At 65.1% G+C, this 56,264-nt stretch carries 47 protein-coding genes (2 of these 47 only partly in view); 26 read left to right on the plus strand and 21 right to left on the minus strand.

Going from position 1 to position 56,264, the window contains the following annotated elements; translation table 11 throughout:
- The 4 genes in view from ACN9MY_RS04950 to ACN9MY_RS04965 are tightly spaced (at most 12 nt apart) and all read right to left on the minus strand, a layout consistent with a single transcriptional unit that may run on beyond the window.
- On the minus strand, positions 1-1,999 hold the 5' portion of the coding sequence (locus ACN9MY_RS04950; RefSeq protein WP_426336900.1) for a TonB-dependent receptor plug domain-containing protein. Its footprint begins 95 nt before the window's first position; only the first 1,999 of its 2,094 coding nucleotides appear in the window; the start codon lies at positions 1,997-1,999; its stop codon lies off the left edge, out of view.
- 10 nt (positions 2,000-2,009) lie between these two features.
- A complete protein-coding gene (locus ACN9MY_RS04955) occupies positions 2,010-2,723 on the minus strand; it encodes an SIMPL domain-containing protein (protein ID WP_426336901.1) in 714 nt (237 codons plus the stop codon).
- A gap of 12 nt (positions 2,724-2,735) precedes the next feature.
- Entirely contained in the window at positions 2,736-3,983 is a 1,248-nt protein-coding gene (locus ACN9MY_RS04960) for a M56 family metallopeptidase (protein ID WP_426336902.1), read from the minus strand.
- Complete coding sequence (locus ACN9MY_RS04965) at positions 3,976-4,359, minus strand: BlaI/MecI/CopY family transcriptional regulator (protein ID WP_426168023.1); 384 nt, start codon at positions 4,357-4,359, stop codon at positions 3,976-3,978. The genes ACN9MY_RS04960 and ACN9MY_RS04965 overlap by 8 nt, the downstream gene beginning before the upstream one ends.
- A 319-nt stretch (positions 4,360-4,678) precedes the next feature.
- On the opposite strand from ACN9MY_RS04965, the gene ACN9MY_RS04970 reads away from it, so the two are divergent.
- Positions 4,679-7,240, plus strand: coding sequence for a TonB-dependent receptor plug domain-containing protein (locus ACN9MY_RS04970; RefSeq protein ID WP_426336903.1), 2,562 nt, complete (start codon positions 4,679-4,681; stop codon positions 7,238-7,240).
- On the opposite strand, the gene ACN9MY_RS04975 is transcribed toward ACN9MY_RS04970, so the two are convergent.
- Entirely contained in the window at positions 7,224-7,991 is a 768-nt protein-coding gene (locus ACN9MY_RS04975; protein ID WP_426168027.1) for a response regulator transcription factor, read from the minus strand. The genes ACN9MY_RS04970 and ACN9MY_RS04975 overlap by 17 nt on opposite strands.
- 249 nt (positions 7,992-8,240) lie before the next feature.
- On the opposite strand from ACN9MY_RS04975, the gene ACN9MY_RS04980 reads away from it, so the two are divergent.
- Positions 8,241-8,738, plus strand: a complete 498-nt coding sequence (locus ACN9MY_RS04980; protein WP_057264480.1) for a winged helix-turn-helix transcriptional regulator — start codon at positions 8,241-8,243, stop codon at positions 8,736-8,738.
- Here ACN9MY_RS04980 and ACN9MY_RS04985 read toward each other — a convergent pair.
- Genes ACN9MY_RS04985 through ACN9MY_RS04995 form a run of 3 tightly spaced genes read right to left on the minus strand, consistent with a single transcriptional unit; the run spans position 8,731 to position 10,398 of the window.
- The gene (locus ACN9MY_RS04985) at positions 8,731-9,543 is read right to left on the minus strand and encodes an anti-sigma factor family protein (protein WP_426336904.1); all 813 of its coding nucleotides are present in this window, start codon (positions 9,541-9,543) and stop codon (positions 8,731-8,733) included. The two genes, ACN9MY_RS04980 and ACN9MY_RS04985, sit on opposite strands and share 8 nt — an antisense overlap.
- Entirely contained in the window at positions 9,540-10,037 is a 498-nt protein-coding gene (locus tag ACN9MY_RS04990; protein ID WP_426336905.1) for an RNA polymerase sigma factor, read from the minus strand. Before ACN9MY_RS04990 ends, ACN9MY_RS04985 begins: the two co-directional genes overlap by 4 nt.
- A 4-nt stretch (positions 10,038-10,041) precedes the next feature.
- Positions 10,042-10,398, minus strand: a complete 357-nt coding sequence (locus ACN9MY_RS04995; RefSeq protein ID WP_426336906.1) for a COG4315 family predicted lipoprotein — start codon at positions 10,396-10,398, stop codon at positions 10,042-10,044.
- 103 nt (positions 10,399-10,501) lie between these two features.
- On the opposite strand from ACN9MY_RS04995, the gene ACN9MY_RS05000 reads away from it, so the two are divergent.
- From ACN9MY_RS05000 to ACN9MY_RS05030, 7 genes are all read left to right on the plus strand, one after another.
- Positions 10,502-11,158 (plus strand): DUF4142 domain-containing protein, encoded by a 657-nt coding sequence (locus ACN9MY_RS05000; protein WP_426320870.1) that lies wholly within the window; start codon positions 10,502-10,504, stop codon positions 11,156-11,158.
- A 122-nt stretch (positions 11,159-11,280) separates the two neighbouring features.
- Positions 11,281-13,980 carry a diguanylate cyclase gene (locus tag ACN9MY_RS05005; RefSeq protein ID WP_426336907.1) on the plus strand — a complete coding sequence of 900 codons (2,700 nt, stop codon included), beginning with the start codon at positions 11,281-11,283 and terminating at the stop codon, positions 13,978-13,980.
- Positions 13,977-14,555 carry a DNA-3-methyladenine glycosylase I gene (locus tag ACN9MY_RS05010; RefSeq protein WP_426320874.1) on the plus strand — a complete coding sequence of 193 codons (579 nt, stop codon included), beginning with the start codon at positions 13,977-13,979 and terminating at the stop codon, positions 14,553-14,555. The genes ACN9MY_RS05005 and ACN9MY_RS05010 overlap by 4 nt, the downstream gene beginning before the upstream one ends.
- Positions 14,509-16,266 carry an FAD-dependent 5-carboxymethylaminomethyl-2-thiouridine(34) oxidoreductase MnmC gene (mnmC, locus tag ACN9MY_RS05015; protein WP_426336908.1) on the plus strand — a complete coding sequence of 586 codons (1,758 nt, stop codon included), beginning with the start codon at positions 14,509-14,511 and terminating at the stop codon, positions 16,264-16,266. The genes ACN9MY_RS05010 and mnmC overlap by 47 nt, the downstream gene beginning before the upstream one ends.
- A gap of 29 nt (positions 16,267-16,295) precedes the next feature.
- Positions 16,296-16,997, plus strand: coding sequence for a sensor histidine kinase (locus tag ACN9MY_RS05020; RefSeq protein ID WP_426336909.1), 702 nt, complete (start codon positions 16,296-16,298; stop codon positions 16,995-16,997).
- Entirely contained in the window at positions 16,994-18,718 is a 1,725-nt protein-coding gene (locus tag ACN9MY_RS05025) for a response regulator (protein WP_426336910.1), read from the plus strand. Before ACN9MY_RS05020 ends, ACN9MY_RS05025 begins: the two co-directional genes overlap by 4 nt.
- 3 nt (positions 18,719-18,721) lie before the next feature.
- On the plus strand, positions 18,722-18,937 hold the full coding sequence (locus tag ACN9MY_RS05030; protein ID WP_426168048.1) for a hypothetical protein: 216 nt from the start codon (positions 18,722-18,724) through the stop codon (positions 18,935-18,937).
- Here ACN9MY_RS05030 and ACN9MY_RS05035 read toward each other — a convergent pair.
- On the minus strand, positions 18,934-19,581 hold the full coding sequence (locus ACN9MY_RS05035; protein WP_426336911.1) for a PhaM family polyhydroxyalkanoate granule multifunctional regulatory protein: 648 nt from the start codon (positions 19,579-19,581) through the stop codon (positions 18,934-18,936). The two genes, ACN9MY_RS05030 and ACN9MY_RS05035, sit on opposite strands and share 4 nt — an antisense overlap.
- Before the next feature lie 24 nt (positions 19,582-19,605).
- The gene (locus ACN9MY_RS05040; RefSeq protein WP_426320887.1) at positions 19,606-20,760 is read right to left on the minus strand and encodes a low temperature requirement protein A; all 1,155 of its coding nucleotides are present in this window, start codon (positions 20,758-20,760) and stop codon (positions 19,606-19,608) included.
- A gap of 87 nt (positions 20,761-20,847) precedes the next feature.
- On the opposite strand from ACN9MY_RS05040, the gene ACN9MY_RS05045 reads away from it, so the two are divergent.
- The 5 genes from ACN9MY_RS05045 (at position 20,848) to ACN9MY_RS05065 (ending at position 27,748) form a co-directional block, all read left to right on the plus strand.
- Entirely contained in the window at positions 20,848-21,957 is a 1,110-nt protein-coding gene (locus ACN9MY_RS05045; protein WP_426336912.1) for a DUF3108 domain-containing protein, read from the plus strand.
- Between the two features lie 10 nt (positions 21,958-21,967).
- A complete protein-coding gene (locus ACN9MY_RS05050) occupies positions 21,968-22,708 on the plus strand; it encodes a DUF3108 domain-containing protein (protein ID WP_426336913.1) in 741 nt (246 codons plus the stop codon).
- A gap of 128 nt (positions 22,709-22,836) precedes the next feature.
- Positions 22,837-24,213: a hypothetical protein gene (locus ACN9MY_RS05055; protein ID WP_426168058.1), complete on the plus strand. Its 1,377-nt coding sequence runs from the start codon at positions 22,837-22,839 to the stop codon at positions 24,211-24,213.
- Positions 24,206-24,925 (plus strand): hypothetical protein, encoded by a 720-nt coding sequence (locus ACN9MY_RS05060; protein WP_426168060.1) that lies wholly within the window; start codon positions 24,206-24,208, stop codon positions 24,923-24,925. Before ACN9MY_RS05055 ends, ACN9MY_RS05060 begins: the two co-directional genes overlap by 8 nt.
- A gap of 3 nt (positions 24,926-24,928) precedes the next feature.
- Entirely contained in the window at positions 24,929-27,748 is a 2,820-nt protein-coding gene (locus ACN9MY_RS05065) for an ATP-binding protein (RefSeq protein WP_426336914.1), read from the plus strand.
- A gap of 70 nt (positions 27,749-27,818) precedes the next feature.
- Here the strand turns inward: ACN9MY_RS05065 and ACN9MY_RS05070 are convergent, their stop codons facing one another.
- Positions 27,819-28,307, minus strand: coding sequence for a hypothetical protein (locus ACN9MY_RS05070; RefSeq protein WP_426320897.1), 489 nt, complete (start codon positions 28,305-28,307; stop codon positions 27,819-27,821).
- A gap of 238 nt (positions 28,308-28,545) precedes the next feature.
- On the opposite strand from ACN9MY_RS05070, the gene ACN9MY_RS05075 reads away from it, so the two are divergent.
- The 3 genes from ACN9MY_RS05075 to ACN9MY_RS05085 are packed head-to-tail and all read left to right on the plus strand — an operon-like array spanning position 28,546 to position 31,452.
- On the plus strand, positions 28,546-28,968 hold the full coding sequence (locus ACN9MY_RS05075) for a thiol-disulfide oxidoreductase DCC family protein (protein ID WP_426336915.1): 423 nt from the start codon (positions 28,546-28,548) through the stop codon (positions 28,966-28,968).
- Positions 28,958-30,016 carry a DUF4166 domain-containing protein gene (locus tag ACN9MY_RS05080; protein ID WP_426336916.1) on the plus strand — a complete coding sequence of 353 codons (1,059 nt, stop codon included), beginning with the start codon at positions 28,958-28,960 and terminating at the stop codon, positions 30,014-30,016. Before ACN9MY_RS05075 ends, ACN9MY_RS05080 begins: the two co-directional genes overlap by 11 nt.
- Positions 30,013-31,452, plus strand: coding sequence for a TIGR01777 family oxidoreductase (locus tag ACN9MY_RS05085; RefSeq protein WP_426168072.1), 1,440 nt, complete (start codon positions 30,013-30,015; stop codon positions 31,450-31,452). Before ACN9MY_RS05080 ends, ACN9MY_RS05085 begins: the two co-directional genes overlap by 4 nt.
- Here the strand turns inward: ACN9MY_RS05085 and ACN9MY_RS05090 are convergent.
- Positions 31,449-31,970, minus strand: coding sequence for a hypothetical protein (locus tag ACN9MY_RS05090; RefSeq protein WP_426168074.1), 522 nt, complete (start codon positions 31,968-31,970; stop codon positions 31,449-31,451). The genes ACN9MY_RS05085 and ACN9MY_RS05090 overlap by 4 nt on opposite strands.
- An 86-nt stretch (positions 31,971-32,056) precedes the next feature.
- Here ACN9MY_RS05090 and ACN9MY_RS05095 point away from each other — a divergent pair, with 86 nt between their 5' ends.
- Positions 32,057-32,239 carry a hypothetical protein gene (locus ACN9MY_RS05095; protein ID WP_426168076.1) on the plus strand — a complete coding sequence of 61 codons (183 nt, stop codon included), beginning with the start codon at positions 32,057-32,059 and terminating at the stop codon, positions 32,237-32,239.
- Here the strand turns inward: ACN9MY_RS05095 and ACN9MY_RS05100 are convergent.
- Both ACN9MY_RS05100 and ACN9MY_RS05105 read right to left on the minus strand, forming a co-directional pair.
- Positions 32,218-36,747, minus strand: a complete 4,530-nt coding sequence (locus tag ACN9MY_RS05100) for a translocation/assembly module TamB domain-containing protein (RefSeq protein ID WP_426336917.1) — start codon at positions 36,745-36,747, stop codon at positions 32,218-32,220. The genes ACN9MY_RS05095 and ACN9MY_RS05100 overlap by 22 nt on opposite strands.
- Entirely contained in the window at positions 36,747-38,528 is a 1,782-nt protein-coding gene (locus tag ACN9MY_RS05105) for an autotransporter assembly complex protein TamA (RefSeq protein WP_426168080.1), read from the minus strand. The genes ACN9MY_RS05100 and ACN9MY_RS05105 overlap by 1 nt, the downstream gene beginning before the upstream one ends.
- A 132-nt stretch (positions 38,529-38,660) precedes the next feature.
- Here ACN9MY_RS05105 and queC point away from each other — a divergent pair, with 132 nt between their 5' ends.
- Both queC and ACN9MY_RS05115 read left to right on the plus strand, forming a co-directional pair.
- Positions 38,661-39,392 carry a 7-cyano-7-deazaguanine synthase QueC gene (gene queC / locus ACN9MY_RS05110; RefSeq protein WP_426168082.1) on the plus strand — a complete coding sequence of 244 codons (732 nt, stop codon included), beginning with the start codon at positions 38,661-38,663 and terminating at the stop codon, positions 39,390-39,392.
- A gap of 49 nt (positions 39,393-39,441) precedes the next feature.
- Positions 39,442-42,411 carry a CHASE domain-containing protein gene (locus ACN9MY_RS05115; RefSeq protein ID WP_426168084.1) on the plus strand — a complete coding sequence of 990 codons (2,970 nt, stop codon included), beginning with the start codon at positions 39,442-39,444 and terminating at the stop codon, positions 42,409-42,411.
- Here the strand turns inward: ACN9MY_RS05115 and ACN9MY_RS05120 are convergent, their stop codons facing one another.
- Together ACN9MY_RS05120 and ACN9MY_RS05125 are read right to left on the minus strand one after the other, a co-directional pair.
- The gene (locus ACN9MY_RS05120) at positions 42,412-43,776 is read right to left on the minus strand and encodes a serine hydrolase domain-containing protein (protein WP_426336918.1); all 1,365 of its coding nucleotides are present in this window, start codon (positions 43,774-43,776) and stop codon (positions 42,412-42,414) included. It abuts the gene before it with no gap.
- Positions 43,777-43,829: 53 nt separating this feature from the next.
- Positions 43,830-44,225, minus strand: a complete 396-nt coding sequence (locus ACN9MY_RS05125; protein WP_426168088.1) for a hypothetical protein — start codon at positions 44,223-44,225, stop codon at positions 43,830-43,832.
- Between the two features lie 209 nt (positions 44,226-44,434).
- Here ACN9MY_RS05125 and ACN9MY_RS05130 point away from each other — a divergent pair, with 209 nt between their 5' ends.
- The 3 genes from ACN9MY_RS05130 (at position 44,435) to ACN9MY_RS05140 (ending at position 47,803) form a co-directional block, all read left to right on the plus strand.
- A complete protein-coding gene (locus tag ACN9MY_RS05130) occupies positions 44,435-44,644 on the plus strand; it encodes a hypothetical protein (RefSeq protein WP_426320912.1) in 210 nt (69 codons plus the stop codon).
- A gap of 118 nt (positions 44,645-44,762) precedes the next feature.
- A complete protein-coding gene (locus tag ACN9MY_RS05135) occupies positions 44,763-46,724 on the plus strand; it encodes a GAF domain-containing sensor histidine kinase (RefSeq protein ID WP_426320914.1) in 1,962 nt (653 codons plus the stop codon).
- Positions 46,721-47,803: a hypothetical protein gene (locus ACN9MY_RS05140; RefSeq protein WP_426336919.1), complete on the plus strand. Its 1,083-nt coding sequence runs from the start codon at positions 46,721-46,723 to the stop codon at positions 47,801-47,803. The genes ACN9MY_RS05135 and ACN9MY_RS05140 overlap by 4 nt, the downstream gene beginning before the upstream one ends.
- A 174-nt stretch (positions 47,804-47,977) precedes the next feature.
- Here the strand turns inward: ACN9MY_RS05140 and ACN9MY_RS05145 are convergent, their stop codons facing one another.
- Positions 47,978-49,483, minus strand: coding sequence for a DUF3369 domain-containing protein (locus ACN9MY_RS05145; RefSeq protein ID WP_426168096.1), 1,506 nt, complete (start codon positions 49,481-49,483; stop codon positions 47,978-47,980).
- A gap of 112 nt (positions 49,484-49,595) precedes the next feature.
- A complete protein-coding gene (locus ACN9MY_RS05150; RefSeq protein ID WP_426320918.1) occupies positions 49,596-50,384 on the minus strand; it encodes a DNA-formamidopyrimidine glycosylase family protein in 789 nt (262 codons plus the stop codon).
- Between the two features lie 55 nt (positions 50,385-50,439).
- Between ACN9MY_RS05150 and ACN9MY_RS05155 the strand changes: the two genes are divergently transcribed.
- The 3 genes from ACN9MY_RS05155 (at position 50,440) to ACN9MY_RS05165 (ending at position 53,874) form a co-directional block, all read left to right on the plus strand.
- On the plus strand, positions 50,440-50,928 hold the full coding sequence (locus tag ACN9MY_RS05155) for a GNAT family N-acetyltransferase (RefSeq protein ID WP_426320920.1): 489 nt from the start codon (positions 50,440-50,442) through the stop codon (positions 50,926-50,928).
- A gap of 108 nt (positions 50,929-51,036) precedes the next feature.
- Complete coding sequence (locus ACN9MY_RS05160) at positions 51,037-53,220, plus strand: PhoX family protein (RefSeq protein WP_426336920.1); 2,184 nt, start codon at positions 51,037-51,039, stop codon at positions 53,218-53,220.
- 150 nt (positions 53,221-53,370) lie between these two features.
- Positions 53,371-53,874 carry a DUF3016 domain-containing protein gene (locus ACN9MY_RS05165; RefSeq protein ID WP_426168104.1) on the plus strand — a complete coding sequence of 168 codons (504 nt, stop codon included), beginning with the start codon at positions 53,371-53,373 and terminating at the stop codon, positions 53,872-53,874.
- Positions 53,875-53,883: 9 nt separating this feature from the next.
- Here ACN9MY_RS05165 and ACN9MY_RS05170 read toward each other — a convergent pair whose 3' ends face one another.
- The 3 genes from ACN9MY_RS05170 to ACN9MY_RS05180 all read right to left on the minus strand — a co-directional run.
- Complete coding sequence (locus ACN9MY_RS05170) at positions 53,884-54,327, minus strand: thioesterase family protein (RefSeq protein ID WP_426168106.1); 444 nt, start codon at positions 54,325-54,327, stop codon at positions 53,884-53,886.
- A 62-nt stretch (positions 54,328-54,389) separates the two neighbouring features.
- Positions 54,390-55,649: a PQQ-dependent sugar dehydrogenase gene (locus ACN9MY_RS05175; RefSeq protein WP_426168108.1), complete on the minus strand. Its 1,260-nt coding sequence runs from the start codon at positions 55,647-55,649 to the stop codon at positions 54,390-54,392.
- A gap of 66 nt (positions 55,650-55,715) precedes the next feature.
- A protein-coding gene (locus ACN9MY_RS05180; protein ID WP_426320926.1) for a dienelactone hydrolase family protein crosses the window boundary here: on the minus strand, positions 55,716-56,264 show its 3' portion. It continues 150 nt past the right edge of the window; 549 of the gene's 699 nt are visible here — the last part of the coding sequence; its start codon lies off the right edge, out of view; the stop codon is at positions 55,716-55,718.

Below are 56,264 nucleotides of genomic sequence, written 5' to 3' on the forward strand. Positions count from 1 at the left end.
CGGCAAGAGACGGCTGGCGCAGGATGCTGCCGGCGGTGATGCGCCATTGGCTGCCGGGTGCGAGGCGGTAGTTGACGTAAGCTTCCAGGTTGCGTTCAACGCCGTTATAAGCAGATTGCCATCGCGTGATCCGGACCCGGCCCGTGGCGGTGTACGACAGGTTGGCGCCGCCACCCCATGGCCCGGACCGGTAATCGGCGCCGGCGTTCGCGGTCCAGCGTGGTTGCCGGGCCAGGCGGTTATCCGGGCCCGGCACGCTGTCCACACGCGACCAATGGCGCCCGGCGGTGAGGGAGAAGCGCAGCGGCGTTGCCGGAAGCGGGACTTTCCATTCCAGCTCCATGCTGCTGGTGCGTGCGCTGCCGAAGTTATCGGGCGAGGAAACCCAGCGCCCATCCTTCTCGGAGACTGCGTTGAAGATCACGTCGCTGATGTGCCGCGTACCGGCGGACAGGGAGAACAAGGCGCCATCCTTGCCGTAAGCTTCGAATGCGACATCCAGGCCGCGCGCCAGCTCGGGCCTGAGCTGCGGGTTGCCGCTGGCATCGGGCGCCAGTTCCGTATTGACCAGGCTAAGAAGACGGCGCGGCATTAACTGGTTGGTGGTGGGAGCCTTGTAAGTACGGGCCAGGGCAAAGCGTAGCTGGCGGCGCTGCTCGCCGGGCAGCTTCCATAGCGCTTGCAGGATCGGGCTGGTGACGCCGGCGCGCACCGTCACCGCGGCAAAATCGTTGCCGCTGCTGCGCGTCGCGCTGGTCTCGCGCCGCAGGCCGCCATACAGCGACCAGCCGGAACCGAGTTCCCATTCGTCCTGCACATACGCCGCTGCATTCCGCAGGCGGGTGCGCGAGGTACGATCGAAATCGACGACGCCGGCGCCGCCTGCCGACGTCTCGTCCTGCTGCTCGCGTTCGCGCTGGTGACTGGATGACAGGTCCCAACCGAGGCTGATGGCATGGCCGCGTGCGGCCGGCAGCGACAGCTTGCCGGTCCAGCCTCCGCGCCGGCTGCTGGCGTCGACGTCGTAGCGACGGTCCAGGGTACGCTCGCCAGCGGTGCGCTCAAAGCCCGAGTTGCGCTCGCGTTGCACCTGGTCGCCGCTGACGCTCAGCGTGGATTCGATGCGGCCGCCTTCACCCCATGGGCGCGACCAGTTGCCTTCCGTGCGCAGTGCCGCCGTTTCATCCTTGCGCCCATAGTCGGTGTGCACGTAGGGCAGCACGCTGCCGCCGGTCAGTTGCACTTCGCGCGCGCGGTCGGCATGAAAGCGCACCACATTGGCGAAGGTTTGCCATCCCAGCGTTTCCGTTGCAGACAGCTTCCAGTTGAAGCGGCTGTTTGCGTTGAAGAACAGGAAGCGGTTGCGGCTGCGCTCTTCTTCCTCGCGCCGGCTGGTGAGCGCGCCGGACGGACTGGTCTCCAGCACGCCGGTGTGCTCCGGCCGATGGTTGTTGCCTTGCGTGACGCTGGCATTGAAGGCATGGCTGCCTGTGTCATCCTTGTCCGCCAGGCCGAAGCCGGCGCTGCGCGATGGCAGGTGCGCCGGCAGGGGGGCGGCAGCGCGCCATTCCCGCGTTGGCTTGCTGGCGCTCCTGCGCAGCACGATATTGATGGTGCCTGCTACCGCCTGCGTGCTGTGCTCTGCCGTGGCGGAGCGTATCACTTCGATCTTGTCGATCATTTCCGGCGCCAGGTTGTCCAGTGAAAAGCCGGGGGGAGGGCGGTCGCCGTTGAGCAGGACCTGGGTGTAACCGGCTCCGAGGCCGCGCATGCGCGGGCCGCCGTCGCTGACGGACACCCCCGGTAGCCGCTTCAGCACGTCAAGGGCATTGGCGTCGCCGAACTTGAGGATTTCCTCGCGGGTGATGATGGTGCGCGAGGCAGTGTCGCGCTCGCGCTGCATGTCGGCGCTGGCTCTTACCTGCACGACGGGCGGCGTTTCCTGGGCGTAGGCGCGTGCGAAGGCCATCGCCGCGCAGGCGATCAGTCGAATTTTCATGGCTTGTGGCTTACTTCAGGACGAAGATGGCATTCACGGTTTGTGAATAGGGGATTGAATCCGGCACGCTGTATTTGCCGGTTTGCGGCGCGGTGCCGCGCGTTTCGCGGCCGGCCTGCTGTTCCATGAACGGTGCGCCGACCTGGGCAAGCGGGCCGCGTGCGATGGCGACCACCGGGCCAAGCTTGCGGCCGAAGGCTTTGGCCAGCGAGTTGCCCTTGTTGCGCGCGTCGTCGGCGGCGGCTGCCATCAGCTGGGTGTTGATATCGTCGCTATCGGTGCGGTCGAAGGTCGGACTGATGCCGGTGACATGGGCCAACTCGACCAGCTTGGCGACCAGGTCCGGCCATTGCGCCAGGTCGCGCACGCGGGCGTGGAACAGGCGGCCCATCGAATAGGCTGGCGCGGGTTGCTCGTTGACCGGGACGGTTTTCTTTTCGATCTCGTAGGATTCGATGTCGGCTTGCTGCACGCCGTGATCGGCCAGCAGCTGCATCACGCTGGCGCTCAATTCCTGCAACTGGGCGGCGGTGGCTTCCGCGCTCGCATCCTGGGCCCCGGCTTCGAACTTCACTTCGCCGATGTCGGGCCGCATCCACAGTTGCGCCTTGCCGCTGGTGCTGACGAACGGATGCGAAGGGAGGGGGGAGGCGGATGCCTGCGCGCTGCAGGCGGCGGAAACCAGGCCCAGAACCAGTGCCGCGATGCTGGTACTCAATCTCATCAGCTGTGTTCCTTATTCGAGGGTCCAAACGTACTGCATCTGCTGCCAGGTGGCGACGGGTTTGCCGCGCACCCTGGCGGGTTTGAAATGGCATTTGCCGATGCCGGTTCGCGCTGCCGTGTCCAGGCCCGGGTGGCCGCTGGACCTGACCACGCGCGAGCCGGCGACGTTGCCGCGTTCGTCGATGTTGAACGACAGCGTCACGGTGCCGGTATGCTCGGCTTGCAGGTCCTCGCTGGGCCACAGCGGCTTGGCGCAGGACTTGAAGTCGACCACGGCCGGCGTGCGCGCTGCCGGGACGTTGGCGGCGTCGACGCGGGCATTCGCGTAGCCGGCCAGGCAGGCGGCGGCGACGCCCAGCGCAGCCACAGCGGCCTTCCAGTTGCTGCGCTGCTCTTGCGGCACCATCAGGTGGCGGATGCGCTGCATCAGGTCGCCCCCATCGGCGGCCAGCGCCACGCGCTGCGAGGCGAACTGCATTTTCTCCAGCTCGGACAAGGCGAGTGCCAGGCGGCGCGGTTCGCCAGTCAACCGTGCGGCGATGCTGTCGGCCACCAGTTCGCGTTCATGGCGGATGCGGCGCGACAGCCACCATACGGCAGGGTGGTAGAACAGCAGGGTCTCGACCACGTTCTGCATCAGGTTGACCAGGAAGTCATGGCGTCGCACATGGGCCAGCTCGTGCGCCAGCAAGGCTTCCAGCAATTCCGGCGGCATGCGCGCCAGCAGCGCGGCCGGGACCAGCACGACCGGACGCCACCAGCCCGCGGTGATCGGGCTGGCCAGCGTTTCAACGATGCGCAGGCCGACCTGGCGGCGAATGCCAAGGCGGGCTGCGAGACTCGAAAGGCGCTGCTGCCAATGGCCGTTGCGGCCGCCGGTGCGGCGGGCGCGGGCTATCCAGGCCAGGCCGAAGGCGCTGCGCAGCGCCAGGGCGCCGACGCAGGCCAGCCAGGCGGCGACCAGCATCGGCAAGTGCCTGTCGATGCTGGCCAGCAGTTCGCTTTGCCCGAGCGTGGCCGCGCTGCCAGACAGTACCAGGGCTTGCAGGGAGCGCGGCGTGGCCTGCAGCGCACTGGCGAATTCGCCGGCCGGCCACAGCAGGCAGGCCAGCATGGCCATGCAGGCGACCGCGTAGCGCGCGCCGGGGCGGGCGCCGCGCATCAGCCAGAGCAGGGCGGCCGCAGCGAGGCCGACCAGTGCACCTTGCCAGACAAAGTGGAGCAGGGCCCAGCCGGCCGCGTGGATGATGTCATTCATTCGGCTTGTCCTCCTGCTTCAGCAGCGCTTCGATTTCCTCGCGTTCCTTCTTCGAGATGCCGCTGCGCAGAGCCGCCAGCACCAGCGCCTTGGCGGAACCGGCGAAGGCGCGCTGCAGCAGGTCCTGCAGCATATTGCCCTGCATCGCCTCGCGCGCCACGGCGGCGGCATAGATATGGGAGCGCTGGCTCTCGTCGCGGATCAACAGGCCCTTGCCATGCATGATCTGCATCAGGCGCAGCACGGCGCCGTAGGCCAGGTCAGGCTTCTCGCCCAGCATGGCTTCGTGCACCTGCTTGGCGGTGGCGGGGCCCAGCGGCCAGATCGCCTGCAGCAATTCCAGCTCGGCGGGAGTGGGTTTCGGAATGGTAGCCATGTTTATTTCCTTCTAAGGTTTTGGCTAGAATAGCCTGTCTAGACAGAGTTGTATACTTTGCCGTTTTCCTTGTGGCGCAATGTAGACAATGCTGTCTATATATTCAAATTGCATATAAGTCTGAGATTTAATTAGTTTCTGAAATGAAGGGTCGACGTTATAGTTGCCGCATGAATTCGCAAGCTGTCCTCCGCCGCCACACCATCTACATGCTCTGCATGGCGCAGTGCATGTGCCGCTGCTAAGCACCCCATCCCCCTAGTTTTGCCCGACCTGCCAATCCGGCCGGCGCGGGCCTCGTACACCCAAAAGGAAGACCATGATCAAGCCACTGAGCATTACGCTGGCCATTGCCGCCGCATTCCCGCAACTCGCTTACGCCGAGGAAGAACTGGCGCGCGTCGTCGTGACAGGTTCGAATATCCGCACCTCGCAAAAGGAAGGCGCCAGCGCCGTGCAGGTGCTGACCGCCAAGGAGCTTGCCGCCACCGGCAAGGCCACCGTGGCCGATATCCTGCGTACCATTTCCGCCAACAGCGGCAACAGCTATAACGAGCAGTACACCGGCAGCTTTTCGGCCGGCACGGCGGGCCTGTCGCTGCGCGGCCTGGGCCAGAAGAACACCCTGATCCTGGTGAACGGCAAGCGGGTGTCGTCCTACGCCACGGCGCAAGACCTGCAGGAAGTCTTCGTCGACCTGAATTCGCTGCCGATGGCCGCCGTGCAGCGCATCGAAGTGCTGAAGGATGGCGCCTCGTCCGTCTACGGTTCGGATGCGGTGGCGGGCGTGGTCAACATCATCCTGTACAAGGAATTCAAGGGCACGGAGGTGAGCGCGCAAGTGGGTTCGTCCACCGAGGGCACCGGCCAGCTTGAACGCAGCGCGTCGCTGCAGACCGGCTTTGGCAGCCTCGATGAAAAAGGCTGGAGCGTGGTGTTCTCGCTCGATGCGCTGAAGCGCGACAAGCTGCAGCAAACCGACGTGTCCTACCTGCGCGGCAGCGACTTCCGCGGTTATGCCAACGGCACGCTGGCCTGGACCCCGACCAATTACTACGGTACTTCCGACGCGACCAAACAGCTTGGCGGCGTGCAGGGGCCGCTGCAGGTGCAGAACTACGGCGACATCACGCCGGGCAAGAGCGGCCGGGTGCTGGCGTATAACCCGGCCGAATTCCGCACCCTGATCCCGGGCGTGGAGCGCGTGCACACCTCCTTGCGCGGCACCTTGAAACTGAATGACGACACCGAAGCTTATGCAGAAGGACTGTACGGCTACTCGTGGGCGGAGCAGACCTTTGGCGCACCGCTGACCGTGGGCAGCGGCCTGCGCGCCTGGAACAATGCCAGGCAGGCGTTGGACAACATCACGGTGGCGCTGCCGGCCGGCCATCCGAACAACCCTGGCACGACCGCGTTGCCATTCACTGCCACGCTGTTCGACCTGGGGTCGCGCATGAAGCAGGACAAGGTGGACTTCTACCGCGCCCTGACCGGCATCAAGGGCAACTGGAACGGCTGGGAATACGACGCTTCCATCGCCCGCTCGGGCAGCAAGCTGAAGGAAACCGTACAGAATTTCGTCAACCGCTACGAGTTCGAAAAAGTGCTGGCGGACGGCAGCTACAACTTCGCCGACCAGTCGAAGAACAGCGAAGAGCTGCGCAATCGCCTGCGCCTGTCGACCCTGCGTCCCGCAGAATCGACGCTGACCGTGGCCGACTTCAACGCATCGAAGGAACTGCTGGAGCTGCCGGCCGGCGCGCTGGGCTTTGCTTTCGGCGGCCAGTGGCGCCAGGAAGAGATGAACTCCAATACCTCGACCGCCGTGCTGTCGGGTACGGAACTGCGCCCTGCGATCAACATCATCCAGGGCAAGCGCCAGGTGACTGCGGCCTTCGCCGAATTCAACGTGCCCGTGCTGAAAGACCTGACTGTCAACCTGGCCGGCCGTGCCGACAAATACAGCGACTTCGGCTCCGCCTTCTCGCCGAAAGCCAGCGTGCGTTACCAGGCCGCCCCCTGGCTGCTGCTGCGCGGCACCGTGTCGCGCGGCTTCCGCGCACCTTCGCTGCCGGAGATTACCAGTTCGACTTCGGTCAGCTACGGCTCCGTGATCGACAAGCGGGACCCGATTACCCCAAGCCAGGCGCGCGGCATCACCAACATCACGGTCGCCAATACCGAACTGTCGCCTGAGCGCTCGAAGAACCTGAACCTGGGCTTTGTTGTCTCGCCATCGGCCAATAGCAGCGTGGGCGTGGACTTCTACCATATCCGTACCAAGGGCGTGATCGACACCGAAAGTACCGACACCATCCTGGCCAACGAAAGCACCCATCCTGAGAAAGTGGTGCGCGACGCCCAGGGCCGCATCCTGACCCTGTACCGCCAGTATGCCAACCAGGGTGAACGCGTAGTGAGCGGCATCGACGTCGACCTGCGCTACAAGCTGCCAAAAACCGCCTACGGCAACGTGACCCTGAATGCGCAATTGAGCCGCGTGTTCAAGTATGAACAGCCGCTGTCGAACGGCGAGCCGCTGACCAACGGCGCCGGCACCAACTATTTCGGTTCCATCCCGAAATGGCGCGGCACCACCAGCGCAGCCTGGGAACTGGGCCAGTGGACTGCCAACGCGGCATGGAATTACGTCGACGGCTACGAGCAGACCACCCGCCCCGGCGAGCGTGTCAAGCCATTCGCCACCGTGGACCTGAACCTGGGCTACAGGATCAGTGCGGCCACCAGCGTGAACCTGCTGCTGGCGAATGCCTTTGACCGCAAACCTTCGTGGGACAGCTCGTTCAACTTCTTCGACTACACGCAAGGCGACCCGCGCGGCCGCTTCGCCTCAGTCAAGCTCAATCACAAGTTTTGATGATCGAGGCGCGGTAGCTGCTGGGAGTGGTGCCCATCCGCTCGCGGAAGGCGGTTGCGAAATTGCCGGCATTGGCAAACCCGAGCAGCAGCGCAATGTCCTGCACGTCCATGTCGGTATCGCGCAGCAGGTGCATGCCGCGCTGGATGCGCGCTTCGCGGATGTAGGCGAACACGGTCATGCCGGTGTGGGTGCGAAACAGCTGGTTCAGTTTTTCGCGGTAGGTGCCCACGCTGGCGGCGATTTCCGCCAGGCCGGGCAGGGCTGCCAGGTTGTCGTAGATCAGGCGCTTGGCGGCGTTGACGATCACCGAGTCGGTGTCGATCGGCCCTGCTTCGCTGGCCTCGACCGGGGGCCGTTTCATCAGGTTCAGGTGCACATGGATGCGCGCCGCCAGTTCACCGGGCGTAAACGGCTTGCTGACAAAGTCCACCCCGCCAAGCTGAAGGCCCATGATGCGGTCTTCCACCGCCTCGGTGCCGCTCAGGAAAATGATCGGGATATCGCGCGTGGCCGGGTTGGCCTTTAACAGTCGGCAACAGGTGTAGCCGTCCATATTCGGCATCCGCACGTCCAGCAGGATCAGGTCGGGCCTGCCGGACAGGGCCAGCTGGTAGCCCTGCTCGCCATTGAAGGCCACCGACACCCGGTAGGGCATTTCGCTTAACAAGTCGACGAGCATGCGTTGTTCGAACGCGGAATCATCCACGATCAAAATATTTCGCACTTGTGCATCGCTGGTCAGGTACATGGTCGCTCAGGGTGGGGCCGTGTTGCTTATTATGCCCATGTTTGAAAAAATGTTGCGCATTTCACATTGAGCAAAGGCATTCTCTCCTCTGGCAAAAGTAAAGTGCGCCGCAACAACGCCGAATGGAAAGAAGATAGCTACGTTCCTTGCAAGAGTGATTTTTGGTGAGTCTTTTAGGGGTGTTTTCGCGGTTCAATTGAGTCTGAAGCATTCAACTGGTTAAATTAAACCAACTGACTAGGAGGCAACATGAAACATACCGACTTTGGCCAAATGCCCTGCCCGATCGCGCGTAGCCTCGGCAAGGTAGGCGAGTGGTGGAGCATCTTGATTCTGCGCGATGCGTTTTACGGCCTGACCCGCTTCGATGAATTCGAGAAGAGCCTGAAGATTGCGCCGAACATGCTGACCCGTCGCCTGGCCGGCCTGGTCGAGGGCGGCCTGATGGAGCGCCGCCAGTACAGCACCCGCCCGCCGCGCTATGAGTACATCCTGACCAAGGCAGGCCGCGACTTCAAGCCTGTGCTGCTGGCCTTCATCGCCTGGGGTAACGAGCACCTGTCGCCGGAAGGCGCCAGCTTGCTGGTGGTGAGCCGCGAAACCGGCAAGCCGGCCGACCAGGTGCTGGTCGATGCCAACAGCGGCCTGGCCATCAATGACGAGGACTACATGTTCGCGCCAGGGCCTGCGGCGCCGGAAGTGATGCGTAACCGTATCACCGAAGCCGGCCGCCGCATGCCTAATTAGGCTGCAGCTGTTCGTAGACCGCGTTCGCGACCTGCGACAGCTCTTTCTTCCCGACGGCAGCCGACAGCGCATAGCCGAAGCTGCCGTCGATCCAGTAAAACACTCCCACGTTGCCTTCCTGCGCGAACCGGAATCCCGTGTCGCGGTTTTGCTGTTGGCCGGAACTGACGTAGAGCGTGAGGCGCTGACCGCCGGCATCGGCGTACATGAATTGGGCAACCGGGCCCGTGCCGCCGGGCAGCAGCCTTCCTCCCACCAGCTCATAACCCTGTTGCGCCAGTTGCGGCGGACGCAGTTGCTTGCCCAGGCGTTTCGACAGCCAGGCCACCAGGTGCTGCTGCTGGTCGGCGCCGACTTCGACCGGGTGTTTTACTTCCGGCGTGTAGACGGCGTGCGCGATGGCGGCTTCGCGCGGCAGGGAGGCCAGGGGCTGGACCGGGCTGCCGGTTGCAAGTCCGCTGCTGCCATCCATTCCCGCGCCGCGCAGCGTCCACCCGGCCGCGCCGCCGATCACCCCCGCGCCGGCGGCCAGCGCCAGCATGGCGGCCATGCGGCGCCAGGCTGGCATGGCCCGGGCAGGACTGTTGGCCGGGCCGGGCCGGCCAGGCGGCGCCGGGTGCAGCGCTTGCGGAACATCGGCGTCCAGCACGTCGTCGAACAGCGCGTGCAGGGCGGCATTCTGCTCGCGGTAGGCTTGCAGCCGGCCGGCTTCGGCGGGATGGTCGGCCAGGTAGCGATCGACCGCCGCTTGCCGATCCGGCGGCAGGCGGTCATCAACCCAGGCTTGCAATTCGGCTTCGTTCATTTCACAACCTTCAAATTGACGGCCGGCGGCTGCCCCGTCATCAGCCGGCGCAGGTTCTCGCGCGCGCGGCTCAGGCGCGACATCACCGTGCCAAGCGGGATATCGAGCGTGGCGGCCACTTCTTCATAACGCATTTCTTCCAGCGCTACCAGCAGCAGGACCTCGCGCTGGGCAGGCGGCAGCTGCTGCAAGGCGCGCTCCAGGTCGCGCAAGTCGAGTCCCGCCGTGGGCGGCGCGGCCGGCAGGTCCGCGTCATCAAGCTCCATGGCCGGCGGCGGCGAGCGCCGTACCTGGTCCACGTGCAGGTTGTGCATGATGCCGAACAACCAGGCGCGCAAGTCACCATCCGGGCGCCACTGGGCGATGCGCTCCCAGCCGCGTTCCACGGTGTCCTGCACCAGGTCGTCCGCGCTGGCGCTATCGCCGGTCAGCGCCCGCGCATAGCGGCGCAGGCGCGGCAGGCAGGCCAGCAAGCGTTCATGCATTTCCTGCATGCGCTCAATCCTTGACGACGTGCCAGATATCCTTCACGTTGTCGCCTGCGCGGTCGCCGGCTTTCTTGTCGCCGACGAACAGGTAAAGCGGCTTGCCCTTGTAGGCCAGTTGCTTGCTGCCGTCTTCGCGGGTGATGGCCGACCACGGCGCAGACAGTTCGCCGCTGGCGGCAACGGCAGGCCAGTTTTTCAGGCAGCCATCGACGCAGGCGCTCTTGCCGCTGCCGGCAACGTCCTTGTCGAAGGTGTAGACGGTCATGCCGGCGGCATCGACGTACACGCCGTCAGCTTTTTTCAGCGGTTCGGCGGCAACAGCGGCAGTGCTCAGCAGGGCAGCCAGGGTCAGTACGATAGCTTTCATTTTGTCCTCCGTGAGTGATGAGTATTGCGTATACGTAGCGTGTGGCCAGCTTATTCCATCCTGCCTAAAATATTTTCCTGCCTATTCAGTCACGGAGGATGCGATGAACAATTTCATGCGTGTAGCTGTGTTGTCGGCCCTGCTTGGCGTCGGAAGCGCCTGGGCGGAAGGCCTGGCCAAAGCGGACCAGAAGATGCTGACCGACCTGGCCCTGGCCAATATGGCGGAAATCGAGACAGCCAAGCTGGCCTTGCAAAAGACCCAGAGCGACCGCGTCAAGAGCTTCGCCCAGCAAATGGTCGACGACCATACCAAGGGGCTGGAAGAAGTGCGCAAAGTGGCGGCTGCGCGCAGCCTGACCTTGCCGACCGAGCTCGATGCCAAGCATAAGGCCATGGCCGCCAAGCTGGAAAAACTCTCCGGCGACAAGTTCGACCGCAGTTATATGGAGCAGGCCGGCGTGCAAGCCCACAAGGAAGCACACCAGCTGGTGAGCAAGGCGGAATCGACAGCCCAGGACAGCGAACTGAAATCGCTGGCCACGCGCTTGCAGCCAACCATCCACCAGCACCTGAACAATGCCGAGCAGCTGAATGCCGCGATCAAGGGCAGCAGCGCGACGGTGGGCAGCAGCGGCACCGAGGGCAGCAGCGGCGCGGGCACCATGCCGCAAACGGAAGCCGGTGGCCACGACCATGGCAGCACAGGCGGCAACAAGCCGGATTCCAGCACCCGCAGTACCAAGCCGGAACGGCGCTGACAGCCAGCCGCGGGCAGCCGCGGCGTCGTCAGCCTTGCAGTGCTTAAGCTACTTGAACACCAAAAAGTCCGGTCGTGCGGTATGATTCCATGCTGCAACACCTATTTCAAGGATATCAAGTAGTGGATTTGTTCGCGCTCGACGAAGAGCTGGCCCTGTGGGAAGCAGAATTGCCTTTTGCTGAGGGCGAACGCCGCCTGAAATTGCTATCCCGGCTGGCCTGGCACCTGCGACAGCGCGATGGTGTGCGTTCGGCGCAACTTGTCGCCGAAGCAACTCCGCTTGCCTATCTTTTGCCGGCGGCGGAAAGGCGTGTGCTGGCAGCGCGCTGGGAACTGCTGAAGGCTGAAAACTGTTGGCTCGCGGGCGAGCTCGACGCCGCCATCGCCATTGCCGAACGCGCCATGCTGGAATTTGCCCGCCACAATGACCGGCTGGGTGCTGCAGACACCCACAGCCTACTGGCCTGGGTCGCCGTCGACCGCGGCGACTCGGCCGGCTGCGACAACGAGCTGGCGCTGGCCATTGCAGATGCCCGCGCCTCCGGCGACGCCATGCGCATCGATGTTTTCGAGAGCCTGGCAGCGCTGTTCAGCGTGTTCCGCAATGCGCCGGCTGCCAACGAGCGCTGGAGCAAGCGCTTTGCGATCGACCTGGCGGGCCGCCATCCGGTGGTCGCGGGATCGATTTCGGATTATCTCGGCACGGCGGCATTCCAGGCGGCGGAGTTCGGCCGCGCCATCAGGCACCTGATTGCGGCGTTTGAAGCGGCCCTGGTGTCCGGCCAGGTGCGCCGCGCCGTGATCCTCGCCACCAATATCGGCAACGCCTTCACGCGCCTGAATGCGCACGACGCCGCGCTGGAATGGATGCAGCGCGGGCTGGAGCTGGCGCGGCCGACCGGCTGGCCAATGTGTATCGGCCTGAGCCAGATGCAATCGGCTGAAACGCTGCGCCACCTCGGCCAGCGGCCGGCGGCAAAAGCGCTGCTGCGCGATGCGCTGCAGATGCTGGCTCCCTTGTCCGGTTCGCGCGCCTTCGTCATGGCGCTGGAATACCAGGGCGACCTGGCGCTGGACCTTGGCGACAATGAGGCGGCGCTGGCCAGCTTCCGCGAACTTGAACTGCGCGGCCATGCCCTGGCGCAGAGCGATTTCCATAGTTGCGCGCGGCGCGGCCAGGCGCATGCGCTGGCGGGACTGGGGCGAATGGAGGAGGCGCAGGCCGCCGCCATGTCGGCGCTGGCGCTGGCGCGCGAGCTGAACGACCCGTTCAGCCAGATCGCGGCCTTGCGCGTCCTGGCCGATATCCACGCCGGCAACGCGATGTCCGTGCTGCAGTACCTGCGCGAGGCCTTGATGATTGCCGCCACCATCGACGGCTATATCGTTCCCGGCGAACTGCTCGATGCCGTGGCGCGCGAATATGCGGCCGTTGGCGACTTCGCGCGCGCTTATGAGTTTTCGCTGCAGGCCAATGCGGCGCGCGACCGCAGCAACAGCCAGGAAGCGACCAACCGCGCGATTGCAATGCAGGTCCAGCACCAGACCGAGCGCGATCGGCAGCTTGCCGCCGCCGAGGCGCAGCGCGCGGAGGTGCTGGCCCAGACCAGCGCCACGCTGAGCCACCTGTCCGCGATTGGCCAGGAAATCACTGCGCAACTCGATGCCTCGGCCGTGTTTCGCGCGCTGGACCGGCACGTGCACGGCCTGCTTGATTCGACCCACTTCTCGATCTTCCTTCTGGAGACGGACGGCGATTTCCTGCATTGCGCGTTTGGCGTGGAAATGGGCTTGCCGCTGCCGCCGACGCGCATCGCGCTGTCCGATCCGCACTTCAACACGGCGCGCTGCGTGCGCGAGCGCGATGAAATCCTGATCGAAATCGAAGACAAGTGCGACACGCCCAACCTGATCCCCGGCACCCTGCCTACCCTCACGCTGCTGTTTGCGCCGCTGATGATCGGCGAGCGCGTGCTGGGCGTGATGACCGTGCAGTCGATGCTGCCGCGCGCTTACGGTGAGCGGGAGCGCCTGATCTTCCGCACCCTGTGCGCCTACGGCGCCATCGCGCTGGACAACGCCGCCGCGCAGGCGCAACTGCTGGAAAAGAATCTCGAACTGGAGCGGGCCTACAAGGCGCTGGAAGAGGTGAGCCTGACCGACCAGTTGACCGGCTTGCGCAATCGCCGCTTCTTCCTGCAGCACGTGGAGTCGGACGTCGCGCTCAGCCTGCGAGGCTACGACGGCCCGGCCTCGGAAGCCGATGCCGTGGCCGACCGCGACCTGGTGTTCTACATGGTGGACCTGGACCACTTCAAGGAGGTCAACGACCGTCACGGCCACGCTGCCGGCGACTCGGTGCTGGTGCAGATGAAGGACCGCCTGCGCGAGGTGTTCCGCGAGTCGGACTACCTGGTGCGCTGGGGCGGCGAAGAATTCCTGGTGCTGGCGCGCGCCACCGGCCGCAGCGGCGCGCATGTGGTGGCGGAGCGCATCCGCCAGGCAGTGTCGTCGCGTGAATTCGTCCTGCCGGATGGCACGCGGCTGGCGCGCACCTGCTCGATCGGCTTTGCCTGCTATCCCTTCCTGCCGTCGCACCCGCGCCTGATGTCCTGGTCGCAGGTGGTGGAGCTGGCAGACCTGGGTCTGTACATTTCCAAGCATTCCGGGCGCGACGCCTGGACTGCCGTGCATGCCACTGAAGCGACGCAGCCGGAAGAACTGTTCCCCCGCCTGGTGCACCAGCTTGGCCAATGCATCGAGCGCGGCGAAGCGCGCATCGTGACCAGCCTTGGCGAGCGCACTATAATCACCCAATGAGCACACATCGCTGTTCCTGGGCCAATCCAAACAATCCACGCTATATCGCCTACCACGACCAGGAGTGGGGCGTCCCATGCCGCGACGAACTGCGCCTGTTCGAGATGCTGAATCTCGAAGGCGCGCAGGCGGGCCTCAGCTGGGAGACGATCCTCAACAAGCGCGACAACTATCGCGCGGCGTTCGATGGCTGGGACGCGCGCAAGATTGCCGCCTATGACGAGGCGAAGGTCGCGCAGCTGCTGTCCGATCCCGGGATCGTGCGCAACCGGCTCAAGGTGAACGCCGCCATCACCAATGCGCGCGCCTACCTGCGCCTGCTGGAAGAGGGCGGCAGCCTGTCTTCGCTGCTATGGGGCTATGTCGACGGCAAGCCGATCGTGAATCGCATCACAGCGCAGGGCGAGCGCCCGGCGCGCACCGAACTGTCCGACAGGATCTCCAAGGACCTCGCCAGGCGCGGTTTCAAGTTTGTCGGGTCGACGATCATTTATGCCTACATGCAGGGGATCGGGATGGTGAACGACCATGACCTCGCATGCTTCCGATACAAGGAGTGCCAGCACGGTGGCTGATTCGCGCCACGTCGTCCTCGACACCGCGTTTGGCAGCGGCGCCCAGTTCCTCGCAACCCTCGCCCGCCACCGCTCCGCGGCTGGCGGCGCCGGCGCTAGCCATCTGCATTATCTCGCGATCATGCCCTCCGTTCCCGGCTTGTCCGTGCTTGCCGCGCTGGCGCAGGCCGTGGCCGCCCTGGCGGCGCAGTGGCCGGTCGACGTCCCCGGCCTGCACCGCCTGCACCTGCCTGCGGAACGCCTGACGCTCGACCTGCTCGCCGGTCCTGCCGAAGCCTGGCTGCCCGAAATCGTGGCCTGTGTCGACGAGTTCATTATCGACCGGCCGCTGGAGCACATCCGCGCCCTGCAACGCCTCGCAGCGCCCGCATCCACGCTGCGCATCCGCCGGCCCGATGAACATGCGCTGCGCTCCCTGCGCGCCGCCGGCTTCACCGTCACCGGCGAACCTGAAGGCGAGTGGCAACATGCCGCCTACACCAGCCGCAAGCCCCAGCCGCCGCGCGCCCCCTCGCCCGAGCGCCGCGCCATCGTCATCGGTGCAGGCGTGGCAGGCAGCGCCGCCTGCGAACGCCTGGCAGCCCGCGGCTGGCAGCTTACCCTGATCGAACGCCACGGCGCCCCTGCGCAGGAAGCTTCCGGCAACCGCGCCGGCATCTTCATGCCTCTGCTGTCGAAAGACGACAATATTCCGACCCGCCTGGCGCGCGCGGCGTACCTGTACGCGCAGCGCGCCTGGCAGCACCTGGGCGGCCTCGATCCGCACGCACCCGGTCCCGATGCGGAAGCCGGCGCAATCCGCGGCAACCGGTGCGGCGTGCTGCAACTGGCACGCGATGCCGAGCACGCCCGGTTGCAAAAGGACGTCGTCGACGCCTGGCGCTACCCCGAGCGGTACGTGCGCTGGCTCGACGCCGTCCAGGCCAGCGCCATGCTGGGCGCGCCGACTCCTTACGGCGCCTGGCACTTCCCCGAAGGCGGCTGGGCTACGCCCGCTACCGCCTGCCGCGCAATGCTGCAAGCCTGCGGCGACAAGCTGCGCCGCGTCTTCCATAGCGAAGCCCTGCACATCGAGCGCGTGCAAGATGAATGGCGCGTATGCGACGCCCGGGGCCGACTGCTCGCCGCGGCCCCGACGGTCGTGCTGGCAAACGGCGCCGGCGCGACTGCGCTCGAGCAGGCCCGCGCGCTGCCGCTCTACACCATGCGCGGCCAGGTCACCCACCTGGAAGAAGGCAGCTTTCCCAGCCTCAAGCTGGTGGTCTGCCGCGAAGCCTATATGACGCCGCCGGTGGACGGCATCGTTTGCGTCGGCGCCACCTACGACAAGTCCAGCGACCGCCAGCTGTGGCAATCCAGCCAGGATGAAAACCTGCTGCGCGCGGAAGAAATCCTCGGCAGCCCGCACGGTGCAGGCGCCCCGCTGGAAGGCCGGGTAGGATTCCGCACCATGGCCCCGGACCGCCTGCCGCTGGTGGGGCCGCTGCCCGACAGCGCCGGCGAGGCCCGCACCGAACGCCTGCGCGACCTGCCGCGCCACGCGGGCCTGCATGCCTTGCTCGGCTACGCCAGCCGGGGCTTGATCTGGGCCCCGCTTGCAGCGGAAATCCTGGCCTGTCAACTGGAAGACGAACCCCTTCCCATCGAAGCAACACTGGCCGCCGCACTGGACCCCGGACGCTTCCTGCTCAAGCAGCGCCGCAAGCTATAATGGCCTCCTATCCAATGGCTGGAGAATCCATGGAAGACCGCGCCGGCTCGCCAGAGCTGTTCATGTTCCTCGCCTCCACGGTGCACGACATGAAGAATTCCATCAGCGTGCTGACCGGCACGCTGGAGAACCTGCTTGTGCAGGCAGGGGATTCCGCGCAAGACAATCCAGCCTATCCGCAGATGGCGCAAATGCTGTACCAATCCAAGCGCCTGAACGACCACCTGATCCAGCTACTTGCGCTCTACAAGGAAGTCGGCCGCCCCAATTATCCTTTCGATCCGGCCCCGGTGCAGGTCAGTGAGCTGGTCGACCAGCTGGTGGCCCAGCAGCGCGTGCTGCTGCAATCGAAGGGCATCCAGTTCGACACCGAATCGCCGCCCGGCCTGATCTGGACCCTGGACGAAGACCTGGTGCTAGGCCTGCTGGCGCACGCAATCAACAACGCCGTGCGCTACACGCGCGACCGCATCGCCCTTACCATCCGCGAAGACGATGGCTTCATGGAGGCACGGGTGGAAGACAACGGCGCCGGCTTCCCGCCCAATATGCTGGAAGCGGGCCAAGTGACAGGGCAGGGCATCAACTTCCTGGCCAACAGCAGCGGCCTTGGACTTTACTTCGCCAGCGAAGTAGCCAAGTCCCACAAACATCGCCAGCGCCAGGGCAGCATCGCGCTGGAAAACGGCGGCGCGCTGGGCGGCGGCTGTTTCATCCTGCGCTTGCCATGAACGCGCCAGCCGTCACCACGCCCGTCGCAACGGCGCCGGAAAAAGAACCGGGCGTCAACTGGGCCGACAAGCGCTACCTGATCGTGGACGACTTTGTCGGCGTGCGCCAGTTGCTGCGCGAAGCCTTGCGCAGCCTGGGTGCGCGCCACATCGACCAGGCATCGAGCGGCGGCGAGGCGATCGGATTGCTGGCGCGCATCCAGTACGACGTCATCCTGTGCGATTTCAACCTCGGCGAAGGCAAGAGCGGCCAGCACGTGCTGGAAGAAGCCCGCATCCGCGGCCTGCTGATGCCAAGCTGCGTGTGGCTGATGGTCTCCGCCGAGAAGAGCGTGGAGGCCGTGATGGGCGCCGCCGAGCACCAGCCGGATGCCTACCTGATCAAGCCGATCACCGAAGGCGTCCTGCTCACCCGCCTGAACCGCGCCTGGCAGAAGAAGCAGATATTCCAGGACATCGACCAGGCCTACCTGGAAAAAGACTACCTGCGCGCGGCCCGCTTGTGCGCCGAAGCGGCCGGCCGCAACAAGCTGCATGAGGTCGACCTGATGCGCATGCGCGCCACCTTGCTGCTGAAAGCCGGCGAGACCGAGCAGGCGCGCCTGGTCTACGAAAAGGTGCTGCAGGAACGCGACTTCAACTGGGCCCGCACCGGCGTCGGCAAGATCCGCATGGCCAACGGCGAGAACGAGGCCGCGCGCCAGATGTTCCAGGGCGTGATCGCCGAGAACCGTTTTTACCTGGATGCCTACGACCAGCTGGCCAAGTCGCTGCAGAACATGGGCCGCATCGAGGAAAGCTGCGACGTGCTCGAGCGCGCAGCCAGGATGTCGCCCAATTCGGTGCCGCGCCAGCGCGCGCTGGGCACGACAGCGCTCAAGCTGGGGAATATCGCGCTGGCCGAGCGGGCTTTCCGCAAGTGCCTGCAGATCGGCGAATACTCCATCATGAAGACCGTGGATGCCTACTTCGGCCTGGCGCGCGTGCTGGGACAGAAGAACGACGCCAAGGAAGCCTTGCTGCTGCTGGCCGCGGCCCAGCGCGACTTCTCCGGGGGCATGGTGGAGCTGCGCTCCAAGATCACGGAGGGCCTGGTGTACCACGAGAGCGGCGATTACCGGCGCGCGCGCAAGTCCGGCGACGAACTGGAAACCATGCTGAAGGAAGACAGCGAGCGGCCCGACACCGCAACCTGCCTGGAAATGGCGACCTTGCTGTTTGCCGTCGGCGTGAAGGATGCGCCGGTGAAGTTGCTGTGCTACGTGGTGCGCAACAACGACGAAAACACCGTGATCCACGATGAAGTGCAGCGCATCTTCGACAAGGCCCGCATGGGTGAAGAAGGCGCAGCCCTGATCAGCACGGCGCGCAAGGAAGCGTCCGAGATGATGAACAAGGGCGTGCTGCTATGGAAGACCAACAAGCTCGATGACGCGGTCGAATGGATGCGCGAAGCGCGCCGCGGCCTGCCGGATAATATGCGGATCCTGTTCAACTCCGCCCAGGTCCTGATCTCCCACATGCAGGCCAAGGGCTATAACGACGCCCTGATGGCCGAAGCGAATGATGTCTTGATGCACGTTGACCGGATTGCGCCGGGCCAGCAGCGCTTTGCGCAGCTGATCGAGCAGTTGCAGAAGTTGATCCCCGGCCGGATGTCGGCGGAAGAAATCGAAGCCGAGCTGACGGCCGCCATGAAAGATGACCACGACAAGGAGTGATCCATGCGCGATATCGCCAAAGAGGTCTATAACAAGATGAAGGTGGGGGCTGCCGCCTGGATTCGTCCAGTCAGCGCCAAGGGCGACACCATCGAATCCTTCCAGTCCGCGCATGACGCGGCCAAGGCCCTGGAAGACGAAGGCTTGATCAATATCATGAAGGTCCAGCGCGATGACGATGGCCTGATCGAGGCCATCCGCATCCAGAAGCTGAATTAAGGCTTGGCGGCCTTCGTGGCGCGCTTGCTTGCCGGCTTGCGCGCTGCCGGTTTGGCGACAGGCTTGCCGGCGTCATGGGCGGCGCCGTTCTTTGCTTCGGCCGGCTTGCCGGCCGGGTCGGGGGCCATCGCCGTGCTGACGGCTTGCGCAAACTGCTCTTGCAGCAGGTTCCACCAGGCGGCAGGGTTGGCCATCTGGTTGGCGGCGGCGCTGGCAGTGTCGTGCGCGGCAGGCTTGGCATCGGCCGGTTTTTCGGCCGGCTTGGCGGCGTCGCCGGCAGGCTTGTCCGCTGGCCTGGCGGCCGCAGCGGCTGCCGGCTTGGCAAACGGATCGTTGTGCGGCGCCTGCTGCACGGCGGCGGCCAGCGATTGACCCATCGACTTCAACGCCGCGATGGTGCCGCGCTGGACTTCCAGCGCCTGGATGCTCGAGCGCAGCATGGTGGCGTTCAGGTTGAGCCAGGACTCGACCGCTTTCAGCTCGCTGATTTTCTTGTCCAGGTCATCCACCGACAGCGTCGGGGCGGCGATGCCGGGAATGCTGATGCCTGGCACACCCATGCTTCCCCACAGCGATTTTACGAAGTCCAGCGTATCCGTCATCACTGCAGCGCCGGGGATGTGGGGCATTTGTGGATTGCTCATATCGGGTCTCCGAGGGTAGGTTGTTTAGCGTAGCACACAGCTCTCCCAGACAGCAACGAGCAGCAGCACGGCGACGCAAGCGCCGGTGGCCAGCAGCGGGGAAAGGTGCAGCACGATCGACAGGACGCCCAGCACCAGCAGCAGCGCGATGCCGAGCAAATGGGACAGCGGCGGCCAGGCGCGCGTATGCGCCAGCCATTTGAACACGGCGGTGCCGCACAGGAAGAGCAGCGGGCCGCCGATGATGGCGGCCAGCGCTGCCGGGCTGCCATGCTGGGGATGGCTCAGCACCAGCTCGTCGCCGACGGCGCCGACGATGATGCCGGCCACGATGGGAATGTGCAGGTAGGTGTAGTTGTTGCGTGCATGGCGGCCCGGCGTTTGCGAATGCACGATGCGGTGGTGGCCCTGTTCCAGCCCGTGGTCGAAATACAGCCACCACATCAGGATCGAGCCCACGACCGCCAGCAGGAAGGCCAAGACGGTAAGCGGATCGAAGGCCAGGTCGGCAAACGTGGCGCCGGTCACCAGCAGCGATTCGCCGAGCGCGATGATGACGAACAGGGCGCAGCGTTCGGCCATGTGGCTGCCGTCCACGTTCCAGTCGGCCAGGGTGGAGCGGCCCAGTCCAGGGACGAAATAGAACATGACCGGCCCCAGCATGTCGACCGCCAGTGCGCCGAGCCACCATGCCATGCGCGAAGCCGGCTCCGCCAGGCCGCCGGCAAGCCATAGCGCGCCGCTGGCGCCAAGCCACAAGGCAATGCGCACGAAATTGCAGCGCAGCGCGGCATCTTCGCCGCGGCTGGCCGCCAGCATCGCCAGCGTGCGGCCCACCTGCTGCACCAGGATCGAGGCGCCGAACAGCCAGCCCATGTCGGTGAAGGCGCGCGGGATGGAGACCGACATCAGCAGACCGGCTACCAGCAGCGCAAACAGGGCGGCGCGCACGGACTTCTTTTCCGGGTCAAACCAGTTGGTGGCCCAGACCGTGTAGATCCACACCCACCACGTCGCCATGAACAGCAGACCGACCTGCAGCGCGCCTTGCGCATCGAGCTTTTTCAGCAGGGTGTGGGATAGCTGGGTGACGGCAAACACGAACACAAGATCGAAGAACAGCTCGACCATGCCGACCTTGCCGGAATCGGCCTGGCCGCGCTGGCGCAAAAGGGACATCGGGACTCCTTGTCAGAATATCCAGCAAATTATGCCATTGAGCGTGCTGTCAGCGGAATCGGGGGCCGGCACGTTAAACTAGCGACCATGACGATCGTTTCTTTTCCACGCCACCCACGCCGCATCATTGCCATTTGCGCAGCCACCGTGGCACTGCATTTCATGACGATCAACTGGGTCAGCGGCCGCATTGGCGCGGCGGAGCGCGAACGCGATGCTGAAAAAAACGTCATCAGCGCGGAATTGCGCCTGGCGCCACCGCCGCCTGAACCGGTCGCTCCGGAGCCGGTCGAAGCGCCGCCGCCACCGAAGCCCAAGCCGAAACCGAAGCCACCCAAGCCTGCGCCGCCGCCCGAAGAAGCGGCACCGATTGCCGACAGCGCGCCGGCCGACGCAGGACCAGCCGTGCCTGCGGAGCCGGAAGCGGCTGCGCCGGACGGCCAATCGGGCGCTGCGCCCGCCACGCCTGCCGTAGAATCCGCGCAGCCGCAGCCTGAAGTCGCGCCGAAAGCCGAGCCGCGAGCCAGCGTCCAGCGCTGGAAAGTTGCGCTGCCGCCGTCGGCCCGGTTCGAACTGGACGTCAGGCGCAAGGACGCGGACGGCACCAACTGGAGCGGCTCGGCCAATATTGGCTGGGAGACCGATGGCGCCACGTATAAGGCGACGCAGGAAGTCGGCATCAGCCTGCTGATTGCGCGCGTCAAGCTGCTGGAGGTGAGCAGCGAAGGCACGATCAACGACACGGGCATCGCCCCGGCGAAATTCACCGAGACGCGCCGCAACCGATCGGCCACCGCTACCCACTTCAACCAGCAGGATCAAAAGATCACCTTCTCCGCCAGCGAGCGCAGCGTGCCACTGGCGGCGGGAGCGCAGGACCGCGCCACGGTGCTGTTCCAGCTGGCCGGCATCGGCCGCGCGGACGTCAACCAGTTCGGCAAGCCGATGGACATCCTGGTCGGCGAAGACCGCAATGCCCAGGTCTACAGCTTCCTGCTGGTCGGCGAAGATGAACTGGAAACCCGGATGGGCAAGCTGATCACCTGGCACCTGGCGCGCCCGCCCAAGCCCGGCAGCTACAGCGCCAGGCTCGATATCTGGCTGGCGCCCAGCCTTGACTGGTACCCGGTGCAGATCCGCAATACGGAAAGCAACGGCGCCGTCACCACCCAAACCGTCACCCGCATCATCAAGTAAGGAAGCAACCATGCGCAGTACCCTGATTACCCTGGCATTGGCCTTCGCAGCAACCACCGCCAGCGCCGCCAAATCCGATTACCCGGTCGCCAGGCGCGCCACCAGCCTGCCGCCGTCGGCTGACCTGAGCTACGTGGTCAAGGGCAGCAACCATGGCTTCCCCTTGGTGGGCGCCGGCACCATCGCCTGGCGCCAGGGCGACGGCAGCTATTCCCTGCATACGGAAGCGCGTTCCAGCCTGTTCGGCAAAGTGCTCGAGCAGCGCAGCGAAGGCACGCTGGACGGCTACGGCCTGGCGCCCGCCAGCTTTTACGAGAAGCGCTTCCGCAAGGACCCCACCACCACCCGCTTCGACCGCGACACGCGCCGTATCGAATTCGAAGACGGCAAGGTGAGTTACGCCATCCGCGGCGGCGAGCAGGATCGCAGCAGCGTGACCTTCCAGCTGGCGATCCTGGCCCGCGCCACCCCGGAGAAATTCACGCCGGGCAGCGAATGGACCTTCTTCGTGGCCGGCCGCCGCGACGGCGAACCCTGGACTTTCCGCGTGGTCGGCACGGAAACCATGGAAATCGCCACCCTCGGCGAACAGAAGGTGCTGCACTTCAGCCGCAAGCAGGTCGGCGGCCACGAGCAGCAGGCCGACCTGTGGCTGGCCCCCGACCTCGACTGGTACCCGGCGCGCATCCTGTTGAAGGAAGAAGACGGCGATTCCTTCGAGCAAGTCCTAGAGAAAGTCAACCGAAAATAGCCACACCCGGCCTGTTATACTTGCAGCCTCAAAGTCGGGGTCAGGTCTGGCAATCCGCCATTCTTTTCGCATAGCGAAATTTGTGGCGGATTGCCAGACCTGACCCCGGTTTTAATTACTGGAGCGCAATGATTGATTTGATGGCAAGTGCGGCCCTGGCCGACACCAACCCGACTGAGCAAGAGCAGCAGGACGCCCTGCAGGCCCACTTCCAGCCCCACATTTCCGCCGACGAGATCGAGCAGGTCTATCACCTGAAGCGCGCCCAGCCGCTGCTGCAGGTGTTTACCGCTTTGTTCCACGGCGGCTTCGAGGGGGTGCTGGTGCGCCTGCTCGTCCTGCGTGAACTTGCCAATGAGACAACTTCGTCCGCGTTTTCGCGGTCCGATATCAATACGCGCCTGGCCTACCTGCTGCCGGAAAGCCTGGAAACTGTGCTGAACCGCCTGCGCTCCAACGGCTTGCTGGCCTGGGATGCGCAGCAATCGGTTTACCGCGTGACGCCGATGGCGCGCAATGTGCTGGCCTCGATCGACAGCCTGCTGGCCCTGGCCGCTCCGGAAGACGACGATGCCGAAATGGGCTTCCTGTTGTCGCAGGTGGCCGGCGCCCAAGCCGTGGGCGGGGTCACCACCGAGCAGCTGCAGCACCTGCTGGGCCGCCTGGTCGACCTGACCGAAGAATTCCGCGACGCCATCGCGTCCGGTTCCGAATTCCGCCTGCGCGAGTCGCAGGCCAAGTGGCACCAGGCCTGCGACTGGGTCGAGAAGGGCTCCCAGATCCTGCGTGCCATCACCACTGACGAAAATGCGGACAGCGCCACCCACCGCGCCGCGCAAGCCATCGGCCGTGCCCAGTCGCAGCTGCTGAACATGCAGGGCATGTTCTCGCGCGCGCTGAACCAGATCGAGCGCCAGCGCGTCCACCTGGGCCAGTCCGGCCTTTCCACTACCGACATCAAACGCTGGCTGCTGGCCCATGAGGACCTGTCTTCGCTGGCGAATGATGCGATCGACCAACCGGTGAAGCCGCTGTTCATCACGCCTGCCGAGATGATCGACGTCGCCGAGACAGAATTAATGACAGAACGTGCCAATAACAATGGGCTGAACGGCCTGCCTGCCGGCCAGGATGCGCCGACCACGATCAACGACAGCCCAGCGATGCAGAAGGAGCTGGACGACTGGCTGGCCCGCCTGTCCGACTTCGCGCAGCTGAACAATTTCCCTTCGGTGGCCGAGGAGTCGCCGCGCGAAGTGAAGGTGCACGAGGCGCTGCTGCCGGCCTCCTTCGCCCTGGCGTCCTACCGCGCCTCGATGCTGCCGCTCTTGGGCGACGAGGCCGAGGCGTCGATGCAGGGCACCACTGCCGACCTGGCGCGCCTGCCGGTGCGCTTCTCACCGCAGGACGAAATGGTGCAGCTGCCCGACCTGGAGGTCGCCGCCATGTCCCTGGCCGCGCTGACCCTCGAATTAGACAAAGAAAGTCCGAAGTCCGATGAGTGACGATACCCAAATCCTGATCGCGCGCCTGGTGGCGCACCAGACCTTGCGCCGCGACGACAAGATGGTCAAGCGCGCGCTGTCGGACGAGTTGTTCCGCGCCGAAGTCGATGCGCGCCTGGCCGCCTGCGGCATGAAGCTGCTCGATAACGTCTACGCCGACCACGTCACGCTGGCCCTGCACCGCAATATCGAGCCGAAGGTCTTCGGCGCGCGCGACACCTGGCAGAACAACAATTTCGGCCTGGCGCGCGACGGCGTGGCCTTGCTGGTGGTGCTGTGGGCGCTGATCATCCTGCCCAAGCGCGAACGCCAGGAAACCCACCAGGCGGCGGACGACGACCAGAACGATATGTTCGGCACCGAGAAGCCGGTGCCGCGCGCGGAAGATACCTCGATCGGCATCCCGTACAAGGCGCTGCTGGCCGACTTCGGCGACAAGCTGGGCAAGAAGACCCGCATGGACATGAACCTCGGCATCCTGGGCAAGCTCGGTTTCATCGAGCGCCGCGGCGAGATCATCGTCGAAGGCCCGCTGCTGGACCTGCTGATGGATACCGACCTGCTGAAAGAGCGCATCATCAACGGCGCCCTGGCCGACGTGTTCAAGCGCGCGCCGGCGCAGATCGTGCACATCCCGCGCGAAGTGCTGGCCGCCGCCAACGACGCCGAGCCGCAGCAAGCGGCCAACGAAGAAACCCCGACGGAAGAATAAGCGATGTTCCAAATCAAATCCCTTGAGCTGGTCCACTGGGACTACTGGCAGCGCATCAAGAACATTCCGCTGGATGCCAAGATCATCACCATCGCGGGGCAGAACGGCTCCGGCAAGACCACCTTGCTGGACGCGCTGCGCACGCTGTTCGGCCTCGATTGCTCGATGGGGCGCACCTACAAGCACTATGCCCGCCACAGCGGCCAACAGACCGCCTGGCTGCGCGCCGTGGTCGACAACAAGCCGCAGGGCAAGCAGCTGTCCAACCGTCCGTTCCGCAGCAGCGGCTTCTTCGCCGAAGACGAGGTGACCCTGTTCTGCCAGGTGCAGAAAAACGGCGGCGACTGGAAGCGCCAGTACCTGATGCGTCCCGGTAACGTGGACATCGAAGAAGTCACCGAAGCCAACGACTGGCTGGGCGTGGAGAACTACCGCAAGCGCCTGGCCAACGCCGGCCTGTCGCAAGCCATGTCCAAAGTGCTGGCGCTGGAGCAGGGCGAAACCGACAAGCTGTGCGAATACGCGCCGCGCCAGTTGCTGGACCTGGTGTTCCAGGTGTTCGGCGACAAGGAAGTGCTGGACGCGTACGACGAAGCGAAGCGCCACCAGCGCGATACCGAAGAAGAGTTGAAGCGCTTCGAGGCCGAACTGGAAGGCTCCAAGACCAACCTGGAAGGCCTGCGCCTGCGCGTGGCCAACTATCACCAGTGGGAAACGCTGCACAAGGAACGCCGCAACCTGCAGGAAGAAGTGCTGCCATCGCTGGAATACCACGAGGCGCGCGAGAAGGCCGCCAATGTCAGCCGCCAGCTGCGCGAAGCGCGCAAGCCGCTGGCGCAGGCCGACCAGCTGCTGGCCGACAAGCGCGGCGAGGTGGCCAAGCAGGCCAAGGCCCTGCAGGACGCGCAGCAGCAGGAAACCCTGCTGGAACAGGAGCAGACCGCGCTGACTTCGCGCCTGAACCTCATCAACGGCAAACTGAAGCCGCTGGAATCGCTGGCGGAGCAAAAGTCACGCCTGCAAAAACTGGCCGCCGAATCGGGCGCCGACGTGGCCGATGCGGCCGCGCAGCTCGAAGCCAAGGAAACCGAGCTGCTGAAGCTGCGCTCGCAGCGCGATGCCGTGTCCAACCGCATCGCGCAGGACAAGGCGACCATCAACGCACTGTCTGGCAAGACCGCCATGCCGGAGCCGGACAATGTGCGCGCCATGCGCCGTGCGCTGAACGATGCGGGCATCCCGCACGCCATGCTGTCGGATATCGTCGAAGTGACCGATCCGAAGTGGCAGGGCGCCGTCGAGGGCGTGCTGGGCGGCTACGCCTCCGTGGTGCTGCTGGAGCGCTCGTCAGATGCTTCCTCGGCCTACCGCCTGGCGGAGAAGGAACGCTATCGCCACTTCATCGTGCCCGATTGCGTGAAGGCGCACGAGCCGAAGAACCAGAGCCTGCTGTCGGTGGTGAAGTTCAGCGGCCTGGCGCCGGAATGGCTGATCGACCAGCTGTCGCGCATCACGCGCGTGGAGTCGGTGGAAGAAGGCGCAAAGCTGGGCAATATCGAAGAATGGATCACGCCTGAGGCCTACCACAAGGAACGCCGCGGCGGCCGCTCGCTGTTCGTGGAAGCTTCGCGCTATCGCTTCGGTTCCGCCGGCAAGACTTCGCGCATGGATGCGATCCAGAAGAACCTGCCGAACCTGGAAGCCGAGGAAGACAAGTACACGCTGCAGATTTCCAAGCTGGCTTCGGAAACCTCAGCGCTGAAAGCCCGCCTGGCGGGAGTGGATGCGGTGAAGGAGCTGTCCGCCCGTACCGAGGAATTCGACGAAGCCGCCCGCTCCGCCGTGCCGCTGCGCGCCGAGCGCCTGGAAGTGGGCTCGCGCCTGGGCGAACTGCAGGGCTTGATGAAGAACGCCACCGTGGCGCGCACCAAGGCCGACACTGCATGGCAAAGCGCCCGCATGTCGCTGTCCGAGGCGGAAGCGGGCCTGCGCCTGAACTTCAAGCGCCAGATGGAACAGCGCTCCGACCACGCCCGTGCCATGCTGGCGCTGCGCCGCCAGTGGCGCCACTTGCCGGGGGCCTGGCGCCGTCCTGCGCGCCGCCAGGCGCTGGTGCAGCAGCACCAGAATGCGCACCAGGTCGACCTGCGTATCGCCAGCCTGCAATCCTCGCTGGCGCGCGATGACTGGGAACTCGATGCGACCGTGATCGACCAGTATGCGCGCCTGAACGAGCAGCTGTCGAACCGCAAGACGGAAACCGAAGAACGCCGCTACCAGAACAACCGCGCGATCGAAGCGACTGCCAATGCGCGCGGCGCCTACATCGAGCGCCTGCGCTACACGATCAAGACCTATTCGTCGAACATCAAGGAACTGGGCGCGCTGGCCAATATCGATGTGCACGTCGAGCCGGTCAAGCTGGAGAACGACGACCTGCTGCTGTCTCAGGCCGGCCTGCAGGTACGCTTCAAGTTCGACGGCAAGGGCCCGATTGGCCTGAACGACGGCGAAGCGTCGGGCGGCCAGCAGGTGATGAAATCGCTGGTGCTGCTGATCGGCTTGCTGAAGTCGGAAGATGGTTCCGGCGGTTTCGTGTTCATCGACGAACCGTTCGCCCACCTGGACATCCGCAACATCCAGCTGGTCGGCGAGTTCCTGAAGAACACCGACGCACAGTACCTGATGACGACGCCGCTGACCCACAACACCGACGTCTACGATCCTTCCGACCTCACGCTCATCACGAGCAAGAAAAAGAAGGACACCCAGTGGGCGCAGCCGATCTTCGTGCTGCAACGCCGCCAGGCGGCAGCGGCTTGATCGCCGCTGGCAGTCATTCCGACGGCACAGGGGCAGAGCCTGATCGTGCCGGGAGTGACCTGAATCAGATTCAGGCGGCTTCCTTGGAACAGGCGCCCAGGATGGCGTCCAGTTCCTTTTTCAGGGCCAGCATGACGGGCCGGCCGCGGATGCGGTTCACCATTTCGAAGAAGGTGATGCGCATCGCTTTCAAATCCTCCAGCGTGGCGGCGGCTTCCAGCTTGGCTTGCATGACCTGGCCGCGCGCGCCCAAGGTCGGTTCGATGGTGCGTGCATAGAAGGCGCGCGCCTGTGCATACTGCGCTGCAAGTTCCTCTTCGGTCGGCGGGATCGGCATGATCGTAATGGGAGGAGCCTCACCTTCTTCGATGAAACCCTGTGCCAGCAGTTCTTGCACGGCGCCGGCATCGAGCCCCAGCCCCGTTACTTTCGGCAGCAACTCTTCCATTGGATGGCGGCCGTCAATCATCACCAGCAGGGTGCGCATACGGGATGGCAAGCCATAGGTGCGTGCCGAAATTTCCTCTCGTCCCTTTGCGGTCTTATTGTAAGTCGTCATAGGAATGTTTCCTCATGGCAATCATTTTCGTGTGATTTTAGAATACACGACCTTTAAGGAATTGACATCGTCTGAAATATCGTCTTTAATTTCTGTAACGACAGAAAAAAATGAAAAATAACACAATTCAACAAATATTCATTCTGGAACCGGTGGAAATCCGTGACTTTCAGGATGTTAAGCGTGTTTCAGATGAATTTCACGTTTGTAGTTTTTATGTCACAAATGGAGTGAGCCAATGGCCGCACTGACCCTGTTTTTCGATAATGCCTGCCCGTTTTGCCGGAGCGAGATGTCCCGCCTGCGGCGCTGGGACCGCGCCGGCCGCCTGGCCTTCGTCGATATCGCTGCACCCGGCTTCGATCCCGCTCCGCTGGGCGCCAGCCTCGCTGCCATGAACACGGAGTTGCACGGACTGCGTGCCGACGGCGCCATGCTGGTCGGCACCGATGCCATCCTGGCGGCCTACACGCTGGCGGGACGCGCCTGGCTGGTATGGCCGCTGCGGGTAGCAGCGCTGCGGCCGATGCTGGCCTCGGCCTACCGCAGTTTCGCCCGCAACCGCTACCGCATTTCGCGCTGGCTCCGGATCGACGGCGCGCGCCCTGCCTGCGACGGCGAGCGTTGCCAGATCTACTTCGGAGGCAAGGATGGAGCGTAAATCGCTGGTGCGCTGGATGTACGCCAGCGCGGTTGGACACTTGCTGGTCGGCCTGGTGCTGCCCTGGATCGCTGGCGCCGCAGCCCTTGACTGGTATCTCGCCTGGCTTGGCCCGGCATCGACGCGCCCGCAGCACGCCTGGTGGATGGCGCTGTTCGGGCCCACCATCCAGTGCGTCGGGCTGTGGATGCTGGCCCTGGTGTGGTTCGGCGACCAGCGTCGCGAGCCGGCGGCCTGGCTGTGGGTGGCGGCAGGACTGCTGTTGTGGGGGCCGCAGGACATCATGGTATCGCTGCGCGCTGGCGTATGGCCGAATGCGTGGCTCGACATCGCCACGCTGGCGCTGTTGCTGCCTGCCGCCTGGCGCCTGTACCGGATCGACGCTGCCGCGCGTGACGCCGCCGAGGCGGCGCCGCTGGTGAGCGAGGGAGAGCTGTTCCGAAAAATCCTCGGCAGCGAGTGGGGCAAGCTGCACCCCGACATCCAGCAACGCTTCGCCAAGAACCCGGCACCCGGCAAACCCTTGCTGTACTACGGCACCCTGGCGGAGTTGCGCGCTTCGCGATTCGGCAAGCTGCTCGGCTTCGCCAGCAAACCCTTCATCCAGGGCGCACTGATACCCTACGACGACAGCGGCTTCCCGGTCGACATCCAGGTCTACGGCAAACCGGGCTCGCAGAACATCTACAAGCAGCGCATCTACATGCTGAATGGCCGCAAGCCGGTCAAGTTCACCTCCTACATGGCGGAGAGCGAGCGCGGCGAAGTGCTCGAATACGTGGGACTGGGCCTCGGCATGAAGCTCAAGCTGCACGTGGCCGATGGCAACCTGCATTTCACCAGCGACGGCTATTTCTGGGACCTGCTGGGCTGGCGCATCCCCCTGCCTGGCGTGCTCACGCCGGGCAAGACCTACCTGCGCCACTGCAACGAGGCGCCCAACCGATTCAACATCCGCATCGAAATCCGCCACGCCCTGTTTGGCACGACCTTCGTGCAAGCCGGCGTCTTCCACGAGAGGCGTACAGCGGAGAGGGAGGCAGCATGAACACGCATCTGCTCGCATTGCAGCTCATGGCCGCACAAGGCTGCCTGGGCGCCTTCGACACCATCTACCACCATGAGCTGACGGAAGCCTTGCCGCAGCGCGTCACGGCAAGGCGCGAGCTTGCCATTCACGCAGTGCGTGCCACGATCTACGGCGTGCTGTTCGTGGGGTTGTCGGCCTGGGTGTGGCAGGGCGCCTGGGCCTGGGTGCTGCTGGCGCTGTTCGGCATCGAGATTGTCCTCACGCTGTGGGACTTCGTGGTGGAGGACCAGACCCGCCTGCTGCCTGCCACCGAGCGCGTAACGCACACCGTGCTGGCGATTAACGGCGGCGCCTTCATTACCCTGCTGATGCTGGGAATGCCGGCAGCCATCGATGCGCCGACAGGATTCGCTTATGCGCCGCAGGGCTGGCTCAGCGTCTTCCTCGCCTTGTGCGGCGTGGGCGTGTTCGTGTCCGGTGTCCGGGACGCCTTCGCCTCGCGTGCCGTGCCTGGCGCTGCCTCGCAAAGCGTACGCTTCGACGGCCCGCCGCAAACGGTGCTGGTCACCGGCGCGACCGGATTTGTCGGGCATTCGCTCGTGCCAGCCTTGCTTGCCGGCGGCCACCGGGTCATCGTGCTGTCGCGCGAGCCGCGCAAGGCGGCATGGGAATATGGCGGCGCCGTGCGCGCAGTTGCCGGCATGGGCGACTTGTCGCCGGCCGAACCGGTCGACGTCGTCATCAACCTCGCCGGCGCCCGCATTCTTGGCTGGCGCTGGAGCGAGCGGCGCAAGGCCGTGCTGCGCGGCAGCCGCGCCGGGCTGACGCAAGGCGTGGTGGACTGGATTGCGCGGGCCGTGCACAAGCCGCGCCTGGTGATCAATGCATCCGCGGTCGGCTACTACGGCATCCAGCCGCAGGGCAGTGGCCAGGTATTGAACGAAGCCAGCCCGCCGCAGGCAATCTTCATGTCGCAGCTATGCCAGGAATGGGAGGCCGCCGCCAGCCGTGCACGCGAGTATGGCGTACCGGTTGCGCTGGCGCGCTTCGGGGTGGTCTACGGCCATGGCGGCGCGCTGCAGCCTATGCTGCTGCCGATCAGACTGGGCTTCGGCGGCCGCATGGGAACAGGACGCCAGCGCAACTCCTGGATCCACATTGCCGATTTGCTGGGGGCGATGGCCCACGTCTGGCGCCTCGGCGCCAACGCTGACGGCGCCTGGAATTTCACGGCTCCGGAGCAGCCGACGCAACTGGAGTTCACCCGGGCCGCCGCCGCCGAGCTGCATCGCCCGAGCGCGATTCCTACGCCGGCCTGGCCGGTGCGCTTGCTGCTCGGCGAGCAAGCGGGCCTGCTTCTGGAAGGCGCCGCCGTAGCGCCGACCCGCCTGCTCGCCAGCGGTTTCAGCTTCCGCTTCCCGACAGTCCGGCAAGCGCTGGCCGACCTGGTTTAGTCGAGCTTCTTCTGCGCCATGCTCCAGCGCAGCAGGCCGATGGAGTAGGCGGCAAGGTAGCCCAGCATCAGGCCGAAGGGAATGACGGTCAGCGGATGTTGCAGGACTTCGGCCTGGTTGATCACGCGCGGGTGTTCGGACTGGCGGTTGACGTAGAACTCGACGCCGATCTGCAGCACCCGGGCGGCGAACAGCATGCAGATCAGGATCGCGGTGCGGCTCGGCGGGGTGAAATACAGCTTGCTGCCGGTGTTTTCGAAGCGGGTCTTCTTGAGCGCGAAGAAGGCCATCCAGGCGCCGGCTATCACGGCGGCAGCCATCATCGCCAGCGCCGGCGGGTTGCGCAGCATGGACTGGGCGGCTGCCAGCAGCAGGACCGGCAAGCCGGCCGCGCCGACCCAGTGCCGCCACGCCACCGATTCCTGGCGGCGGAACACCAGCTTCAGGCGCGAATAGATGCGCCAGATCAGCGTCGGAACGAGGATGAGCAGGACTACGGTGGTGACAGTCAGTTGCATTGGGCGCCGGATTCGGGAAAAAAAGAAGAATTTTAACCGCAGGCGTAAAATACCCCTTCGTGATCTCGCTTTCGGGAGTTCCAGCCATGGAAAAACACCGTATCCACGCCCACCGCGCACCGGATTTGCCGGTGCCAGTCGACGAGTCGCAGCCGCACCCCGAGCCGGTGCATCCGCACAGCCCGCACAACCCTGTCCCGCAAGACGAGCCGGTGCCCAACCATAATCCCGAGCTGCGTCCGCCCGGTCAGTCGAAAGCCCAGTTGTAAAGCACGTCCAGTGCGTTGTTGGTGCCCGTCTGCACCTGCAGCGTCACGCGGTTGTTGACCTTGTAGCGCAGCTTGACCAGGCTGGTCGCGGTGCCCGCGCCCTGCTCGAAGCTGATGTAGGCGCGCGAAGACAGCTTTTTGCCGACCGTGACGACCGTGCTTTCCAGCCCCTTGGCCTGGCTGACGCCCAGCTCATCGAGACCGACCCGGTTGGCCAGGCTCGGCCCGCCGCTGCCGCCCAGCAGGGCGCCGGCTGCGGTGCCGAGCAGGCTCATTTCATTGCCGGCCATGTCGGCGGTGCCGTGGCCGAGCACCATCCAGGCCAGTTTTTCGCTGTCCGGCACGGAAGGCGTGGAAACCAGCTTGGCCGATGGCGCCAGCGCGGTGCCGCGCACTTCGACGCCGGCTTCCACATTGGTCTCGCTCAGCTCATCGCCTTCGGGGCGCTTGCGCACGGCGCGGATGTTCAGGCCCGGGTTGTCGTAGGCGCCGGTGAAATTCAGCACGCCGCGTTCGATCGCCAGGCGCTGGCCGTAGGCGGCGTACGTGCCGCTGACGACGCGGATGCTGCCGTTGACGCGCGGGGCGCGGCGATCGGCCATGCGCACGCGCACGGTGCCGGCCAGCTGCGCGTCCAGGCCCTTGCCGCGCAAGGTGAAATCGTCGCCCAGGTCGGCCTCCAGGTCGATGTTCAGGGGCAACCCGCTGCTGGCGGCAGCCTTCGGTTTTTCACGGCCCAGGATCACCACGTCTTCGCTGATGGTGGGCGTGTCGAGCGAAGGCAGTTCGATGACGGCGCGGTTGGCCCTGAACTTGCCGTCGAACTCGAAGCGCTTGGCGTCGCGCACCAGGGTGCTGCTGCCGCTCAGCACCAGGGTGCGGTCCGGGCGGTTGAATACTTCGAGCTTGTTGGCGGCCAGCTTGAGGTCCATCGACATGTCGCCGCCTGCCAGCCGCAACCAGCCGTCAGCCTGTACATTGCCGTCGGTTCCATCGAAGCGCAGGCGTTGCAGCTGCAGCTGGTCGCCGCTCACTTTGGCCTGCAGGGCGCCGTTGCGCAGGCGGATGCCTTGCTCGGCCCAGTTGATCACCAGCTGTTCGCCCACCACCTCGCCATCCAGCAGGGGATTGGCGATGGTGCCGTGGCCGCTGGCATGGGCGCGCAGGGCGCCGCCCAGTTCCATTCCTTGCACGCCAAGCAGCGGGGACAGCCAGGTAATGGAAGGCAGGCTGGCGCTGGCGCCGAAAGTCAGGGGGCTGTCGGATGGAATGCGGCCGTCGCGCAACTGGGCGCTGGCTTCCAGGCGCGCATTGCCGGCGCGGTCGCCGGCCAGTTCGGCCTGGGCGCGCAGCTGGTCGCCGGCGACCGTGACGCGCGCGTCCAGCACCTTCAGCTCGAGCGGGATCGGGCGTTCGCCGCCGGTGATCGTTACGTCGCCTTTTTCGCGGAATACGTGCAGGTAGCCGTCCAGCGCGGGCGCGGCGCCTTTCGCGGCGGGCGCTGCCAGTTCCAGCGACCAGTCGCCGCCCAGGGTCATGGTGCTGGCCACGTTGCTGCGCCAGGTGTCGGACAGTTGGGCGAGGTAGCTGGCGTTGACGCCGCTGGCGCTGCCTTTGCTGCGCCAGCGCAGGCCGTTCTTCTCCAGCGTGTCGATGCGCAGGCTGCCTTCCGGCATGGCGATGGTGGCGCTGCTTAACTCGAGCTGCTCCGGCTGCGCCAGGCCGGCAACGCCATCGCCTTTGCGGCCGCTAATGCGCAGCGTGGCCGGCGCCTGCAGGGTGAGGGCGAAGCGGCCTTTGTTCTGCAGGGCGTCGATGCTGCCGTTCCAGCTATCCGGGGCGAAGCTGCCGTGGACTTTTGTGCTGGCGTCGAAGTCGGGATTGGTGGCGGCTAGCTGCACCGAGTGGTTGCCTGCGGTGCCGCTGGCCTGCAGGCGCAGGCGGTCAAGCAGCAGGCCGGGCATGTTCAGGCCCGTGACCACCAGGTCGGCCTGCAGCGGATCGTCAGGTGCGAAAGAGGTGCCGATGGTGGCGCTGCCCTTGATCGAAGAGATCTCACGCTGCCCCGGCAGGCGCAGGTGGGCGCCATCCAGCGTGGCGCTGAGCGTTGGCATGGTGTTGGGGCCGCGGCCAGCGACGTTGCCGCCACTGGCGTAGCCGCTGCCGCGCAGGTTGCCGGACCAGCCGCTGCCCAGAACCGCCAGTTGTGGTGCGTCGAGCTTCCAGTCGATGCGGTCTTGCGGCTTGCCGAACGAGCCTTTGGCCTGCAGCAGGTTGGGGCCGAGGTGCAGGTCGACGTCGCTGTCCTGCACGCGGCCGGGGGCGGCGGCGAACTTTGCATGGCCGCTCAGTGCCGCGTTGCCAAGCGTGGACGCCGGCTGCAGGCGGATATCGGCATTGGCCAGCCAGTCCGCCGAGGCGCGCAGCGTGGCGTCGAAATCGGCGTTGACGTTGCCCGCGACCGAAGCGCCAAAGCTGGCCGGGTTGAGGCGCATTGCGCTGCCGGACAGCTTGAAGTCCATTGCGCCGAAGAGCGCCGCTTCGCCGCTGGCACGGATCACGCTGTCGGCGCGGGCCGGCGCCGGCGTGGCCGCGGCCGGGCGCTGGCCGCCTGGCGGCTGGTAGCCCAGGCCGCGCGCGTCCGCGCTGAAACTGGTGCGCGGCGCCTTGTAGCCGCCGCCCAGGGTGCCGCTGGCAGTCGCGCTGCCTTGCAGTTGCGGGTCGAGTACGGAAAGCTGAGGGGCGTCGAGCTGCCATTCCAGCTTGTCGCCGGCAGCGCCGAATGCGCCGCGCGCGGTGGCGGTATTGCGGGCGTAAGCGAGGCGGGCGTCGATGCTGGCGATGTGCTGCGCATCGGCGGCCAGCTTGACGCTGCCCGAGAGCGGCTGCCCCATCAACTTGCTGGGCTGCAGGACGATGTCGGCGTTGGCGCGCCAGTCCGGCGCCAGCTTTCCGCTGGCCTGCAGTTCCGCGTTCAGGTCGGCTGAAGGGAAGGCGCCCAGCGCGGCCGGATCGAAGCGCTTGACCGCCGCGTTGGCCTTGAAGGTTTTGTCATCCTTCAGGCTGGCCTGGGCGGTGGCGGAGACGCTGCCCTGGCCGGCGCTGATGCGCGCCTGGTGCACGGTCAGCAGCAGGTCTTGCAGTGTGGCGTGGGCGTCCAGGCGCAGCTTGCCTTCGCCCAGCGCGGCGCGCAAGGTGTGCTGCTTGCCCTTGGTTTCGGCGCTGATGTCGCCGGCAATCGCCGTGCTGATGGCGGCGCCGTGCAGGCCGCGCAGGTCGAGGCGGTCGGTGTGCAGGCGCACGCTGGCGGTGTCGATGCTGCCGTCTTTCGGCAGGCGGCGCAGCTTGCCGCTGCCGGTGAACTTGCCGGCGGCGCCCAGGTCGATCAGCAGGCCGCTGAGGCTTGCATTGTCCAGCGTGCCGCCCAGTTGTGCGGCGGCGCTGTGCAGGGGCAGCTTTTGCTGGTCGAGCGGGCCGGGGGCGCTGCGGTTGGTAGCGGCCAGCTTGCCGGACAGCTTGTCGCCATTGATGGCGGCGTCCAGCGCCAGGTCGATTGCCGCCTTTGGCCAGGCCGGGTCGAAGCGGGCCGGGTCGACGTCGCGCGCCTGCAGGCGGATGCTGCGCAGGGGCAGGGCATCGAACGGCGCCAGCACCAGGGTGCCGTCGCCGTTGGCGTAGTTCGATTTGCCTTTGACGTCCAGCTTCAGTTGCGCAAGGTCGCCGCTGGCGTACAGCTCCAGCCGCGTGGCGCTGCGCTCGACCATGCCGGGGTCGGGCGGCGTTGCCGCCGCAGCGCCGGGTGGTGTAACGGGATTGCCGGCAGGCCGGGCCGCGGGAGTCGACGGCGGCAGCGGCGCCAGGGCGGCGGTGGCGCTCAGTTTGTACGGGCGCGTGGTCGAAATTTCCGCGCTGGCGGCAAGGGCGCCAATGGGTGTCTCGGCGCTGGCGTCCTTCAGTTGCCAATGCTGGCCGTCGCCCTGGAGCTGCAGCTTGATGGCGCGCAGCTCGGTGCGGCTGCCGTCTTCGCTGACCAGGGCCAGCGTGCTGACGCGGCCGTCCGCAATGCTCAGGCGGAACGGCGGCGTGATCGATGCCGGCATCACGGCTGGTTTGGATGGCCCGGTGCTGCGCGATTCGGCGCGCGCCACATGCAACTCGCTGATCGCCACGCCCTCGCTGAAGTATTGCAGCGGCGACCAGTTGATGTCGATGTTATCGAGCGTCAGGACGCTCGACTCGTCGCGGTAGATGATGCGGCCGATATGCATGCGGCCATACAGCGAACCGCTGACGCCGGTGACCACGATCTGGCCGCCGCTGGCGCGCGCAACCTGCGCCACGATCTGCTGCAGCGTGGTTTCGCGTCCCAGCAGCCACGCCGCGCCGCCCAGCACGGCCAGCGTCACGCCGCCGCCGATCAGCGTGCGGCGCAGCCACTTGCGGCGAGGCGCTGCCAGCGGCGCCTCAGGCGGCGCTGGAGGATGGGGGAGATGGCGCGGCGTATCCATCAGAACGTGAACCCCAGCGAGAAGTGCAGCCGGGCCTTTTTAGTGGCATGGCCATATGCGACGTCGACATTGATCGGCCCGACCGGGCTCTTGTAGCGCGCACCGACGCCGTAGCCGGACTTGGGACGCAAGCCGCCCAGCGAATTAGACGCATTGCCGGCGTCATAGAACACCGCCGCGCCCCAGGTCGGCTTGAACCAGTACTGGTATTCGGCGCTGCCGGTGACCAGGTAGCGGCCGCCGACCGTCGCTTCGCCCTGCTGCACGCCCAGCTCCTGGTAGGCATAGCCGCGCACCGAGTTGTCGCCGCCGGCGCGGAACAGGTAGGTGGTCGGCACGCCTTCCTGGTGCGCCGAGCCGAGGGCGCCGAATTCGGCGCGCAGGATGACGGTGGATTTCGGGCTCAGGGGCCGGTAAGTGATGCCGCGCGCCGTGGCGCGGATGAATTTTTCATCCGTCAGCACCGGCAGCAGCGCCCCGCCCAGCGTGGCATTCAGCACATAGCCCTTGGTCGGGAACACCAGGTTATCCACCTTGCGCCAGGTGGCGGCATAGGTGATCGGCAAGGACTGGCTGTGCGACGACAGCACCCGGTTCACGGTCTTGCTCTCGTTCAGGTACTCGATGGAGATGCTGCGCTCGAGCAGCGGCGTGCCCCAGGCCCGCTTGGCCGCGACGGAAGCGGTGCGCGTGATCTCGCCTTCGATATCCTTGCGTTCCAGCGCCGCGCCGAAGCTGTCGTTGTAGCCGTCCGCCGTGGTGGGAAAATAGAAATCGCTGCGCGCCTGCTGGCGCTTGGTTTCCAGCGTCAGCGCGCTCTTCATCTTCAGGCCGAACACGTTCAGGTCATCGTAGGTGCCCGAGGTGCGGTAGCCGGTATTGGTGCTGAAGCCGATACCCACGCTGGCATTCTTGCGCTTGTTCTCCACCACGCGCACCAGCAGCGGCAGCGGCGCCATCGTCGCCGGCTGCGGCACGCCTTCGGCTTTGCCCTCGGCCGCCTCGATCTGCTCGCCCAGCAGGGACGACAGGTCGGCGCTCACCTCGACGTTGGAGAAATAGCCGGTCTCCTGCAGCTTGCCCTGGTAAGCCTGCAGCGCCGCTTCGCTGTAGACGTCGCCCGGCTTGATAGGGTTCAGGTTGCGCACCGCCGATTCGGGATAGCGCCGCAAACCCTCGATTTTCAGCTCGCCGAAGCGCATTTCCGGCCCGCTGTCGAGCGCCACGTGCAGCAGTGCGCGCCGGGTCTCCGGATCGACCACCGCTTCGCTGGAAATCATTTGCGCGCGCGGGTAGCGCGTCTGCACCACGGCGCGCAGCAGATCGCGCTTGGCCTTTTCCCATTCGTCCTGGCGGAACACGGCGCCCCGCGGCAGGGCCCAGCCGGCCTTCAGCGCCTCCTGGTCGAACGGCGCGCCCGACGCCGACTGGAAACCTTCCAGCACGATCTCCACCTCGCCCACCAGCACCGGCTCGCCCGGCTGCACGTCGACCGTGACGGTCGGCGTGCCGCTTTCGTCCAGGCGGATATTCACCGCCGGCGTGTAGTAACCGGCAGTCGCAACCAGCGTCCTGATCTGCTCCGGCGCGGCGCGCAGCATGCGCTGCAGCTGGTCGCGGTCCATGCGCTCGTTCGTGCGGTAGCGCACCAGGTCGAGGTTATCTTCGAGAAGCGACTCCAGCGCGCGCGGGGCGTTGATGCGGACCTGGTAAGTCCAGCCCTGGGCAGCCGCCAGCAAGGGCAGCAGCAGGGCAGCGCAGCCCAGTACAAGGCCCCTCAATACTTTTATGCCGGTTTGTGCCAAAATTCGTGGTCTGTGATCTGGAAGTCGAAACCGAATGTTACCGGATCAGCCGCAATCTTGTCGGCCACTTAATGATTGATTACAAATAGACCTCTAAGAAAGACTGCGATGCTGACAAACGACGCCGCACTGGTCCTGTTCAGCGGTGGACAGGACTCGACAACCTGCCTGGCCTGGGCCCTGGAGCGCTATCCGCGCGTCGAAACCATCGGCTTCGACTACGGCCAGCGCCATGCGATCGAGCTGACCGTGCGCCCGCGCGTGCTGCAGCAGATGCGCAGCGTGAAGCCGGAATGGGCGGAACGCCTGGGCGAAGACCACATGGTCGACCTGGGCCTGATCTCGCAACTGTCGAAGACGGCCATGACCGAAGACATCGAGATCGTGATGCAGGAAAACGGCCTGCCGAACACCTTCGTCCCCGGCCGCAACCTGCTGTTCATGACCGTGGCCGCCACCCTGGCGTATCGCCGCGGCCTCACCGTGCTGGTCGGCGGCATGTGCGAAACCGACTTCTCCGGCTATCCGGACTGCCGCGACGACACCATGAAGGCGCTGCAGGTGGCCCTGAACCTCGGCATGGACACCCGCAACAAGCTGGAAACCCCGCTGATGTGGCTGGACAAGGCGCAAACCTGGCAACTGGCCGAACGCCTCGGCGGCCAGGAACTGGTCGACCTGATCCGCGCCGACACCCATACCTGCTACAAGGGGGAACGCGGCGCGCTGCACGACTGGGGCTATGGCTGCGGCACCTGCCCGGCCTGCGAGTTGCGCGCGCGCGGCTACCGCCTGTACCAGGCCGCACTGCGTGGCAATCACGATAGTAGCGCCGATTGACTTTTTCTATAGGGCAATTGCTTTGCCCTAAACAAACTAAGATGCTGGTATGCCGAGGCCACCTGCCAGCCCGCCGCTCCAACGCCTGCTCCAACCCCGCCTGCTGGCTGGGCTGGTGGTTGCGCTTTGCCTGACGGCGACCGGCAGCGTCTGGTGGGGCGCCCACGTCGATGCCGAGCGCGACGCCCGCAGCGGCTTCGAATACCGCGCCCGCGAACTGGTCAACAATATGGCTGCGCGCATGCAGGCCTATGTGCAGGTGCTGTACGGCGTGCAGGGCTTGTTCGCCAGTTCCGACTACGTCGACCGGCAGGAATTCCACACCTATATCGAGCGCCTGGAACTGGGACAGAACTTTCCTGGCATGCAGGGCATCGGCTTCATGCGCCTGGTGCCGGGTGCGCAGCTTGAGTCGCACGTCGCCATCGTCAAGGCCGAGGGCTTTCCCGACTACGCGGTGACGCCGCCCGGCCAGCGCAGCCAGTACGGCCCGGTGGTCTATCTGGAACCGTTCTCCGGCGCCAATATGCAGGCTTTCGGCTATGACGGGCTGTCCGAGCCAGTGCGCCGTGCCGCTTTCGAGCAGGCGCGCGATTCCGGCCTGCCGACCATGACGGGCAAGCTGCTCCTCAAGCAGGAAACCGCCGACCCGGTGCAGTCCGGCTTCATCATCGCGCTGCCGATCTACCAGAACGGCGTGGGCCGCTACACCCTGATCCAGCGCCGCAGTGCGCTGAAAGGCTGGGTCTACGCGCCGTTTCGCGTGGGAGACGTGATGGCGGCGCTGGGGCACGATGCCCTGCGCGGCCTGGACGTGGAGGTCTACGACGGCGACGCACCCAACGCCATGACGCGCATGTTCGACAGCGCGCCGGCGGCTGCCGCGGTGGAAGGGCGCCAGCACGCGCTCAAGCGCATCAGCCTGGCGGGCCGGCGCTGGACCCTGCATATCAGCGCGCTGCCCAAGGCCAACGGCGTGCTTTCGGATAAACCGCGCGCCATCGCCATCGGTGGCCTGTTGATCAGCGCCTTGCTGGCGCTGCTGGCCTACGTGCTGGCGGAAAGCCGGCAGCGCCTGCGCCTGGCGCTCGACCAGAGCAGCCGCATGGGCGATGAATTGCGCGAGGGGCAGGAAACCCTGCTGGCCATGGCCGAACATGCCCAGGGCAGCCAGGCGGTGTTGCGCTGCATCCTCGATTCCACGGTGGACGGCATCCTGGTCGACAACTACAGCGGTGCCGTGCTGAACTCCAATCGCCGCTTCCGCCAGTTGTGGAATGTGCCGGAGCAGCTCGATTGGGAAAACGACGGCGCCATCCTGCTGGCCCATATGGCCAGCCAGCTGGAACAGCCCGATGCCTTCCTGCAGGCCTGCGCCCGGCCCGAGCCGGACGACGAGGACAGCCACAGCCAGCTGCAGATGCGCGATGGCCGCGTGCTGGAAGTGACCACGCGCCCGCTGCGCCTGGGCAGCGAAGCAGCAAGGCTGTGGTCCTTCCGCGACGTCACCGAACGCACCCTGAACGAGCGGCGCGAGGAAGGGCGCCACCAGGTGCTGGAATTGCTGGCCGCCGGTGCGCCGCAGCAGGAGGTGCTGGACAGCCTGATGCGCGGCATCGAGGTGGTCAACCCCGGCATGATCTGCAGCGTGATGCTGCTTGACGAAGAAGGCAGGCACCTGCACCTGTCCGCCGCCCCCAGCCTGCCGGCCTTTTTCAGGCAGGCCATCGACGGCTTGCCGATCGGCTTTGGCAACGGTTCCTGCGGCAAGGCCGTCACCAGCAACAGCCGCGTGATCGTGGCGGACATCGCCAGCGACCCGCTGTGGGCGCCGTACCGCGAGATGGCCTTGCGGGCGGGACTGGGCGCCTGCTGGTCGGAGCCGGTGCACGGCGCCAACGGCAAGGTGCTGGGCGCCTTTGCCATCTATCACCGCGAACCGCAGCGCCCCAGCGTGGCGCAGCTGGCCCTGATCGACCAGGCTGCCAGCCTGGCCGGCATCGCGGTGGAACAGGCGCGCGCCGCCGAAGCCTTGCGCGTCGGCGAGGCGCGCTTCCGCAGCCTGTACGACCATGCGCCGGTCGCCTTGTGGCAGCAGGACTGGTCGGCCGTGCGCGCGGCCTTGCAGGAGCTGGTCGAATCGGGCGTGGAAGACGTGGCGCAATGGCTGCAGGTAAACCCCAGCCAGTTGCAACGCCTGGCCGGGCTGGTGCGCATCACCGACGTCAATGCCGCCGCGCTGGCCCAGGTTGGCGCCGACCCGGCCTGCAAGCAGGCGGGCAAGCTGGGCCTGGCGCAGAATTTCGCGCCGTCGGCCATGCGGGAATTCGGGCGTGCGCTGCTGGCGATGGAGCAGGGCGCGCACCTGTTCCAGTGCGAAGCCAGCTTCCTGCGCCTGGATGGCGTGGAGCGCCAGAATGAACTGACCCTGCTGGTGATGCCGGGCCACGAACATGCGCTGGACTTCGTGATCGTCTCCACCATCGACATCACGGAGCGCAAGCGCCTGAATGAAGAACTGCTGCAGCTGGCCACCACCGACTTCCTGACCGGCTTGCCGAACCGGCGCGAGTTCATGACGCGCCTGGAAGACGAGCAGGCCCGCCTGCAGCGCGATGTCGGCGGCCGCGCCGCCGTGCTGATGCTGGACATCGACTACTTCAAGGACATCAACGACGCCCACGGCCACGACTGGGGCGACGCCGTGCTGCGCCACCTGGCCGGCCTGATGCGCGATTCGCAGCGCAAGATCGACATGCTGGGCCGCGTGGGCGGCGAGGAATTCGCCATCCTGCTGCCGGGCGCCGACCTGGAAGCGGCGCGCGCTTTTGCCGAGCGCCTGCGCCAGCGCATTGCCGAGACCCCGATGGGACGCAATGGCAACAGCATCGCCATCACGGTCAGCATCGGCATCGCCAGCATGGCGCCGGCCGATCGCAGCGGCGACGCGGCCCTGGTGCGGGCCGACCACGCGCTATACCGCGCCAAGCGCGCCGGGCGCAACCGGGTGGAAGGCTGATCAGTCGGGGCGCATGCGCAGCTGTTCGACCTTGTCGCCCTTGCCCAGGCTCAGGTCGACCAGCATGGCGCCGCTGCCGTAGTTCAGGCGGTAGCTGTACTTGCGCACTTCGCCATCGGTGCTGCGCGCCAGCGCTTCCACCTTGCGCAGCGGGCCCCATTCCTGCAGGTCCTCCGACACCATGGCCAGGAATTCCGGCGGCAGGTCGCCCGCTACCTTGTCGCTCAAGCCTTCCGGCAGCTTGCGCTCGGCAATGCTGGCGAACATGGCCCGCACGCGTTCGGCCACAGCCGGTTCGGTTTCCGCAATCGCAGGCTTCGGCTTGACGGCCAGCGCCGGCAGGTAATGCGCGGCGACGATGTCCCCCAGCTTGCCGGGGCGCGCGCTGGCCGAATTGGCCAGCACCACCACCGACAGCCTGTCGTCCACGAAGCGGTACAGCTGCGAACGGAAGCCTTGCCATGCGCCGCCGTGGGCGATGGCGCGGTGGCCGTTACGCTGGAACAATTGCCAGCCATAGCCGTATTCGGTGGCCGTGCCGTCGTTCAGTCTGGCCGGCGTCCAGCTGGCATTGCGCACGCTGGCCGGGAGCACCTTGTCGCCATACAGCGCCAGGTCCCATTTCGCCAGGTCGCGCGCCGTCAGGTACAGGCTGCCGTCCGCCGTGGTGTTCAGGCGCGGCGCCACCCAGGACTGGTTCACCAGCTTGCCGCCCTTGCGTTCATAGCCGCGCGCGCGGTGCGGAATGATGTCGGCTTCGCTGATGATGCGGGTGCCCATGTCCAGCGGCGCGAAGATGCGCTCGCGCAGCTGGTCGCCATAGAACTTGCCGCCCGCCTTGTTGCAAATGAAGCCGAGCAGGTGGTAGCCCATGTTCGAGTACGACCATTTCTCGCCCGGTGCGAACAGCACGGGGATCTCCGCCTCCAGCGCGATCAGCTCTTCTTCCGTGTAATCCTTGGTCAGGTCCAGCCTGGCGTAAGGATCGCCCAGGCCCGAGGTATGCGACAGCAGGTGGCGGATGGTGATGCCTTCCCAGGCCTTGGGCGTGTTCGCCAGGTGCCGGGAAACAGGGTCGTCCAGCGACAGTTTGCCGTCTTCGGCCAGCAGCATCACCAGGGCCGCGGTGAAGGTCTTGCCGACCGAACCGGACTGGAAGATGGTGGCGGGCGTGACCTTGACCTTGTTTTCCAGGTCGGCCAGGCCATAGCCTTGTTCGCGGATGATCTTGCCGTCCTTCACGACGGCGATGGAAACGCCGGGGATATGGCTGCGTTTCATCTCCGCCAGGATGGCGTCATCGAGCTTGTCAGCGAAGGCGGGGGCAGAGAAGGCGAGGGAGAGCAGCAGGATGGTCGTGCGCATGGATGCAATCCTTGAGTTGCAAAAATTGCATTCTAGCACCCGATCCGGGCGAATCACGCAGGGGCATGTTCCAGCGCCGGCGCGGCAGCTTCGGCAGGCTTGCGGTGGCGGCGCTTCACCAGCCAGTAAATGAAAAACGGGATCATCAGCGGCAGCAACAGGGGCGACACGGCCGCCATGGTCACCACGGCCGCCAGCGCCAGGGACAGGATCACGATCACGCCGACGCCTGCCATCACCACGGCCACGATGGCTGCCGCGAAGATCATCGCCACCGCCATCACGGCAAACACGCCGCCGGCCAGCACGGTACCGAACAAGGCGCCCAGCGGCCCGTCATAGTCCGTGTCGCCGACCGTGACGACGAGGTCGCTGGCATCGAAGGAGATCCAGGCTGCAACCATGCAGAAGAACAGCAGGACCAGGGACAGGGCAAATACCTTTTTCATGATGGGCCTCTTGGCGTTGAACATGGTGTTACTGTAGGCCCGGCGCCCCTTGCCAGCCATCCGCTTGCGACGAACGGTGGATTTTGCATGATGAATGGAAAAAGTCCGCCGTTCCGCCTTGAATTGATTGACTGTTTGCCTATACTGAATATCCGATCTCTGAGATGGAGGGGAATATGGCTTGGCTAGTAAGAGACGGGAGCCAATCGTTGCTCCTGGTAATCGACAGCGAACCGCGCCAGCGCAGCGCGATGATCGAGTTAGGCCCCAAAGGCCCGCCATCCGCACCACCGACGATTCCACCAATCATCATCAATCCCTTCAAATACCAGACGCCCGACCCGGCCATCGATCCGCGCATCACTCCCCTCGGCCCGCCGGTGTTGCCGCCTCGGCGGCCTGCCATGTCGCTGCATTGATCTGGCACAAACTTGGTTTTCCTGATACAGCCCGCGCACCACGCGGGCTTTGTTTTCCGCTGGCTAGCGTGGGCGCCTCCTGCTATATTTCCCAGACGCATCTAACCTTGGGAATAAGATGGAAAGCCGTCTGCGCCGCCTGGAGGCCGTCCAGGAAATCCTGCTGGAAATTGGCAAGCTGTCCAATAGTTGCACCGACATCTTGGTCTTCCTGCAGTCCGTGCACGCGGCACTGGGCCGCATCATGTACGCCGCCAATTTCTACGTGGCCCTGAGCGACCGAGACGCGCCCGGCAATGCGGTGCGCTTCGTCTATTTTGTCGACGAAGTGGACGACCATCCCTACAAGGACCAACTGGTGCAGCTGGCCACGCCCGACCAGTCGCCCACCGCCTGGGTCATCCTGAACAAGCAGCGCCTGGTGATGACGGGCGACGAACACCGCGCCCGCGCAGAAAACGAAGTGTTCGGCGTCGGCACGATCGCCGAGCACTGGGTCGGTTGTCCCTTGCTGGACCAGGACCATGAGGTGCTGGGCGCCATGGTGATCCAGAGCTACGACAAGGAGCACACCTACAGCGAGGAAGACCAGGCCCTGTTCGCGCAGATTGCCAACCACGTGTCGAGCGCACTGCAAGGCTTGCAGAGCATGGACCGGCTCGAGCGTGCCGTGCGCGAACGCACCTTGGAACTGGAGCGCGAAGTAGCGGAGCGCAGCAAGGCCGAACGCCTGCAGCGCGCGCTGTACGAGATTGCCAGCCTGTCCGCATCGGCATCGGCCGAATCGGACGCCAGGCTGCTGTACGCCCGCCTGCACGAGATTGTCGGCAGCCTGATCACCGCCCGCAATTTCCTGATTGCGCTCTACCATCCCAAGCGCGACGAAATGTCGATCCCTTACTTCGTCGACGAGAAGGACCAGGAAGCGCCGGTCCAGCGTTTCGAATACGGCGTCGGCATGAGCTCCTTCGTGCTGAAGAAGCGCCAGCCCATGCTGCTCGACGGGCCCGCGTTCGCGGCGCTGATGGAGCGCGGCGACATCAATGAACCGCTGGGAAACCAGGGCATCGCCAGCTGGATGGGTTGCCCGATGATGGTGGGCGAGCAAGCGCTGGGCGTGATCATCGTGCAAAGCTACGACGCATCCGTGGTGTACTCGCAGGCCGAACTCGATATCCTGGCCTACGTCGCCAACCACACCGCCGCCGCCATCGCGCGCACCCGCGCCGACCTGGCGATCCGCCGCGCCAAGGCCGAACTGGAAGAACAGAACACCGCGCTGGCCACCGCGCTCACGCAATTGCAGACGGCGCAATCGGAGCTGGTGCGGCAAGAGAAGCTTGCCTCGCTGGGGCGCCTGGTCGCCGGCGTCGCGCATGAAATCAACACCCCGCTCGGCATCTGCGTGACCGCCACCAGCCACCTGGTGGAAGAGCTGCGCCTGTGCCGCCTCGACCTGGCCGAGGGCACGCTGGACGAAGACGGCTTGAACCAGTTCTTCGACACGGTCGACCAGTCGCTCAAGATCATGACCACCAACACCCAGCGCGCAGCGGCGCTGGTGCGCAGCTTCAAGCAGGTGGCGGTGGACCAGTCGTCCGACAATATCCGCCACTTCAACCTGCGCAAATACCTGGATGAAGTGCTGCTGTCGCTGCAGCCCAAGCTGAAGGGCAAACCGATTGCCGTCAACGTCGACTGCCCGCCGGACATCCATTGCGAGAGCTTCCCCGGCGCCGTCTCGCAGATCGTCACCAATATGGTGGTGAACTCCCTGGTGCACGGCTTCGAAGAAGGGCAGAAGGGCACCATCCGCATCACCGGCAAGCTCGAAGGCGATCACGTGCTGTTCGATTACAGCGACGACGGCGTCGGCATGGATTCCACCACGCTGCAGCAGCTGTTCGATCCCTTCTTCACCACCAAGCGCGGCTCCGGCGGAAGCGGCCTGGGGGCGCACATCCTGTACAACCTGGTGACCGGACCGCTGGGCGGCACGGTGAAGGTGGTCAGCTCGCCCGGCATGGGGCTGCACTACCACCTGCGTTTCCCGCGCGACCAGCGCAAGCAGTCTGCATGAGGGCGTTTTTCCTTGCCTTCGCGGCGGCGTTTGCCTGCACCGCCGGCGCCGCACCGCTGGCTGACCAGCCGCGCAGTTATCCTTTCAAAGACCAGCAAGGCGACGATGCAGTCGCCAAGCTGCCGTGGATCGTAGGCGGCGAGCCCGGCGTGGCTGAGCGTATCAACGCCTATGTGTACGACGCGTTCCTGCATACCCTGCCTTCGGCGGACGCCAAGGCCATCGGCGGCATGATCGACCCGGGCACCATGTCGATCGAATCGAATGGCATCAGCCCTGTGAACGGCGGGCGCATGGCGCGCGTTTCGCTGCAGCTGTCGGCTTGCGGCGCGCATTGCGGCGATTCGAATTTTGACTATTACTTCGATGTGTCGAATGGGCGCATGGTGGAGGCACTGGATGTGGTCACGACGGATGCAAAGGCCAGGTTGCTGCCCAAGGCGCGCAAGGCGCGCAGCGTGACGATGCAAAAGCACATCGCCGAGCTCAGGAAGCGCTTCAAGAAAGGCAAGGACAAATCCGATGCCGAAGACCAGCTCATACTGTATGAAAATTGCCTCGACAACGAAGAACAGGCAACTGCCGGCGATTTCGGCCACCTGGGCATCCGCGACAACCGCCTGGTGCTGCGTTCCATGTCCTGCGGCAGTTATTCGGTCCGCAGCATCGACGAGCTGGGCGACTTCGAGTACGTACTCAAGGGCGATGAAATGCGGCCCTACCTGAATCCCTACGGCCGCAAGCTGATGCTGGGCGAGGGCGACGCACCGGCGCCGCTGGTCGGAAAATCCGCCCAGCTGTACAAAGGCACAATCAACGGCAACCTGGCGGTGACGCTGTTTATCGGCGACAGCGGCCTGTCAGCAAGCCCGTCGCCGCAAGCCCACTATTACTATGACAAGCACCGCAAGCAGATTGAGTTGACGGTGCAGCGTCAGGGCGCGCAGCTGACCCTCACCGAGCGCGACAACGACGGCAAGCCATCTGGCGTGATGACGCTGAAGGTGTCCGGCGCAAGGCTGACTGGTGAATGGCGTTCCGGCGCCAAGCGTATGCCGGTCGAACTGGCCGCGTACTGACGAAAATTCGGGGTCAGGTCTGTCTTTTGGACAGACAGCGCACTCCTTTGACAAAAATCAAAACGGGGCGAATCGCAACCTCGCGTATTCGTTCTGTCCCGTCGTTTTTCGGTGACTTTGATTTTTATCAAACGTCGTTCACCGCTGTCCAAATGACAGACCTGACCCCGAATTTCAGTCGGGGAAGCGCTCGTTGATCGCGAGGGCCTTGTCCATATTGGCGATCAGCAGTTCGACGAATTTCGGGTCGAGGTGAGTGCCCGCCACCTCGCGCATGTGCTCCACCACTTTCTCGACCGGCCAGGCATCCTTGTAGCAGCGCTTGTGCATCAGCGCGTCGAACACGTCGGACACGGCCACGATCCGCGCGTACTCGTGGATATCGTGGCCCTTCAGCCCTTGCGGGTAGCCGCTGCCGTCGAACTTTTCATGGTGCTGGTGGGCGATCACGGCGGCTGCCTTCAGGATCGGGCGCTGCGAGCCGTCCAGGATCGACAGGCCGACCGTCGGATGCTGCTTCATGATTTCCCACTCGGCCGCATCGAGCTTGCCCGGTTTGAGCAGCACCGAATCCGGCGTGGCGATCTTGCCGATATCGTGCATCGGCGCCGCGTGTTTCAGCACGGCGGTTTCATCTTCCGGCATGCCGGAGGCGCTGGCCAGCAGGTGGCAGAATTCGGCCATGCGCCGCACGTGGTTGCCGGCTTCGTTGGAGCGCGATTCGACCACGTCGCCCAGGCGCATGATCAGCTCGGCCTGGGTGTCGGTGATTTCCTGCGTCAGCAGGATGTTGTCGAAGGCGATCGCTACCCCGCTGCAGAAAATCTCCAGCAGCTTCTGGTCGATCTCGGAAATCTCGTCCACGCCCTTCAGCACCAGCAGCGACGCCTTGCCGCTGCTGTTGGGGAAGTAGCCGACGAAGGTGTCGCCGGCCATGCGCGAGATGCGGTTGCGCTCGGCGTCCTTGAGCTGGGCCAGCAGCTCCGGCGTCAGCAGGCTGTCCTCGTCCTGGCCGATCTGGGCCAGCACTTCGTAATCGTGCTCGCCGCTGACGGCGCTGGCGCCGCGCAGGCGCACCAGCATGCTGTGCTCCAGGCGCAGCAGCGCGACCACCTGCTGCAGCAAGCCGTCGGCGAAGTCTTTCAGGTTGCGTGCCTGGAAGATGTGGGCCGAGGCGGCAATCACGCGTTCCAGGCCTTCGCGGTAATGCATTTGCTGCTGGCGCGCTTCTTCCACCTTCATGATGTCGCGGTAGGCGCGCAGGGCGGCGAAGGTGGTGGTGAACAGCTTGGTGCGATCGAGCTCGGTCTTTTCCTTGTAATCGTTGATGTCGTAATTGACGATCACGCGTTCTTCCGGCGCCTGGCCCGGTTGCCCGGTGCGCAGCACGATGCGGGTGAACTGGTTGTCGAGGTCTTCGCGCAGCCAGCGCGCCACTTCCAGGCCGGAGTCTTCGCGCTCCATCACGACGTCGAGGAAGACCAGGGCGATGTCTTTTTCCTTTGCCAGCACTTCCTTCGCTTCGGCGCCGCTGTATGCGTGCAGGAAAGCCAGGCCGCGTCCTTCCAGGCGAAACCGGCTCAGCGTGAGCTTGGTGATGTCGTGGATATCGGGTTCGTCATCAACCAGCAGGATGCGCCACGGCGCAAGTTTGGGCGTAGCAGAAGACAAGAAAGACATATTGGCAAATTCCAAATGTGACACACAGTCCTGGATGATGCGCAATTTTCAGGCGCATCAAATTGATTGTAGTCCTACCCATTGTTATTAACAACAGGCAATACTGGATGAGCTAAATCTTTACAACATCTACTGCGTCGCCGTAACGCTTTTGACAGCGCTCGCACCAGAACGTACGGCGCTGGGTGAGCCCGAGATGGGCCCGGTGCAGCTTGATATTACAGCGCGGGCACACGGCACGGTTGTGCACCAGCCAATGTTTTTTCAATTCAAACGCCAACTTCCATTGTTTGAACTCAAAACTGTATTGGCGCGCTTGCTTGACCAGCTCACGCAACTTTCCTTGTGGCAATTTACTTACCGTGGAGAGAGGGTGTATGTGTAAACGAAACAATACTTCGTTTTTAATAATATTGCCAACGCCAGCGAAGATGTCCTGGTCGAGCAGGACATCGCAGACAAGCCGCTCGGGATTGTCGCGCAGTTTTTTCAGCGCCAGGCGCGGACTCCAATGCGCCGACATCACGTCGCCGCGCCAATCGTAAGCCTGCTCCAGTTCCCCTTCCACCAGCTTGACCGAACAGGTATAGAAGTTCAGCTCGCCGCCTTCTTCGAATTGCAGCGACAGCCGCGGCTCGGCGCCTGCCTTGCGCTCGTCGATGCGGTAGCTGCCGAACATCAGGAAATGGATGCGCAGCGTGTACAGCGGCAATTCGATCAGGAAGTGCTTGCCCCAGCTGCGCAGCGACAGCACCGGCTGGCCGGGCAGCTCCTCGAACGGCACGGCCTTGCTGTTGCCGCTGGCGCAGGCAATGGTGCGCCCTTCAAACGCGCGCACCTGTTCGCTGAGGATGACGATCGACGGGCCTTCGGGCATGGCGCACCTCCTTGCCGACAGCATCGGCGCTCCAGCGCGGCGGCGCCGTGCGCACACGCACAATTGCTATACTCGCTGCATGCTGATCCGACCTACGACCGAACACGACTGGACCACCCTCAAGGAGCTGCGCCTTGCTGCGCTGCTTGATGCGCCAACTGCCTTTGGCGTGACGCACGCCAGCGCCGCTGCCAACCCGGATAGCCAGTGGCAGGACCGTGCCGCGGGGCGCGGGCCGGCGGCCTATCTGCTGGCCTTCGACGGCGGCATGCCGGTCGGCATGATCGGTGGTGTCCTGAGTCAAGCGCAGGAGTTCAGCGTGATCGCGATGTGGGTCAAGCCGGCACACCGCGGCGGTGGCGCGGCGGCGGCGCTGGTCGCTGCAATGAAGCAGCACGCGCAAGCACAAGGCCACCAGCGCGTGGTGCTCGAGGTGTCGCCCGAGAACGAACGTGCCGCAGCCTTGTACCGGAAGCTCGGCTTCCAGTTCCTGCCGCAGTGGGATGCGCTGGCAAGCCACCCGCATATCCAGCTGCAGAAGATGGAATGGCGGGCGGGCGAAAGCTGAACCGGCCGCCTCTTTCGTTTGCGGCGCGCAATCGGCTAGTCACAATGTTGTCATTTTCGCTTCCTAGAATGGCGGGCAGTTTCAACTCCCCCACTTTTGGAAAGCGTCATGGAAAACAAAATCGATCACGACGATATCGGCTACAACGATACCCCGAACGAGCACTTCAGCGAAATTCTCGACAAGCGCATCAGCCGCCGCAACCTGCTGCGCGGTTCGGTAGCGTCGGCCATCTCCGTGATGATGGGTTCTGCCACCCTGACCGCCTGCGGCGGCGGCGACGATGCACCGGTGGTCACCAAGCCGGAAACGCCGGCGCCGGTTGAAAAGCTGCTGGGCTTTGCGGCCGTGGGCAAGAGCCTGGCCGACCTGGTCACCGTGCCGGCCGGCTACACCGCCACCGTCATCTATGCACTGGGCGATCCGTTGACCGCTTCCGCCACGGCCTTCAAGAACGATGGCAGCGATGCCGACTTCGAGAACCGCGCCGGCGACCACCACGACGGCATGGAATTCTTCGGCCTGGACAGTGCCGGCAAACCTTCTGCCAGCGGCAACGACCGCGGCCTGCTGGCCATCAATCACGAAGCGACCACTAACGAAAAGCTGGCATCCTTCTTCATCCACGCCAATGGCGGCACCAACACCCTGCCGCGCCCGGCCGCGGAAATCGACCGCGAAACTTCGCTGCACGGCATCTCCGTGGTGGAAGTGCGCAAGAACGCAGGCAAATGGGAATACGTCAAGGATTCGGCATTCAACCGCCGCGTCACCTGCCTGACTGACTGCGACCTCAGCGGCCCGGTGAAAGGCAATGCCCTGGTGAAGACCAAGTACTCGCCGGACGGCAGCAAGATCCGCGGCACCCTGAACAACTGCGGCACCGGCCGCACCCCATGGGGTTCCTTCGTCTCCGGCGAAGAAAACTGGAGCGGCTACTTCACCCGCAGCGCTACCGACGATGCCGCGCGCGGCAACGACAAGAGCGTCGCCGCGCTCAAGCGCTACGGACGCAGCCAGGGCGCCGCTTCGCGCCACGGCTGGGAATCGGGCGGCGCCGACGACAAGTACGCGCGCTGGAACAACTCCAAGCTCGGTGCTTCGCTCGATGGCAGCGACGACTACCGCAACGAAATGAACGGCATGGGCTATATCGTGGAAGCCGATCCGTACAACAAGGGCAAGAATCTGCGCAAGCGCACCGCGCTGGGCCGCTACGCCCACGAAAGCGCCGCCTTCGGAAAGACCGTGGCCGGCCAGCCGCTGGCCGTGTACATGGGCGACGATTCGCGCAACGAGTACATCTACAAATTCGTCTCCACCGCCACCTGGAGCGAGGCCGACGCTGCGCCGGCCGACCTGCTGGCCACTGGCGACAAATACCTGGATTCAGGCAAGCTGTTCGTGGCCAAGTTTGCTGCCGACGGCAGCGGTTCCTGGATCGAGCTGAACATCAGCAATGCCGCCATCGCCGCTTACACGACCTATAAGTTCGCCGACCAGGCCGACGTGCTGGTCAACGCCCGCCTGGCGGCCGACGTCGTGGGCGCCACCAAGATGGACCGCCCGGAATGGTGCTCGGTCAACCCGGCCAATGGCGAGGTCTACTTCACCCTCACCAACAACAGCGCCCGTACCGCACCGGACGGCCCGAATCCGCGCACCTATGAAGACATGAAGGGCACGTCCAAGCAGACCGGCAACGTCAATGGCCACATCCTGCGCGTCAAGGAAAAAGACGGCAACGCTTCCGCCGCCTTTACCTGGGACGTCTACCTGTTCGGCGCCCAGTCCGATGCCAACCCAAGCCTGGTCAACCTGTCCAGCCTGACTGCCGACCAGGATTTCTCCAGCCCGGACGGCCTGGCCTTCTCGCGCTCCACCGGCATCTGCTGGATCCAGACCGACGACGGCGCCTATACCGACGTCACCAACTGCATGATGCTGGCCGGCCTGCCAGGCCAGGTGGGCGACGGCAAGAAAGTCACGCTGGCGTACGGCGCCACCAATGTCGACACCTTCGTCGGCAAGACCCCGACTGCCGACACGCTGAAGCGCTTCCTGGTCGGCCCGGTCGACTGCGAACTGACCGGCATCACCGAAACGCCGGATGGCAAGACGCTGTTCGTCAACATCCAGCACCCGGGTGAGGGCACGGCCAACGCCAATATCGCCGACCCGGCCAAATACACCAGCCAATGGCCAAGCAATGCCGGCTACGGCGTGGGCAAGCGTCCGCGTTCGGCCACCATCGCCATCACCAAGAACGACGGCGGGCGCATCGGTAGCTGATTGTAAAAAGTTGTCTGAAAAATGGGGTACGTCCCCATTTATTCTGGGCCGGACGTATCCGGCCCGTTTTTTTTGTCAGGAATTGTTTCAATGACAGCAGGGGCGGGGGCGAGGAGTATATTGAAGCTTATCTAGGAAAGGAAACCCATCATGAAACGCCGAACTCGCTTCTGGATCGCCGCTGCCCTGCTGCTGGCGGCGGCTGGCGCCGCCTCGGCAGGCGGGGTGACCGTCAAGTACCAGGACCCGGACAAATTCACGGACGTGCCCTTCTGGGAACAGGACCGTGACCAGGTGCTGAAGGAATTGACTACCCATTTCGAATCCCTGGCCAGGCAATTGCCGGCCAACCAGCAATTGTCGATCACCGTGACCGACATCGACCTGGCCGGCCGCGTCGAGCCGCGCCGCCGTTCCCTGCACGACTTGCGCATCCTGCGCGGCGGGGCCGACTGGCCGACCATGGAATTGCAATATACGCTGCAACAGGATGGCAAGGTGCTTGCCAGCGGCACCGACCGCCTCAGCAACATGATGTACCTGGACGGCCTGAACCGTTACGCGGGCGGTGATTCGCTGCGGTATGAAAAGCCGATGGTCGACGATTGGTTCAAGAAAACGTTCGGCGCACCGACCCAGCTCAGCAGAAAGTAATGTTGCCGCTCAGTCGATCCAGTTCACGCGGCTGAACTTGGCGCGGAAGTCGTCCGGCATCGGCACCACCTGGCTGTGGCGGTAGTGGTAGAACACGAAGCCTTGCTTGGCCATGGCAACAAGCGTGCCATCGGCCGGACGGGTGATGCGGAAGATGACGTCGCCGCCATACTTGTTGAAATCCATCACGCCTACCTCGAACAGCAGCTGGTCGCGCGCGTGCGCTTCGGCGCGGTAGGTGGTGGCCAGGTCGGTGACGATGATGCCGGTGCCGTCGGCTTCCGTTTCCTGCACGCCGAACTCGAACAGGAAGCGCGCCCGCGCTTCCGAGATCATGGAAATCATCGAGTCGTTGCCGAGGTGGTTGGCGCCGTTGATGTCGGTCACGCGGACCGTCAGCTGGGTCGAAAAGCAGAATTGGTCTTCCGGGAACGCAAGCGTCAGTCTGGCCATGTCTTTCGCGGGCTGGTGGGAAAGCGCCCATTGTAGCGCGCCTTCGCCACCGGGACCGGTCCTTACGGTTTGCGGATGATCTGGTACACCTTGCCGGATTCGCTCAGCATGTACAGCTCGCCCGCGGCATCCTGGCCGAAGGCCGGGACCTGGCCGATATCGCCCACCGCCCAGTCTTTCGCTTCGCTGACTGCGCCGTTGCTATACAGGAAGCTCTTCAGGAAGCCCTTGCAATAATCCGAATAGAGGTAGCGGCCGGCCAGTTCCGGCAAGGCCGTGCCGCGGTAGACAAAGCCGCCGGTGATCGAACAGCCGTTGGCATTGTTGCTGCCGTGGTCGTACTCGAAGACGGGCAGGGTCAGTCCTTGCTGGGAACATGTGCTGGCGTTGTAGCAACTGGTCCCTTCCATGGTGTTCCAGCCGTAGTTGACTGCCTTGGCGCCGGCCGCCACCACGTCGACTTCCTCCTTCAAGGCCTGGCCGACGTCGGCAATGTACAGCGACGATGTCGTGTTGTCGAAGGCGAAGCGCCAAGGGTTGCGCAAGCCGTAGGCCCAGATTTCGCCACGCTTGCCGGCCTGGCCGACAAAGGGATTGTCGGCCGGCACGTTATACAGCGGCGCCACCACGTCGTCCACCTTCAGGCGCAGCAGCTTGCCCAGCAGGGAGTCGAGGTTTTGCGCATTGCCGCTCGGGTCGCCAGCGCCGCCGCCGTCGCCGGTGCCGGCATACAGGTAGCCGTCGGCGCCGAAGGCCAGCATGCCGCCCATGTGGTTGGTATACGTCGGGTGCGGGATGGTGATGATGCGCTTGAGCGAGTTGGCGTCGGCCACGTTGGCATCGGCCGAGACTTTCACTTCGTCGATGGCGATGTTGCTGAACTTGTCCGTGTAATAGATGTAGAAGCGGCCGGTCTGGGCGTAGTTCGGATGGAAGGCCATCGACAGCAGGCCGCCTTCGCCGTCCGTGCTGAGCAGGCCGGTCAAGTCGAGGAACGGCGTGCTGCGCAGCGTGCCGTCGCTGCCGAGGATGCGGATGCGGCCCGGGCGCTCGACAATGAAGCGGCGCGCATCGCCAGCCGGTGCGGTCAGCAACAGGGGAGTGCTGAGGCCGCTTGCCACTTCCTTCACGGCCAGCGCGAAGGCCGGCTTCGGCGGTTCCGGCGGCGGTGGCGCCGGTTGCGTCACGGGGGGCGAACTGCCACCGCCGCCGCCACCGCAAGCTGCCAGCAGCGCGGCCATCAAGGTTGCAGCCAGCGTGCTGGCCGGGGACACAGCGAGGGCCGCAGGCGCGGGCCGGGAATTCAGGTCATCAGCCATCATTTCCTCCGGTTGGGTTAGCAGCCAACTTTAGGACTGCCCAACTGCGCCATCTGTGCGGGAACGCACTTACTGGTTTTCACTTAAAAACAGCAGGGTGTGGCCATGCGCTTCGGCGGCGCTGGGCTGGTGGTAGCTGTTGCGGTGGTTGCAGTTGAAGCCGTGTTCGGCGTCCGGGTAGAGGTGGATTTCAACCTGTTCGCGCGCGCCGAAACGCTCGGCCACCTGGCGCACGGCCTCCAGCGGGATGTGGGCGTCGCGCCCGCCAAAGTGCAGCAGCAGCGGCGCGCGGATGTCGTCGGCGCGCTCCAGGCAATGCTGGATGCCGCCGCCGTAGTAGGCGACCGCATGCTCGGCGTGGTCATTGGCCAGGGCCAGGTAGGCCATGCGGCCGCCCCAGCAATAGCCCAGCGCGGCCAGCCGGCCTGCGGCGCCGGGCGTGGCGCGCAGTGCAGCCGCGGCAGCGCCGATGTCGGCCTGGGCCTGCGCCACGTCGGTGCGCTGCATGCACTGGGCGGCGCGGCCCCAGTCCGCCTCGTCATAGCCGAACTCCAGGCGCTTGCCCTGGCGCCAGAACAGGTCGGGCGCCAGCACTACATAGCCGTCGGCCGCATATTG

The organism is Pseudoduganella sp. R-31 (assembly GCF_049913235.1).
Lineage (GTDB): Bacteria > Pseudomonadota > Gammaproteobacteria > Burkholderiales > Burkholderiaceae_D > Rugamonas.

Excerpts from the sequence above, each read along its gene's own strand:
- ACN9MY_RS04955 (WP_426336901.1), bottom strand. The coding sequence starts at position 2,723 with ATGAGATTGAGTACCAGCATCGCGGCACTGGTTCTGGGCCTGGTTTCC.
- ACN9MY_RS04960 (WP_426336902.1), bottom strand. The coding sequence starts at position 3,983 with ATGAATGACATCATCCACGCGGCCGGCTGGGCCCTGCTCCACTTTGTC.
- ACN9MY_RS04965 (WP_426168023.1), bottom strand. The coding sequence starts at position 4,359 with ATGGCTACCATTCCGAAACCCACTCCCGCCGAGCTGGAATTGCTGCAG.
- ACN9MY_RS04970 (WP_426336903.1), top strand. The coding sequence starts at position 4,679 with ATGATCAAGCCACTGAGCATTACGCTGGCCATTGCCGCCGCATTCCCG.
- ACN9MY_RS04975 (WP_426168027.1), bottom strand. The coding sequence starts at position 7,991 with ATGTACCTGACCAGCGATGCACAAGTGCGAAATATTTTGATCGTGGAT.
- ACN9MY_RS04980 (WP_057264480.1), top strand. The coding sequence starts at position 8,241 with ATGAAACATACCGACTTTGGCCAAATGCCCTGCCCGATCGCGCGTAGC.
- ACN9MY_RS04985 (WP_426336904.1), bottom strand. The coding sequence starts at position 9,543 with ATGAACGAAGCCGAATTGCAAGCCTGGGTTGATGACCGCCTGCCGCCG.
- ACN9MY_RS04990 (WP_426336905.1), bottom strand. The coding sequence starts at position 10,037 with ATGCAGGAAATGCATGAACGCTTGCTGGCCTGCCTGCCGCGCCTGCGC.
- ACN9MY_RS04995 (WP_426336906.1), bottom strand. The coding sequence starts at position 10,398 with ATGAAAGCTATCGTACTGACCCTGGCTGCCCTGCTGAGCACTGCCGCT.
- ACN9MY_RS05000 (WP_426320870.1), top strand. The coding sequence starts at position 10,502 with ATGAACAATTTCATGCGTGTAGCTGTGTTGTCGGCCCTGCTTGGCGTC.
- ACN9MY_RS05010 (WP_426320874.1), top strand. The coding sequence starts at position 13,977 with ATGAGCACACATCGCTGTTCCTGGGCCAATCCAAACAATCCACGCTAT.
- mnmC (WP_426336908.1), top strand. The coding sequence starts at position 14,509 with ATGACCTCGCATGCTTCCGATACAAGGAGTGCCAGCACGGTGGCTGAT.
- ACN9MY_RS05020 (WP_426336909.1), top strand. The coding sequence starts at position 16,296 with ATGGAAGACCGCGCCGGCTCGCCAGAGCTGTTCATGTTCCTCGCCTCC.
- ACN9MY_RS05025 (WP_426336910.1), top strand. The coding sequence starts at position 16,994 with ATGAACGCGCCAGCCGTCACCACGCCCGTCGCAACGGCGCCGGAAAAA.
- ACN9MY_RS05030 (WP_426168048.1), top strand. The coding sequence starts at position 18,722 with ATGCGCGATATCGCCAAAGAGGTCTATAACAAGATGAAGGTGGGGGCT.
- ACN9MY_RS05035 (WP_426336911.1), bottom strand. The coding sequence starts at position 19,581 with ATGAGCAATCCACAAATGCCCCACATCCCCGGCGCTGCAGTGATGACG.
- ACN9MY_RS05040 (WP_426320887.1), bottom strand. The coding sequence starts at position 20,760 with ATGTCCCTTTTGCGCCAGCGCGGCCAGGCCGATTCCGGCAAGGTCGGC.
- ACN9MY_RS05045 (WP_426336912.1), top strand. The coding sequence starts at position 20,848 with ATGACGATCGTTTCTTTTCCACGCCACCCACGCCGCATCATTGCCATT.
- ACN9MY_RS05050 (WP_426336913.1), top strand. The coding sequence starts at position 21,968 with ATGCGCAGTACCCTGATTACCCTGGCATTGGCCTTCGCAGCAACCACC.
- ACN9MY_RS05055 (WP_426168058.1), top strand. The coding sequence starts at position 22,837 with ATGATTGATTTGATGGCAAGTGCGGCCCTGGCCGACACCAACCCGACT.
- ACN9MY_RS05060 (WP_426168060.1), top strand. The coding sequence starts at position 24,206 with ATGAGTGACGATACCCAAATCCTGATCGCGCGCCTGGTGGCGCACCAG.
- ACN9MY_RS05065 (WP_426336914.1), top strand. The coding sequence starts at position 24,929 with ATGTTCCAAATCAAATCCCTTGAGCTGGTCCACTGGGACTACTGGCAG.
- ACN9MY_RS05070 (WP_426320897.1), bottom strand. The coding sequence starts at position 28,307 with ATGACGACTTACAATAAGACCGCAAAGGGACGAGAGGAAATTTCGGCA.
- ACN9MY_RS05075 (WP_426336915.1), top strand. The coding sequence starts at position 28,546 with ATGGCCGCACTGACCCTGTTTTTCGATAATGCCTGCCCGTTTTGCCGG.
- ACN9MY_RS05080 (WP_426336916.1), top strand. The coding sequence starts at position 28,958 with ATGGAGCGTAAATCGCTGGTGCGCTGGATGTACGCCAGCGCGGTTGGA.
- ACN9MY_RS05085 (WP_426168072.1), top strand. The coding sequence starts at position 30,013 with ATGAACACGCATCTGCTCGCATTGCAGCTCATGGCCGCACAAGGCTGC.
- ACN9MY_RS05090 (WP_426168074.1), bottom strand. The coding sequence starts at position 31,970 with ATGCAACTGACTGTCACCACCGTAGTCCTGCTCATCCTCGTTCCGACG.
- ACN9MY_RS05095 (WP_426168076.1), top strand. The coding sequence starts at position 32,057 with ATGGAAAAACACCGTATCCACGCCCACCGCGCACCGGATTTGCCGGTG.
- ACN9MY_RS05100 (WP_426336917.1), bottom strand. The coding sequence starts at position 36,747 with ATGGATACGCCGCGCCATCTCCCCCATCCTCCAGCGCCGCCTGAGGCG.
- queC (WP_426168082.1), top strand. The coding sequence starts at position 38,661 with ATGCTGACAAACGACGCCGCACTGGTCCTGTTCAGCGGTGGACAGGAC.
- ACN9MY_RS05115 (WP_426168084.1), top strand. The coding sequence starts at position 39,442 with ATGCCGAGGCCACCTGCCAGCCCGCCGCTCCAACGCCTGCTCCAACCC.
- ACN9MY_RS05120 (WP_426336918.1), bottom strand. The coding sequence starts at position 43,776 with ATGCGCACGACCATCCTGCTGCTCTCCCTCGCCTTCTCTGCCCCCGCC.
- ACN9MY_RS05125 (WP_426168088.1), bottom strand. The coding sequence starts at position 44,225 with ATGAAAAAGGTATTTGCCCTGTCCCTGGTCCTGCTGTTCTTCTGCATG.
- ACN9MY_RS05135 (WP_426320914.1), top strand. The coding sequence starts at position 44,763 with ATGGAAAGCCGTCTGCGCCGCCTGGAGGCCGTCCAGGAAATCCTGCTG.
- ACN9MY_RS05140 (WP_426336919.1), top strand. The coding sequence starts at position 46,721 with ATGAGGGCGTTTTTCCTTGCCTTCGCGGCGGCGTTTGCCTGCACCGCC.
- ACN9MY_RS05145 (WP_426168096.1), bottom strand. The coding sequence starts at position 49,483 with ATGTCTTTCTTGTCTTCTGCTACGCCCAAACTTGCGCCGTGGCGCATC.
- ACN9MY_RS05150 (WP_426320918.1), bottom strand. The coding sequence starts at position 50,384 with ATGCTGTCGGCAAGGAGGTGCGCCATGCCCGAAGGCCCGTCGATCGTC.
- ACN9MY_RS05155 (WP_426320920.1), top strand. The coding sequence starts at position 50,440 with ATGCTGATCCGACCTACGACCGAACACGACTGGACCACCCTCAAGGAG.
- ACN9MY_RS05160 (WP_426336920.1), top strand. The coding sequence starts at position 51,037 with ATGGAAAACAAAATCGATCACGACGATATCGGCTACAACGATACCCCG.
- ACN9MY_RS05165 (WP_426168104.1), top strand. The coding sequence starts at position 53,371 with ATGAAACGCCGAACTCGCTTCTGGATCGCCGCTGCCCTGCTGCTGGCG.
- ACN9MY_RS05170 (WP_426168106.1), bottom strand. The coding sequence starts at position 54,327 with ATGGCCAGACTGACGCTTGCGTTCCCGGAAGACCAATTCTGCTTTTCG.
- ACN9MY_RS05175 (WP_426168108.1), bottom strand. The coding sequence starts at position 55,649 with ATGATGGCTGATGACCTGAATTCCCGGCCCGCGCCTGCGGCCCTCGCT.